This is a genomic window from Pseudoclavibacter helvolus (assembly GCF_049707175.1).
Classification (GTDB): Bacteria; Actinomycetota; Actinomycetes; order Actinomycetales; family Microbacteriaceae; genus Pseudoclavibacter; species Pseudoclavibacter helvolus_A.
Genome location: NZ_JBNAFM010000020.1, coordinates 1 through 56,101 on the forward strand (window position 1 = coordinate 1; position 56,101 = coordinate 56,101).

52 protein-coding genes, 1 tRNA gene, 1 other RNA gene and 1 pseudogene (1 of these 55 cut by a window edge) are annotated in these 56,101 nt (G+C 66.5%); 36 read left to right on the top strand and 19 right to left on the bottom strand.

The window, feature by feature from the left end:
* Positions 1-533: 533 nt before the first annotated feature.
* Positions 534-1,838: a hypothetical protein gene (locus tag ACPYN9_RS14605; RefSeq protein ID WP_424467276.1), complete on the bottom strand. Its 1,305-nt coding sequence runs from the start codon at positions 1,836-1,838 to the stop codon at positions 534-536.
* Between the two features lie 101 nt (positions 1,839-1,939).
* On the opposite strand from ACPYN9_RS14605, the gene ACPYN9_RS14610 reads away from it, so the two are divergent.
* From ACPYN9_RS14610 to ACPYN9_RS14625, 4 genes are all read left to right on the top strand, one after another.
* Positions 1,940-2,137: a hypothetical protein gene (locus ACPYN9_RS14610; protein ID WP_424467277.1), complete on the top strand. Its 198-nt coding sequence runs from the start codon at positions 1,940-1,942 to the stop codon at positions 2,135-2,137.
* Positions 2,138-2,604: 467 nt separating this feature from the next.
* Positions 2,605-2,790, top strand: coding sequence for a hypothetical protein (locus ACPYN9_RS14615; RefSeq protein ID WP_424467278.1), 186 nt, complete (start codon positions 2,605-2,607; stop codon positions 2,788-2,790).
* A complete protein-coding gene (locus tag ACPYN9_RS14620) occupies positions 2,768-3,550 on the top strand; it encodes a hypothetical protein (protein ID WP_424467279.1) in 783 nt (260 codons plus the stop codon). Before ACPYN9_RS14615 ends, ACPYN9_RS14620 begins: the two co-directional genes overlap by 23 nt.
* Positions 3,551-3,872: 322 nt before the next feature.
* Entirely contained in the window at positions 3,873-4,973 is a 1,101-nt protein-coding gene (locus ACPYN9_RS14625; protein WP_424467280.1) for a hypothetical protein, read from the top strand.
* 39 nt (positions 4,974-5,012) lie between these two features.
* Here the strand turns inward: ACPYN9_RS14625 and ACPYN9_RS14630 are convergent, their stop codons facing one another.
* On the bottom strand, positions 5,013-6,725 hold the full coding sequence (locus tag ACPYN9_RS14630) for a hypothetical protein (protein WP_424467281.1): 1,713 nt from the start codon (positions 6,723-6,725) through the stop codon (positions 5,013-5,015).
* Positions 6,726-6,877: 152 nt separating this feature from the next.
* Between ACPYN9_RS14630 and ACPYN9_RS14635 the strand changes: the two are divergent.
* The 11 genes and pseudogenes from ACPYN9_RS14635 to smpB all read left to right on the top strand — a co-directional run.
* Positions 6,878-7,843, top strand: a pseudogene (locus tag ACPYN9_RS14635) (CpaF family protein); the annotation flags it as partial.
* Complete coding sequence (locus tag ACPYN9_RS14640; protein ID WP_424467282.1) at positions 7,840-8,703, top strand: type II secretion system F family protein; 864 nt, start codon at positions 7,840-7,842, stop codon at positions 8,701-8,703. The pseudogene ACPYN9_RS14635 and the gene ACPYN9_RS14640, both read left to right, overlap by 4 nt.
* On the top strand, positions 8,700-9,638 hold the full coding sequence (locus ACPYN9_RS14645) for a type II secretion system F family protein (protein ID WP_424467283.1): 939 nt from the start codon (positions 8,700-8,702) through the stop codon (positions 9,636-9,638). Before ACPYN9_RS14640 ends, ACPYN9_RS14645 begins: the two co-directional genes overlap by 4 nt.
* A 23-nt stretch (positions 9,639-9,661) precedes the next feature.
* Complete coding sequence (locus ACPYN9_RS14650; RefSeq protein ID WP_424467284.1) at positions 9,662-9,838, top strand: hypothetical protein; 177 nt, start codon at positions 9,662-9,664, stop codon at positions 9,836-9,838.
* On the top strand, positions 9,825-10,250 hold the full coding sequence (locus ACPYN9_RS14655; RefSeq protein WP_424467285.1) for a TadE/TadG family type IV pilus assembly protein: 426 nt from the start codon (positions 9,825-9,827) through the stop codon (positions 10,248-10,250). Before ACPYN9_RS14650 ends, ACPYN9_RS14655 begins: the two co-directional genes overlap by 14 nt.
* The gene (locus ACPYN9_RS14660; protein WP_424467286.1) at positions 10,219-10,677 is read left to right on the top strand and encodes a pilus assembly protein; all 459 of its coding nucleotides are present in this window, start codon (positions 10,219-10,221) and stop codon (positions 10,675-10,677) included. Before ACPYN9_RS14655 ends, ACPYN9_RS14660 begins: the two co-directional genes overlap by 32 nt.
* The gene (locus tag ACPYN9_RS14665; protein WP_424467287.1) at positions 10,674-11,141 is read left to right on the top strand and encodes a hypothetical protein; all 468 of its coding nucleotides are present in this window, start codon (positions 10,674-10,676) and stop codon (positions 11,139-11,141) included. The genes ACPYN9_RS14660 and ACPYN9_RS14665 overlap by 4 nt, the downstream gene beginning before the upstream one ends.
* Before the next feature lie 54 nt (positions 11,142-11,195).
* Complete coding sequence (gene prfB, locus ACPYN9_RS14670; RefSeq protein ID WP_424467288.1) at positions 11,196-12,311, top strand: peptide chain release factor 2; 1,116 nt, start codon at positions 11,196-11,198, stop codon at positions 12,309-12,311.
* A gap of 83 nt (positions 12,312-12,394) precedes the next feature.
* Positions 12,395-13,237: a cell division ATP-binding protein FtsE gene (gene ftsE, locus ACPYN9_RS14675; RefSeq protein WP_424467289.1), complete on the top strand. Its 843-nt coding sequence runs from the start codon at positions 12,395-12,397 to the stop codon at positions 13,235-13,237.
* A complete protein-coding gene (gene ftsX / locus ACPYN9_RS14680) occupies positions 13,234-14,145 on the top strand; it encodes a permease-like cell division protein FtsX (protein WP_424467290.1) in 912 nt (303 codons plus the stop codon). The genes ftsE and ftsX overlap by 4 nt, the downstream gene beginning before the upstream one ends.
* A gap of 91 nt (positions 14,146-14,236) precedes the next feature.
* On the top strand, positions 14,237-14,713 hold the full coding sequence (gene smpB / locus ACPYN9_RS14685; protein WP_104241539.1) for an SsrA-binding protein SmpB: 477 nt from the start codon (positions 14,237-14,239) through the stop codon (positions 14,711-14,713).
* 100 nt (positions 14,714-14,813) lie between these two features.
* Here the strand turns inward: smpB and ACPYN9_RS14690 are convergent, their stop codons facing one another.
* Positions 14,814-16,835, bottom strand: coding sequence for a hypothetical protein (locus ACPYN9_RS14690; RefSeq protein ID WP_424467291.1), 2,022 nt, complete (start codon positions 16,833-16,835; stop codon positions 14,814-14,816).
* Between the two features lie 168 nt (positions 16,836-17,003).
* Here ACPYN9_RS14690 and ssrA point away from each other — a divergent pair.
* Positions 17,004-17,372, top strand: a transfer-messenger RNA (tmRNA) gene (gene ssrA / locus ACPYN9_RS14695).
* A gap of 129 nt (positions 17,373-17,501) precedes the next feature.
* On the opposite strand, the gene ACPYN9_RS14700 is transcribed toward ssrA, so the two are convergent.
* The 3 genes from ACPYN9_RS14700 to ACPYN9_RS14710 all read right to left on the bottom strand — a co-directional run bounded on the left by ACPYN9_RS14700 (position 17,502) and on the right by ACPYN9_RS14710 (position 19,294).
* Entirely contained in the window at positions 17,502-18,116 is a 615-nt protein-coding gene (locus ACPYN9_RS14700) for a DNA-3-methyladenine glycosylase I (RefSeq protein WP_424467292.1), read from the bottom strand.
* Positions 18,117-18,265: 149 nt separating this feature from the next.
* A complete protein-coding gene (locus tag ACPYN9_RS14705; protein WP_424467293.1) occupies positions 18,266-18,709 on the bottom strand; it encodes a septum formation family protein in 444 nt (147 codons plus the stop codon).
* A 9-nt stretch (positions 18,710-18,718) separates the two neighbouring features.
* Positions 18,719-19,294 (bottom strand): septum formation family protein, encoded by a 576-nt coding sequence (locus tag ACPYN9_RS14710; protein WP_424467294.1) that lies wholly within the window; start codon positions 19,292-19,294, stop codon positions 18,719-18,721.
* A gap of 155 nt (positions 19,295-19,449) precedes the next feature.
* Here ACPYN9_RS14710 and ACPYN9_RS14715 point away from each other — a divergent pair, with 155 nt between their 5' ends.
* Positions 19,450-21,006, top strand: coding sequence for an MFS transporter (locus ACPYN9_RS14715; RefSeq protein ID WP_424467295.1), 1,557 nt, complete (start codon positions 19,450-19,452; stop codon positions 21,004-21,006).
* 21 nt (positions 21,007-21,027) lie between these two features.
* Here ACPYN9_RS14715 and ACPYN9_RS14720 read toward each other — a convergent pair whose 3' ends face one another.
* From ACPYN9_RS14720 to aroA, 3 genes are read right to left on the bottom strand one after another with little or no spacing between them, the layout of a single operon-like run.
* A complete protein-coding gene (locus ACPYN9_RS14720; RefSeq protein WP_424467296.1) occupies positions 21,028-21,843 on the bottom strand; it encodes an inositol monophosphatase family protein in 816 nt (271 codons plus the stop codon).
* 26 nt (positions 21,844-21,869) lie between these two features.
* Complete coding sequence (gene rsgA, locus ACPYN9_RS14725) at positions 21,870-22,931, bottom strand: ribosome small subunit-dependent GTPase A (protein WP_424467297.1); 1,062 nt, start codon at positions 22,929-22,931, stop codon at positions 21,870-21,872.
* A gap of 2 nt (positions 22,932-22,933) precedes the next feature.
* Positions 22,934-24,379: a 3-phosphoshikimate 1-carboxyvinyltransferase gene (gene aroA / locus ACPYN9_RS14730; protein ID WP_424467298.1), complete on the bottom strand. Its 1,446-nt coding sequence runs from the start codon at positions 24,377-24,379 to the stop codon at positions 22,934-22,936.
* A gap of 149 nt (positions 24,380-24,528) precedes the next feature.
* On the opposite strand from aroA, the gene ACPYN9_RS14735 reads away from it, so the two are divergent.
* Genes ACPYN9_RS14735 through ACPYN9_RS14745 form a run of 3 tightly spaced genes read left to right on the top strand, consistent with a single transcriptional unit; the run spans position 24,529 to position 25,994 of the window.
* Positions 24,529-25,164 carry a sigma-70 family RNA polymerase sigma factor gene (locus ACPYN9_RS14735; RefSeq protein WP_104312180.1) on the top strand — a complete coding sequence of 212 codons (636 nt, stop codon included), beginning with the start codon at positions 24,529-24,531 and terminating at the stop codon, positions 25,162-25,164.
* Positions 25,161-25,421, top strand: a complete 261-nt coding sequence (locus tag ACPYN9_RS14740) for a zf-HC2 domain-containing protein (RefSeq protein ID WP_424467299.1) — start codon at positions 25,161-25,163, stop codon at positions 25,419-25,421. Before ACPYN9_RS14735 ends, ACPYN9_RS14740 begins: the two co-directional genes overlap by 4 nt.
* A gap of 30 nt (positions 25,422-25,451) precedes the next feature.
* Positions 25,452-25,994, top strand: coding sequence for a hypothetical protein (locus tag ACPYN9_RS14745; RefSeq protein ID WP_424467300.1), 543 nt, complete (start codon positions 25,452-25,454; stop codon positions 25,992-25,994).
* Positions 25,995-26,158: 164 nt separating this feature from the next.
* Here the strand turns inward: ACPYN9_RS14745 and ACPYN9_RS14750 are convergent, their stop codons facing one another.
* A complete protein-coding gene (locus tag ACPYN9_RS14750; RefSeq protein WP_424467301.1) occupies positions 26,159-29,857 on the bottom strand; it encodes a multifunctional oxoglutarate decarboxylase/oxoglutarate dehydrogenase thiamine pyrophosphate-binding subunit/dihydrolipoyllysine-residue succinyltransferase subunit in 3,699 nt (1,232 codons plus the stop codon).
* A gap of 144 nt (positions 29,858-30,001) precedes the next feature.
* Here ACPYN9_RS14750 and ACPYN9_RS14755 point away from each other — a divergent pair, with 144 nt between their 5' ends.
* The 5 genes from ACPYN9_RS14755 (at position 30,002) to ACPYN9_RS14775 (ending at position 36,440) form a co-directional block, all read left to right on the top strand.
* A complete protein-coding gene (locus ACPYN9_RS14755) occupies positions 30,002-31,441 on the top strand; it encodes a GuaB1 family IMP dehydrogenase-related protein (protein WP_424467302.1) in 1,440 nt (479 codons plus the stop codon).
* A 174-nt stretch (positions 31,442-31,615) separates the two neighbouring features.
* Complete coding sequence (locus tag ACPYN9_RS14760; protein ID WP_424467327.1) at positions 31,616-32,962, top strand: hemolysin family protein; 1,347 nt, start codon at positions 31,616-31,618, stop codon at positions 32,960-32,962.
* On the top strand, positions 32,955-33,998 hold the full coding sequence (locus tag ACPYN9_RS14765; RefSeq protein WP_424467303.1) for a hemolysin family protein: 1,044 nt from the start codon (positions 32,955-32,957) through the stop codon (positions 33,996-33,998). The genes ACPYN9_RS14760 and ACPYN9_RS14765 overlap by 8 nt, the downstream gene beginning before the upstream one ends.
* A gap of 100 nt (positions 33,999-34,098) precedes the next feature.
* Positions 34,099-35,034 carry an ADP-dependent NAD(P)H-hydrate dehydratase gene (locus ACPYN9_RS14770; protein WP_424467304.1) on the top strand — a complete coding sequence of 312 codons (936 nt, stop codon included), beginning with the start codon at positions 34,099-34,101 and terminating at the stop codon, positions 35,032-35,034.
* 20 nt (positions 35,035-35,054) lie between these two features.
* A complete protein-coding gene (locus ACPYN9_RS14775; RefSeq protein WP_424467305.1) occupies positions 35,055-36,440 on the top strand; it encodes a glycosyltransferase 87 family protein in 1,386 nt (461 codons plus the stop codon).
* Here ACPYN9_RS14775 and metX read toward each other — a convergent pair.
* Together metX and ACPYN9_RS14785 are read right to left on the bottom strand one after the other, a co-directional pair.
* Positions 36,333-37,541 carry a homoserine O-acetyltransferase MetX gene (gene metX / locus ACPYN9_RS14780; protein WP_424467306.1) on the bottom strand — a complete coding sequence of 403 codons (1,209 nt, stop codon included), beginning with the start codon at positions 37,539-37,541 and terminating at the stop codon, positions 36,333-36,335. The two genes, ACPYN9_RS14775 and metX, sit on opposite strands and share 108 nt — an antisense overlap.
* A 28-nt stretch (positions 37,542-37,569) precedes the next feature.
* Positions 37,570-38,859, bottom strand: a complete 1,290-nt coding sequence (locus tag ACPYN9_RS14785) for a bifunctional o-acetylhomoserine/o-acetylserine sulfhydrylase (protein ID WP_424467307.1) — start codon at positions 38,857-38,859, stop codon at positions 37,570-37,572.
* A gap of 144 nt (positions 38,860-39,003) precedes the next feature.
* Between ACPYN9_RS14785 and ACPYN9_RS14790 the strand changes: the two genes are divergently transcribed.
* The 4 genes from ACPYN9_RS14790 to ACPYN9_RS14805 are packed head-to-tail and all read left to right on the top strand — an operon-like array spanning position 39,004 to position 42,769.
* A complete protein-coding gene (locus ACPYN9_RS14790; RefSeq protein WP_424467308.1) occupies positions 39,004-39,825 on the top strand; it encodes an SDR family oxidoreductase in 822 nt (273 codons plus the stop codon).
* Positions 39,822-40,553, top strand: a complete 732-nt coding sequence (locus ACPYN9_RS14795; protein WP_424467309.1) for a Type 1 glutamine amidotransferase-like domain-containing protein — start codon at positions 39,822-39,824, stop codon at positions 40,551-40,553. Before ACPYN9_RS14790 ends, ACPYN9_RS14795 begins: the two co-directional genes overlap by 4 nt.
* A 5-nt stretch (positions 40,554-40,558) precedes the next feature.
* Complete coding sequence (locus ACPYN9_RS14800) at positions 40,559-41,272, top strand: uracil-DNA glycosylase (RefSeq protein WP_424467310.1); 714 nt, start codon at positions 40,559-40,561, stop codon at positions 41,270-41,272.
* A 45-nt stretch (positions 41,273-41,317) separates the two neighbouring features.
* Positions 41,318-42,769: an amidase gene (locus ACPYN9_RS14805; RefSeq protein WP_424467311.1), complete on the top strand. Its 1,452-nt coding sequence runs from the start codon at positions 41,318-41,320 to the stop codon at positions 42,767-42,769.
* 21 nt (positions 42,770-42,790) lie between these two features.
* On the opposite strand, the gene ACPYN9_RS14810 is transcribed toward ACPYN9_RS14805, so the two are convergent.
* The 3 genes from ACPYN9_RS14810 to ACPYN9_RS14820 form a co-directional block, all read right to left on the bottom strand.
* The gene (locus tag ACPYN9_RS14810) at positions 42,791-43,186 is read right to left on the bottom strand and encodes a Fe-S oxidoreductase (RefSeq protein WP_424467312.1); all 396 of its coding nucleotides are present in this window, start codon (positions 43,184-43,186) and stop codon (positions 42,791-42,793) included.
* Positions 43,187-43,290: 104 nt separating this feature from the next.
* Complete coding sequence (locus tag ACPYN9_RS14815; protein WP_424467313.1) at positions 43,291-44,046, bottom strand: PspA/IM30 family protein; 756 nt, start codon at positions 44,044-44,046, stop codon at positions 43,291-43,293.
* Positions 44,047-44,145: 99 nt separating this feature from the next.
* On the bottom strand, positions 44,146-46,269 hold the full coding sequence (locus ACPYN9_RS14820; RefSeq protein WP_424467314.1) for a TPM domain-containing protein: 2,124 nt from the start codon (positions 46,267-46,269) through the stop codon (positions 44,146-44,148).
* Between the two features lie 247 nt (positions 46,270-46,516).
* Here ACPYN9_RS14820 and ACPYN9_RS14825 point away from each other — a divergent pair, with 247 nt between their 5' ends.
* Both ACPYN9_RS14825 and ACPYN9_RS14830 read left to right on the top strand, forming a co-directional pair.
* Positions 46,517-46,819, top strand: coding sequence for a DivIVA domain-containing protein (locus ACPYN9_RS14825; protein WP_424467315.1), 303 nt, complete (start codon positions 46,517-46,519; stop codon positions 46,817-46,819).
* Between the two features lie 86 nt (positions 46,820-46,905).
* Entirely contained in the window at positions 46,906-47,736 is an 831-nt protein-coding gene (locus tag ACPYN9_RS14830) for a siderophore-interacting protein (RefSeq protein ID WP_424467316.1), read from the top strand.
* Between the two features lie 145 nt (positions 47,737-47,881).
* On the opposite strand, the gene ACPYN9_RS14835 is transcribed toward ACPYN9_RS14830, so the two are convergent.
* The 4 genes from ACPYN9_RS14835 to ACPYN9_RS14850 form a co-directional block, all read right to left on the bottom strand.
* Positions 47,882-49,366, bottom strand: coding sequence for an SDR family NAD(P)-dependent oxidoreductase (locus ACPYN9_RS14835; RefSeq protein ID WP_424467328.1), 1,485 nt, complete (start codon positions 49,364-49,366; stop codon positions 47,882-47,884).
* A 106-nt stretch (positions 49,367-49,472) separates the two neighbouring features.
* Positions 49,473-50,726, bottom strand: coding sequence for a formamidase (gene fmdA, locus ACPYN9_RS14840; protein WP_424467317.1), 1,254 nt, complete (start codon positions 50,724-50,726; stop codon positions 49,473-49,475).
* A 35-nt stretch (positions 50,727-50,761) separates the two neighbouring features.
* Complete coding sequence (locus ACPYN9_RS14845; RefSeq protein WP_424467318.1) at positions 50,762-51,049, bottom strand: FmdB family zinc ribbon protein; 288 nt, start codon at positions 51,047-51,049, stop codon at positions 50,762-50,764.
* 221 nt (positions 51,050-51,270) lie between these two features.
* Positions 51,271-51,343: transfer RNA gene (locus ACPYN9_RS14850), tRNA-Arg, on the bottom strand.
* A gap of 102 nt (positions 51,344-51,445) precedes the next feature.
* On the opposite strand from ACPYN9_RS14850, the gene ACPYN9_RS14855 reads away from it, so the two are divergent.
* From ACPYN9_RS14855 to lysA, 5 genes are all read left to right on the top strand, one after another.
* Positions 51,446-52,240 carry a transglutaminase-like domain-containing protein gene (locus tag ACPYN9_RS14855; RefSeq protein WP_424467319.1) on the top strand — a complete coding sequence of 265 codons (795 nt, stop codon included), beginning with the start codon at positions 51,446-51,448 and terminating at the stop codon, positions 52,238-52,240.
* A gap of 54 nt (positions 52,241-52,294) precedes the next feature.
* Positions 52,295-53,959 carry an arginine--tRNA ligase gene (argS, locus tag ACPYN9_RS14860; RefSeq protein WP_424467320.1) on the top strand — a complete coding sequence of 555 codons (1,665 nt, stop codon included), beginning with the start codon at positions 52,295-52,297 and terminating at the stop codon, positions 53,957-53,959.
* A 7-nt stretch (positions 53,960-53,966) separates the two neighbouring features.
* Positions 53,967-54,752: a DUF2993 domain-containing protein gene (locus tag ACPYN9_RS14865; RefSeq protein ID WP_424467321.1), complete on the top strand. Its 786-nt coding sequence runs from the start codon at positions 53,967-53,969 to the stop codon at positions 54,750-54,752.
* A gap of 105 nt (positions 54,753-54,857) precedes the next feature.
* Complete coding sequence (locus ACPYN9_RS14870; RefSeq protein WP_424467322.1) at positions 54,858-55,940, top strand: LmeA family phospholipid-binding protein; 1,083 nt, start codon at positions 54,858-54,860, stop codon at positions 55,938-55,940.
* Positions 55,941-55,989: 49 nt separating this feature from the next.
* On the top strand, positions 55,990-56,101 hold the 5' end (the start) of the coding sequence (gene lysA / locus ACPYN9_RS14875) for a diaminopimelate decarboxylase (protein ID WP_424467323.1). The gene runs 1,349 nt beyond the window's last position; only the first 112 of its 1,461 coding nucleotides appear in the window; its start codon is at positions 55,990-55,992; its stop codon lies beyond the right edge, outside the window.

Here is a 56,101-nt window from a genome sequence, read left to right on the forward strand (position 1 = left end):
CAATCACCACAGACCCCACACCGGGATCGGCGGCCAACGCCCCTCAGACCGTGTTCACAACCTCACGGGTCAATACAACTAGCCATCGCCGACATGCTCTTGACACTTGCAGCGCACTGCGCTGATCTCGGGGTGCTTGTGTCCCCTCAACCCAGATGTGCAGATTGCTGCCCTTGAAGCTCCCACTGCCGGCAACGAGCCGTTGATCAGGTTATGGGCTGCTCAGTCACGTCGAGCACAAGAATGATTGGCCCCATGAGCGGGTCCAGCTCGCTTGAAACTAGACGCATTGTCATCATGGAAGTGCGTGTGGGGGTGCTTGCGCTTGGCTGTGCGTCAGCAGCGTAGCCCCTCTACTCTCTTCGAGCATCTGATCGACCTACTTCGGAGAGGGGCCGAGCGCGGGCAATCGCCGATGGCGGATTGTTCTGGCTCCCGCACAACCTTGATGACCACTTGTGGCAGCAAATCGGCAGTCCGAACGCCATCGATCGCATGGCTGGACCGGGCCCGGATGTATCCGCAGTCGACCGTCAGAGCGAGTTCAGCCACTTTATGAAGGGAGCGGCTACGTCCGGGTCTCGCCCCGCGGTCACCGACCTGGCCGTTTCGTTCGCACGGTAGGCTGCCGCGATCGCATCGACTTCGGTCAGTATTCTCCGCGCTACCCTGATGTTGCGATTCCACTTACGGTCGAGGCCCGCGACGTGTTCTATTTCAATGGTTTTGACACCCGAGAGTTTGGCGAGGTGGTCGAGTTGGGCTCTCATCTCGCGAAGACGATCCAAACTTGCGGTTTCCCATCGCCGGCAGTAGTCCATCATGACTTGGTCGCTCTCCCGCAGGTAGATGATGACAGAAGAGTCCCCCTGCACTTCAAACGGGTTGGGCGTGATGCTTTGATACGGCGGGGCGTGGTGGCTCCAGACCACTGCGGCTGGCGGCGTCCGAAGATGACGTTGATGTGCTGTCGCCCGAGCAGGCCCTTGCGTGGCGTTCAATTCCCCCTGCAGGCCTGATTGCTCCATAGCCTCGTCGCGGGTTAGCGCGAAGCCGTATCCGAGAGCAATCGAGACGAGTAGGCCGACCTCGTTCGCTCCAGAATCGATGTTGAGTCCGTACACGCATATGGATGTCAACTCTGGATTCGGAATGCGTACCCGGGGCAGCGACGGAGCTTCAGCATGGCTGATGGTCCACTTGGAGACGCCGGCGTCATTTTCCCGAACGAAACGAGGGCCTGATCTTGCTGGCGACGCGAAGGCTCGGCGCAGCACGTTTGTCCACAGCGGGTCGCGGAAGACCTCCACATCTTTGAGCGGGCGTCCGCTGACGTGGCGAATATCGACCCTGTCTTCAACGTGCATCCGACATTCCGCTGGTCCGGCCATCACGGGCCAGGTACCGACTGCCCATTCACCGGATTCCCGCGCAATTCGAACCAAGTTCGTGACTGCAGAGGACCGCTCGTGGTGGCTCAGCTCGTCTTCGAGGTCTCGTTTCCGCAGTTCCAGACGCTGAACGTGCCATGCAAGCGAGGCCAGGTCCTCCTCGCGCGCATTCGGCAGTAGCCCGGACTTGCGAAGTATGTAGGCAGGATCGTGTTCACCGCGAGCTGGTCCGCCCATGCCGAGAACTTCGCTGAGCACCGGCACTGCAGCAAGGGGAATCTTGGTAACTCCCTTTCGCCAGTTGCGAATGATGTCTACCGTATTCCCACCCAAGCTGGAGACTCGCGGGTTCATGGCCAGCTCTTGGTTGGTTATGCCGCGCAGACTCATGTACCTATCGAGCTCGCTCGCGAATACTGCGTGCGGGTTTGGCTGCTGATCGCTCACGGTAGAAACCTACCGCCGAGACGCAGGGACCCACCATCTACTGCTACGGGTTCGAGCGCATGCTGGACATGTCAGCACGAACAATCAGGAAGGAACACATCATGGCCGACAGCAAGTCGACGAAGATTGCCGGAGCCCTCATCGGTGGGGTGACGGCGATGGGCGGACTCCTCGGAGGCCCCGCCGTTCCGCCCGCATCCACACAAAGCGTGGAAGCTCAAGCTCGGCAGTCTCAAGCACAGATCGCTCGCGACCTCCGCAACGGAGGGCGAAAGCCTGGACAAACGGGCGGCAAGTAAGCGAACATTCGACGCAACTCCAGGCGCTGATCACGAGACGCGCAAACAGCAGGGAAAGGGCACGACGATGAGCAACCAGCAACAACCACCACCGAAGCCGCCTTCCAAGCCGGGGCCCGGGCAACCCAATCCGATCGGCAAGCCGCACTAGGTGGCAACGCTTGTCGGCCAGTCTGAAGTTCAGGGTGGTCGGCAAGCGCAACCGGTCGCGGGCGTGACAAGAGACACCGAGACGCACGCGCGTCTCCGTGTCCTGTGCGCTACAGGCCACTTGCATGAGCGTGCGACGCGGCCGTGGCAGTGCATAGACGTCCGTGGGAGAAGCGCCCACAGCTCGACTGCCGTGCCTTCCGAAGATGGTTGCGTTCGCGACTCGGTTGCCCTCCTGCGGATTGTTCCCGGGACGTTCCGTAGTTTACTAATAGCTAGCATGTGAGAGATTTGATTGAGATGGGAGCATCCGGAAAATGTCAAACGAATACCAGAAGAGGGAACTGCTAGAGCGGAAGAAGGTCCTCGAAGAGCTCCTACCAGCCACGAAAGAGTTTCTTGCAACCTCTTCGAATAACTACCAGCAACAGCGCTTGAAGGAGAGTATCGAAAAAGCTGAGAAAGAACTGAAGCTCATCAATGTCGCACTCCGCGCAATCTGAGCCCACGCTTAGTGTTGTTTCTCGCGAGCACTTCCAGGAGAGTCTCGCCAAGGTTCTCGCTGTTATTGATGAGGTGGCCAGTGGAAAGGTACTCGCGAGTGAAGACGAGAAACAGGTCGTTGGTCGTGTCAACGGCCTCATCGAGTGGATGGACCTGATTGAAGAACTCGATCCTGGTGTTATCTTTGCTGAGATTGTCTTCCCTTATTCAGCTTGGGCGGCTTCCGACCTCGTTCCGAAATTAGACCAGAGAGCTGAGGGTTGGCGATTCGCGCGAGGGATATTTTGGCACGCGGAACGTGTTTTCGGCGTTTACTCAGCGCACGCGACTCTCGGAGTCGACGTGGGCCCGCTGAAGAGCGACTTTCGGATGCTGAGTCAGATGATTTCATCTGAAGGCTGGGAGCGTCAGTCGAGATTCGAAGAGAAGCAGGCGGCACTGCGAGAGTTGGAACAACTCCTCGAAGAGTATGACCGCGATGAATCCAGAAAAAGCCAGTCCGCATCAAGTATTGCCATCTTCTATTCAGAGCATGATCCGATTTATGGAACTCGGTTCTACGATGCGGAACGCAGGTTCGTTGCAAGCGGTGCTTTGAGTGCGCGAGGAGACATTACGTACTGGGATGGGAAGGGTGAGGTGATGGCCTACTACTTCTCCGCGCTTCATTCGTTTTCCTACCAAGGCGTATACCGAGAACTCCGGCCAGAATTGCCTGACGTGGCGCACTTCACAGATCTTCATTGGTCTGCGACGTGATGGTTTTCACATTTGGCATCGATGATGTTTCACTTCGCTCGCAGTCATGCGAGTCTTCCTTTGCCGAATGCCCGACGCGTTTTAGTTTCGATTTTCTGTCACAGTTCTTTTGGAAAGGTGCGCTAAATTGAAACCTGGTTCGCGTGTAGAACGGCAGTTGGTCCTAGAAAGGTACGTCAAGAGGGTTGGGCGGTTGAGGGGCGTGCGGTTTTTCGGCGTCCTTTGGTTGACTTCCTCTACGATTGTCTTCATCACGGCGCTCGTCGTTCCGCTAGCGTCAGAGAAGCAGTTTGTAGAGAATCTCACATGGAAGTGTGTGGCAATGGGCACATTGCTCTACTCACTAGCCGCGTTATTCATTTTTGGATCAGTGCAGCGGGAGAAGCGCAATGCCATCGAATCGCAAATGGCGTTCGAGTCCAAAGAACGCAAACGTCGGAAGCGTGATAAGCGACAGCAAGCCGAGGAGTCACGCCGGCGTGAGTACCTGCAAGAGCAGGCCTTGCACGAGGCTGCGCGGAATCACGCCAGAGAAAGAACTGCCCGCCAGAGGCAAGTCACCTGGGTGCGCAGGATTGCTCCCTCATTAGAACAGCGTCGGCAAGAGTTTCGTGAGGCCAAGCAGGGTCAGCTAGGTGATTTAGTCGAGTTCGCCGAAGCGAGTTGCGCGCTGATGCATCGAGAGGTGTACGAGCAACATTCGAAAGTCCGAAACGAAGCGAAATTGCACCGAGATTCGCTGGTCCGGGTGCGATCGAGTCTCGAAGTGGCAGAAATCAGACTGGGCCAGCCCCGCTATGTTCCTTTTTGGGAGTCCGTGGAGGATGCGCTCGGTGCCCTAGACGCTCATTACCAGTCTGCGAGCACGTTGGTCGATCTGCTGAGCAAGTGGCCCGGGCGACTCGCGACTCTGGCAGGAGATCGGGATCTTATTGCGAAAATGGAGGACCCCCTATTCCTCAGCTTTCTCGTGGAGAGTAGTCCCTGGGGGTCTTTGCGCGTCGATGCGGACGGGAGATCCATGTCTGGTTTGCAGAGGCTACAATCTGATCGTGAAGTGTTCATTGATGCTCATATGGAGAGCAGGGGATTGGTGGACTTTTTGTCAGCTGATCCTGAGTTCGAAAGATTCAAATCATCTCACAGGGCCGCGCTGGCTCTACTAGACGAAGCTGCTCAAATTGAGCCAGTCAAGATCGATGTGGTCGACGCTTCCGTCCTTTTGAACCTCGAAAAGCAGGTTGAAGCGTTGGTCGACCAAGCATTTTCGGATCCGCACTTTAGTCACATCTATGAAGTGCGCCGAAATACTCGGTCAATCGAAAGTTTGTCGCAGGACATCACGTCTCGATTCCGGTCGCTGTCGGATTTCGCGCTATCAAGTCACCGGGAGCTCGCTCACTTAGTCACGCGATTAGAATGATCGTTTCGTCATGCAGTTCGCGTCCAAACGTCTACTACTTCAATCCCGCCGAGCCGCGCGGCTCCGTCGCGAGGAGCGGGCCACGGCGCTGACGCGAACGAGGTTGCTCTTGCCTGGTCGCAGGCTCGGAGGGGTGGTGCTGCGATCGATCCGCACGGATTCGAATTCGTACCTGGCGTTCTGGTTCGTGTCCCAGAGCTCGCCTCCGACCCGGATCTCAATCTGGTGTTCGGATACGAAGCTTCGAGGATGTTCGTCCCAGGTTGCGAAGTGGTCGTTGTCTCCCACTTCGTATGCTCCGAAGCGCAACGTATGCGTTTCGCCCTGCAGCAAGGGCGTGAAGGTCTGCAGCTTTCTCAACTCTGCCTCATCGAGGAGGCCGACGTCTGGGATCGTGATGCGTTGCAGAGAGTGCTGTTGGAACGTCTGCAGTGCCTTCACGAAGCGTGCATAGGCCCGGGCACTGGTCGAGATCGCTTCTTGGTCGAAGTGCCAGGGCTTCAAATACGTGGGCCCGCCTCGGATTGCGAACTCGAGGCTGTTCCCCGGCAGGTCGGCCACGAGTTCGATGCCTGGGAGAACTGCGTGTGGTTCCACGCCAAGTGTGAGCGCTGGGTCGTAGGCCACCTGAAGCGTGTCGGGGTGCTCTTCGGATCCAATGAAATACTCGAAGTGCACGGCCGGACCAAGGTGGATCCGGAACCATCTACCGCTACCAATCTGGCCGACAGCAGTTTCCGCATCTGTGACAAGAACAGTTCCCAGGATGTTGCCGTCAGGATCCCGGAGTCGCGCTTCGAGTGGAGGTAGCGGGGCTTCTCCATGTGGGGCGAGCAGCGAGGCTTTCATCAGGCTGCTCGCGTCCGCGGTCGTTCCGGCTGGACCTTCGTTGTTGTGGATCCTGCCGGGGGCTTGCAGGAGGGGAGCGCCGTAGCGGACGAAGCGTTCGAGTGCTACGGCCTCCTCTCGCGTCGAGGGCGTGAATGTCACGTTGCTTCGAATGGGGCGAACAGTTGTAGACATGGGGGAACGAGCGATCACGTGAGTCACGATGCACTGGTTGTCGCTGATCTCTCGCTGGATGGTTTCAACGAGACCGGGTCTGTGGTTCCTTCGCAGGGCCTCGGACGAGGGCGGTTCCTTCAATGATCCGGAACGGACTTCGACTTCGTAGCGGTAGAAAGGGTCAACCTCGTCCAGCGCTTGACAGAGCTGCAACATCCGCTCCTCGATCGAGGACAACAGCGGATCGCCGCGATCGTCAGTTGGCGGTCGCCCACCGGCCAGCGCGGTCGCCATGAGATCGCGCAAACGTTGCTCGCCGTCGCCAAAAAAGTAGGCAGCGATCTTGGGGTTGTCTGCGGCCCAGGCATCCAACGTCGTGCGCCCAATCCACCGGGTTTCGACACCAGAATCGTCGGTGAGCTCGGCCAACCACTGTTCATTTTCGGGAGTTGGATCCAGGGGCAGCACGAGCGCCCAGAACTTGACGGCGCGGGTCGGCAAGATCTTGTCTCTGAAGCGATGCCAGGAGTCTCGTATCTGCCGCTTCGATGATGAGCTCAGATTCGTTGCGAACCGCTTGACTTGGTAAATCTCCCAGCCCGCTTCAGTCGGGATCTGGACGTCCACGCCACGGTCGCCCTTACCCGGCCGTATGCGGTTCCCGACGCCCGCACCCAGCAGTAGGTGGGCAGCAGCGAAGTCCTCAACGTCCTCGCCCTGCATACGTTCCCAGTTGATCGTGGTCACGAAACAAGTATCTGGACGCAGCGCGCTCGGCGGATGCCGACGCGCTTGCGCGGCAGAGACTCGTGACCCGTCGAGCACAAGAGGAGGTCATATGTGAGGGTGCGCCAATCAGGAAGAATGCCTCGTATACGAAGATAAATGGTTAAACGCGGTCCCCCTCACGCGTGTTCGTGGCGCGGGGTGGGGTCCCCGAGCTCACCTCGACCGTCGTCCCCGAGAGCGAACTGCGCGACCTGATTGAGCGGATGCTCCAGTCGAGTGGTCGCCGCGTCGACCTGTCGTCGCCGTTCGTCGACGCGTCGCTCCCCAACGGTGAACGCCTACATGTGGCCGTCCCCGAGGTGACACGCCGCTATCCGTCGGTGAACATCCGCAAGTTCTCCCGCCGCATCCGGGACCTCTCGCACCTCATCGAGCGCGAGGCGCTGACCGCGCAGGCCGCTGAGTTTCTGCGCCTGGCGGTCCTCGCCGGTTGCAACATCCTCGTCTCGGGCGCGACCCACACGGGGAAGACCACCATGATCAACGCCCTCCTTTCCTCAGTTCCGAGTGAAGAACGCATCGTCACGGTCGAGGAGACGTTCGAGCTCGACCTGGTGGCGCGCGACGTCGTGGCCCTGCAATGCAGGCAGCCGAGCCTTGAAGGCACGGGCGAGATCACGCTGCGCCGTCTCATCAAAGAGGCCCTACGAATGCGACCAGATTGGTTGGTGGTCGGGGAGGTCCGCGAAGCGGAGAGCCTCGACCTCCTCATCGCCTTGAACAGCGGCATGCCGGGGATGTGCAGCATTCATGCGAACTCGGCCCGCGACGCGCTCACCAAACTCTCGACGCTCCCGCTCCTCGCCGGGCGCAACATTGACAGCTCCTTCGTGGTGCCGACGGTTGCAAGCTGCATCGATCTCGTCGTGCATCTCGAGATGACGTCCAGCGGTACTCGGCACGTCAGTGAAGTCCTCGCCCCGACCGGCGTCGTCACGGGGCAGGTCATCGAGGCGGCTACGCTCTTCCAGCGCGGCCGGGGCCAGCTTGAGTCGACGGGTTCGCCACCGCCTCGATCCGCGAAGTTCGAAGCACGCGGCGTGGATGCCGCTCGTGTGCTGCGGAGGGCGCTGTGAGTGTGCTCCTCGCGCTCATCATGGGCGCAGGCGTCTCCACCCTGCTGAGTGTGTGGCTCTGGCCGAGGAGTGAGGGGCTTGCGGCGCGTCGACACTCCGCACTCGCGGACTTCCGATCAGACCTGAGGCGAGCTGGCTTCGAACGTGTTCCAGTCGGCGTCTTCGGGGGCGCGGCCGTCGTGCTCGGCCTGACGCTCAGTGCAGTCGGCCTGGCACTCACCGGAGTGATCGCGGTCGCGATCATCGCGCTGGTCGCCGGCATCGTCAGCCCGTTCCTCGTCGTCCGAGTTCGGTCGACGCGGCGGCGCACGCGGAACCGCCTCGTGTGGCCGGACGTGATCGACCACCTGGTGGCCTCGGTGCGGTCGGGCATAGCGCTGCCCGAGGGTGTGGCAGGGCTCGCAGAGTCAGGACCAATCGCCCTGCGAGAGGACTTCGCGGCGTTCACCAGGCAGTACCGGCTCACCGGTAGCTTCCGCGTGGCCCTTGACGATCTCAAAGAGCGATTGGCGGACCCGACAGCCGATCGGATTCTCGAAACGCTACGAATGTCTCGCGATGTGGGCGGTGCGGAACTGCCGACGGTGCTCAAGAGTCTCGGCGCCTACCTCCGTGAGGAGCAGGCGGTGCGCCACGAGGTCGAAGCCAAGCAGTCCTGGGTGATGAATGCCGCCAAGCTGGGCTCGGCGGCCCCATGGATCGTGCTCCTCATGTTGGGCACCAGGCCCGAAGCTGCGGTCGCGTTCAACAGCTTCGATGGAGTGGTCGTGATCGCGGTGGGACTCATCGCCACGGTCGTGGCTTACCTTCTGATGCTTCGCATCGCCAGGCTCAGAGACGACCGCCGGTGGTTCGCATGACTGAGACGCTCGGGTGGGCGGTGCTCTGCGGCCTGGGCCTCGGCCTCGGTCTGTGGACGATGCTCGCCGCGGCACCCCGCATCTCGAGACCGAGCCTCGCCGAGCGTCTCGCCCCACATCTCCTCGATGTGTCGGCAGCAGCGCGCGCAGACGTGCAGAAGACAGCGACCGATCCGCTCCCGATTCTGGGCACGCTGGCTGCGCCACTTGCAGCCAGAGGACGGCGCCTGCTTGACGAGCTGCTCGGTGGTAACGAGCGCATCGCGAGTCAGCTTCGGCAGAGCGGATCGTCGATCGGGATCGAACGCTTCAGGGCAGAGCAACTCACTTGGGGTCTGGCGGCCGCGGGGATCGGTCTGGCGCTCGTGCTCCTCGTCGGGGTGACCCGCGGTATGCCGATCGTCGCTCAGATTCTCCTACCTGTGCTGCTTGGGGCCGTGGGTGTCTCCGCGCGTGACCAGGCGCTCTCGCGAGCTGCAGATCGACGACATCGGCGCATCGCCAGCGAATTCCCGACCGTGATCGAGTTCCTCTCGCTCAGTCTCTCCGCGGGCGAAGGCGTCTTCGACAGCGTCAAGCGGGTCTCTCGCGTGAGCACGGGAGAACTCGCCAAGGAGTTCGCTCGAGTCGTACAGCACGTCAACACCGGGGTCTCCTTGGCCGACGCGCTGCACGAGATGTCATCTGGAGTCCGGTATCGGCCCCTCGACCGCTGCGTAGAGCACATGATCTCGGCACTGGAGCGCGGCGCTCCGCTCGTCGAGGTGCTGAGAGCGCAGGCGGGCGACGCACGCGAGCTCGGCAAGCGCGACCTCCTGGAAGCAGCTGGACGCAAAGAAGTCCAGATGCTCGTGCCGCTCATCTTTCTCATCCTTCCGACCACCATCCTGTTCGCCCTCTACCCGGCCGTCTTCGTGCTCCGAACGAGCTTCTGACGCCCTCTCCGAAAGGTACGACCATGCAGTTCCTCAACGCCATCCGAACCCGCGCCCACTCAGACCGAGGAGACGTGCCGGGGTGGGTACTCATCACGATCATGTCGGCCGGCATCGTGATCCTCCTCTGGACTGTCGCGGGGGATCTCCTCGTCGACGTCTTCCAGAATGCGATCACCCGAGTCAGTGACTTCAGCTAGTCGACGCCTCGCACGACCTCGCTCGACGCTCGACGACGACCAAGGATCGGCGGTCGCAGAGTGGGTCATGGTGTCAGCCATGTTGCTCCTGCTCACCGTCACCGTGCTGCAGGTCGGCTTCGCCCTGTACGTCCGGACGACGCTGCTGGATGCGGCGGGCGAGGGAGCGAGGCACGCGGGCCTGTTCGGGGCAGGCGCGGAGGCGGGGGAGCGTCGAACAGCGGACCTCATCGCCGCGAGCCTCGGAGTCGGATACGCCCAGGACATCGAGGCCACCACGGCCGAGCTGCACGGCGCGACAGTGATCGCCGTCACCGTGCGGTCGCCGCTGCCGCTCCTCGGCCTCCTCGGGCTCCCTGAATCGTTGGAGGTGACGGGCCATGCACCGATGGAAGCGCTGGACGATCTATGACGATCGCGGGTCTGCCTCGTTGGAGTTCCTCGCTCTCGGTACCCTGCTGATCGTGCCGCTGGCGTATCTCATGCTCACGCTCTCGGCGCTGCAGGGGGCCAGCGTCGCAGCCGAATCGGCCGCGAGAAGCGCAGCCCGGCTTCTGGCCTCCGACCCTGAATCGCCGCAGACGCTCGAACTGGCCCAATCCACGATCGAGCTCGCGACAGCCGACCATGGCATTGACCTCGCGGCGATCCAGCAGCACGTCGAGTGCAGCAGCCCCGGTGACGCGTGCACCTCCCCGGGGGCGGTCGTCTCCGTGACCGTCACGATCGCCGTCCCGATGCCGTTCGCGCCGAACCTCACCGAGGGAGCGGCTCCGCTCTCGATACCGACCAGTGCAACCTCCTCGTTCGCCGTGACGCGATTCGGATCGGCCTCGTGACCCCGCACAGACGGGAGGGATGCACGCTGCTGAAGCTTGTGCGCACCGAGCGCGGCAGTGTGCTTCCGCTCATCCTCGTGTACCTCATGATCGGGCTGACGACCGCGTACGTCCTCGCCGCCGCCACATCGCTTTCCATCGAGCGCAAGCGCCTGCTCAGCGTCGCGGACGCCGTGGCCCTCGCGGCGTCGGAGAGTTTTTCCGCAACGGACGTCGCGTTCGGCGCCGGCGGCCTCACGCCGAAGCTCGAACAGTCGCGAGTGGAGCAACGATCCCTCGCGACGCTGGACGACCTCGCGAGCGCAGGACACGGGACCGTCTCGCTCGTCTCCGCCACGACGCCGGACGGGGTCACGGCGCATGTCGTGCTCTCCGGACACTGGACGCCGCCACTCGCGCACGCGCTCCTCCCTGCCGGCCTTGAGATCACCGTCTCGAGCGACGCGAGGGTGGTGCTGAGCTGACGCCTCGCGAGGCGAGCCGCGCCGCCCAGCCCTGGCGACTAGTCTTGAGGGATCATGATCAACCTTGACCTCGCCTCGGAGATCGCTGCCCTGCGCAGCACCTTCGGAGACATCAGCGCCGTGCTCAACCCCGACAAGCTCCGCGCGAAGGTGGTGGAGCTCGAAGCCGCAGCTTCCGTCCCCGACCTCTGGAACGACACGGAGCACGCGCAGAAGGTCACTTCGGAACTCAGCCACGCTCAATCCGACCTGAAGCGACTCGAAGAGATCGAACGGCGCCTCGACGACCTCGAGGTCCTCGCACAGATGGCCGTCGAGATGGAAGACGAGGACACGGCCGAGGAAGCCAGAACCGAGCTCAAGGCCATCACCAAGGTCATCGGCAACCTCGAGGTGCAGACCCTCCTCGACGGCGAGTTCGACCCGAGGCCGGCCGTCATCACCATTCGTGCGGGCGCCGGCGGAGTCGATGCCTCAGACTTCGCGGAAATGCTGCTGCGCATGTACCTCCGTTGGGCGGAACAGCACAACTACAAGGTCTCCGTCCTCGACACGAGCTACGCCGAGCAGGCCGGCATCAAGTCGGCGACGATCGAGATCGACAGCCCATACGCCTTCGGCACCCTTTCGGTCGAGGCGGGCACGCACCGCCTCGTGCGCATGAGCCCCTTCAACTCCGCGGGCAGTCGCGAGACGAGCTTCGCGGCCGTCGAGGTCGTTCCGCTCATCGAGCAGACCGAGTCGATCGAAATCCCGGACAACGACATGCGAGTAGACGTGTTCCGCTCGTCTGGCCCCGGTGGCCAGTCGGTCAACACGACCGACTCCGCGGTCCGCATCACACACCTTCCCACCGGCATCGTCGTCAGCTGCCAGAACGAGAAGAGCCAGATCCAGAACCGCGCCGCGGCCCTCCGAGTGCTGCAGTCCCGGCTCCTGCTGCTCCGCCGCGAAGAGGAGAACGCGCAGAAGAAGGAACTCGCGGGCAACATCACGGCGAGCTGGGGCGACCAGATGCGCTCCTACGTCCTGGCCCCCTACAAGATGGTCAAGGACCTTCGCAGCCAGCACGAGACGGGCAACACCGACAAGGTGTTTGACGGTGACATCGACGCCTTCATCGCGGCCGGCATCCGCTGGCGCAAGCGCGGGGAATCCGAGGCGGTGTAACCCGCCCTGAGGTCGGCCGCGTCTGGCAAGTTCTGCATGTCGCACAGAGCAGCGGCTCATCCGGTGCCTACCCTGTTAGCGCCATGATCAGATTCGATAACGTCGCCAAGGTCTACCCTGGCACCGCCGCCCCCGCACTCGACGACATCACCTTCGAGGTGCTGCGTGGAGAGTTCGTGTTCCTTGTCGGCCCGTCAGGCTCGGGCAAGTCCAGCGTGCTCCGCCTCATCCTTCGCGAAGACGCCCCGAGCCGGGGACAGGTGCACGTGCTCGGCCAGGACCTCCGCCGCATCTCCAACCGCAAGGTGCCGTACTACCGACGCAGCATCGGCATGGTGTTCCAGGACTTCCGCCTGCTCGCGGGCAAGACCGTCTTCGAGAACGTCGCCTACGCGCTCGAAGCGCTCGGCAAGTCTCGCGGGCACGTCGCGAAGGCCGTCCCGGACGTTCTTGAGACCGTTGGCCTCGGAGACAAGGGCAACCGCTTCCCACATGAGCTCTCCGGCGGCGAGCAGCAGCGAGTCGCAATCGCGCGAGCCGTCGTCAACAAGCCCGACATCCTGCTCGCGGACGAGCCCACCGGCAACCTCGACCCGGTGACGAGTCGCGGCATCATGCGCCTCCTCGCCCGGATCAACACGAACGGCACCACCGTCGTGATGGCCACACACGACGTCTCGATCGTCGACGAAGAGCGCAAGCGCGTCATCGAGCTCGACGGCGGCGTCATCATGCGCGATGAGTCCGACGGCGTCTACCAGCCAGGCGTCGTTCCCCTCGCCGAGGCGGAGAACGAAGCCTCGCCGCAGCTCGAGCACGACGACGAAACCGAACTGCCGACACCGGCACCGACATCCATCGCAGATTCGATTGCCTCGCGCGTCGCCGGCGAATCGACCCCCAAGACCTCAGGAGACAGCAAATGATCGGTCGCGTCTTCGCGGAGATGTGGCAGGGGCTTCGGCGCAACTCGAGCATGGTCATCTCCGTCGTGCTCGTCACGTTCGTCTCGCTGACGTTCGTGGGCGCCGGAATCCTCATGCAGCAGCAGATCAGCAGCATGAAGGCCTTCTGGTACGACCGCGCGCAGGTCTCTGTCGACCTCTGCTCGTCGGTCTCGAGCGCCCCGAACTGCGCCGGTGGGCAGGCGAGCGAGTCGCAGCGTGAGGCCGTCGAGGCGGCCTTGCAGGGCGCGGTCCTCACGCCGTACATCAGCGAGTACGTGTTCGAGGACCAGGATCAGGCATACGCCAACTTCCAGGATCAGTTCGCCGGTGACCCTATCGTGTCGTTCGTGGAGCCCGAGTACCTCTCGGAGAGCTTCCTCATCACGCTCACCGACCCGGACCGAGCTGACATCATCATCGAGCAGCTCGCCGGCTACGACGGCGTCGAGGCCGTTACCGACCAGCGTCAGTACCTCGAGAGTATCTTCGAGCTCTTGAACGTCGCGAGCCTCTCCGCCATCGGGGTGGCCATCGTGATGCTCGTCGCAGCCGCGCTCCTCATCGCGACCACGATCCGACTTTCCGCGATCAGCCGTCGACGCGAGATCGGCATCATGCGTCTCGTCGGAGCGTCGAACCGCTACATCCAGGCCCCCTTCATCCTCGAAGGTATCGTCGCGGCGCTCATCGGAGCGGTGCTGGCCTCGGCCGCCACGGTGGCCATCGCCCACTTCTTCGTGCAGGGCTACCTGGGTAGGCAGCTGCCGTTCGTCTCGCTCATTGGCGTGCCGGAAGCGCTCCTCGCGATTCCTGTCCTCGTCGTCGTGAGCGTGCTCCTGGCCTGGGTCTCGGCTCGCATCGCCATCAACAAGTACCTGAAGGTCTGACGCAGACGAAAACCGCGAAGTAGACCGATGGACAGCTCCTGTCGTAGGATAGCGGGCTGTCCATCGTCTACCGTCGAGAGAGGAAGAGGCCATGCCAAAGGAGCAAGGGACAAAGCCTGTCGCGACGAATCGTCGAGCCAGGCACGACTACCTCATCGAGGACACCCTCGAAGCGGGCATCGTCCTCAACGGAACCGAGGTCAAGTCGCTTCGCCAGGGGCGAGCGTCCCTCGTCGACGGCTACGCGTACATCGATCGCGGTGAGGCATGGCTCGATGCCGTGCACATCCCCGAGTACCTCGAGGGCACCTGGAACAACCACGCTCCGCGGCGCAAGCGGAAGCTGCTCCTGCACAAGGAGCAGATCCGGAAGCTCGCGATGAAGACCAAGGAAGGCGGGTACACGCTCGTCCCGTTGACGCTGTACTTCCTGAACGGTCGGGCCAAGGTCGAGCTTGCGGTGGCCAAGGGAAAGCGCGAATTCGACAAGCGCCACGCCCTGCGCGAGCGTCAAGACAAGCGCGAGGCGGACCGCGCCGTTGCTTCCCGCAAGTACATGGGGGAGTAGCGACACCTTCGTCTTGCCCGAGGCTCGGGCCAGCGAGATCACCAAAACGGCCCCTGATCCGAATGGATCAGGGGCCGTTTCGCGGTCTCGAGCGGCGCCGCTATCGCACGCTCTCGACGAGGGATGCGATCGAGCTCTCGTGCGCGGAGAGCAGCGTCTTCAGGCTGCGTGACTGCCACCCGCGGTCGGTCTGCCCGTTCGACGCCGGGTCGGCGCTCCACCAGGCGGTCTGCACGGCCGCGTCTGCCGCATCGAAGGAGTCGAACATGGCGGTGAAGAGCGGAGCGGAGTTCGCGAACGGCACTGCCCCGACCGTCAGGTTGAGCGCCTCCGAACGGTACGAGTCGGAGGCCGCTTGCGCCGCATCCGCCGCCTTGCCGAACTCGGTGCTGTAGCTCGTGCAGACGTCGGCGAGCTCATCGAGGAAGCACTCCGAGGCGGCGAGGTCAGCGATGCCCCGGTAGAAGTCGACATAGGTCGACTTGATGGCGTCGGCGATCTTCGTCCCGATGTTCGGGTCGCTGTAGTCCGGGCAGCCGGTCGACACGTTGCAGGGGTAGTACAGGTTGTTGCCGAGGTCGATGTTCTGACCATCGGGGATCGTGAACACCGTGGAGGACAACGCCGCAAGCTGCGTGCCGAAGGTGTTGTAGATCGAGTTGTACTTCGGGAACGTCTCGCAGAACTGTTGCAGGGCTGCGACGTCCGCACTGGCCGTGTCTGCGAAATTCGCGACGATGTCGCGACGTTCGGTGAGGTCGTCGCTCTCGGTCTGCGCTGCCTTGTACGCCTCGGAGGCGTCAGCGCCATCCTCGACCGTCAGCGAGGGCACGGTGGATGCGGCCAGGTCGGTGATCGTGGTCTCAGCCGTCGCGACGTTCCCGCAGCGCGTCGAGAAGTCCGACATCTGGGCCGCCGACTGCGAGAAGAAGTCGGTGTTCTCGCCGAGTGCCGCAGAGATCGTGACGTTGGAGGCCGTGTCGAGGTTCTCGCTGGTCCAGTCTGCGTAGTGCGCGTCGAGGTCGGCCTGGAAGGCGGCCGCGAGCTCGTCGCCGCGGTTCACGTTGTTGTTGTGGATGGTGACCGGGATGGCCACGGCCGCGCCGACGAGCACCACCACGCCGACGATGGCGGGGATCAGGATCGCGGGCTTGCGGAACCATGGCTTCTTCCTGGCCGGTGCTCCATTGCCGTACTCGTTGGGGCCGGCGGGACCGCCGCCCTGGAAGCCGCCGCCGTTGCCGCCGAATCCGGGGGCGCCTCCGGGCTGGCCGGGGGCCTGGCCGGGCGCGTAGGGAGTCGGAGTCTGGCTCTCGGGCGGGCCGTTCCACGCGCCCGCCTGCTGAGCGCCAGCGCCATACGCTGGGGCTCCGAATGCCGGGGCAGCAGCCTCAGGAGCGGTGGAGCCGAAGGGCGGCGCGTGGTTCGGCGCACTCTCGCCGGCACCGTACGAGGGGGCTTCGAAACCGCTTGGTGCCGAGCCGGTGACGGCATGGCCCGACTCTGGTGAGTTCCAGGTGGGGTTCTGTGTCGTAGGTGCGTCCTGGGCTTCCGGCGCCGATTGTCCCCAGACGGGTGCAGACGGCTGCTGGTCCCATCCTGCGGGGGCCTGCGGCTCCGGGGCCTGATCGTTGTTCCAGTTCGCCGGTGCTTGCGGTGGCGTCTGCTCCCAGCTGGGGGCTGCGGGGTCGCCCGAGTCGATGATCTCGGTCTGATTGTTGTCGCCAAGGCCGAGGACCGCGGTCTGGTTCGTCTCACCGAAACCAAGAACCTCGGTGCTGTTCTGCTCTGTGCCGGGCTGTTCGTCGAAGGGGGCCTCGGCGGAAGCGTGCTCCGGCTCCGGCACCTGCTCCGCCTCGGCGTGCGGCTCGGCCGGACGGCCGAAGTGGGCGCCGAAGCCCTCGTGCCCCGTCGCGTCGCCACCTGTCGCTTCGCCATCCGCGGCTGCGTTCGCGTTCACGTTCGTTTCCGACGGCTCCGGTGCAGCCGACTGCTCGGGCTGCGCCGGGTCACCGGCCTGTGTCTCCTGAGACTCGCCCCCGGACTCCTGGGCGTGTTCGTCGCCGTGCTCGGGCTTCTGCCAATTCGGGCGCCCGAATCCTTCAAAGTCATTGCCGCTCATGGGGTTCAGGGTACTGGTCCTCCCGGGAATCGCCTTCAGGCTTGCCCTGAGCCTCCCAGGACGTAGATTTCTCGGCCATCTTGACGTATGTTTAGGAGCTGCCGGTTTTGGCAGTTGTAACTCAACAGTGCTCATGACGTGGAACGCCGCCGAGGAGACTCGGCTCACGGGGATGATCGGTTTCGACATGACTGGTGAATCGGCGTGAAGCGGGTCGAGGATGCGGGGTTATCTCGTTAACGCCCCTCGCAAAACATAGGTGCTAACGCTAAGCGCACCGACTTCGCCCTCGCTGCTTAAGCGAGTCCGATAGTCCGTCAGCCCGGGGGTGTTCCCGCTCCGGTAGCTGGCGTCATTAAGGGAACTTGCTGCGGTGTTGTGTTTCAGGGCACCGCGGGACTTGCACTGGAACTGGGCTCGTCGATCAAGGTGTCTGTCCCCATGATCGGAGCCAAGTAGAACAGTAGACAGACTGCACCCGGAGAAGCCGCGGTTTCGTAGTTGTGGACGGGGGTTCGATTCCCCCCATCTCCACGAAACCCACGTCATGAGCACAGGCCCCGACCGCCAGCACACCGCTGGCGGGCCGGGGCCTTATTGGTTCACGGTGGGTCCCGGCTGGTCCGGTGTTCGGGCCGAAGCGCTTGCCGCAGGGGATGCGGAGCTTCAGTCGCGAGGCCATACGCCGGATGTGCCGCGCCGGTGGCTGCCGACCAGATGCGTGTCGACGATGCCAATGGCCTCCATGAGCGCGAACAGGTTGGTCGGGCCGACGAAGCTGAACCCACGGGCCTTGAGCCGCTTCGTCAGCAGCCGCGATTCGGCGCTGGTGCTCGGCACCTCCGCCGCTGAGGTTGGCCGTGGGGTGACGTGTGGCTTGGCGGCCCAGACGACCTCCTGCAGTGGCTCGTCTTCGCGAAGCGCGACGGTGGCTCGCGCGTTCTTGATGATCGAGGACAGCTTCAGGCGGTTGCGGATCACGCCAGGATCGAGCAGCAGTCGCTGCACGTCGTCGTCGTCGAACCGCGCGACGGTGTCGACGTCGAACCCGGCGAATGCCTCGCGAAGGAGCGGTCGGCGTTGCAGGATGAGCCGCCAGGAGAGGCCCGACTGGAAGATCTCGAGCGAGAGCCGCTCGAAGACGCCCCGTTCATCGGTGACTGGCATGCCCCACTCGGTGTCGTAGTAGGTCATGAGCAGCTGATCCTGACTGGCCCAGCGTGGGCGGGCGAGGCCGTCGTCACCGATGACGAGATCCGACGATGTCGTGGTTGCTGGCATGGGAATTCCTCTCGGGACGCGGAATCCTGCAATCTCCGTGGACCGGGAGGCGCACGGACGGCACTGATCGAGAACTTGCTGTGCTGAGCACGCTACTCGGCGCCACCGACACCCGGCGCGTCCATCCACAGGCGGGGACGCGCCAAGCGTCAGCTGTCGCGAGGCAGTCGGGACCCGGTCAGCTCGGCCCCGCCGGCGTCGGCCACGAGGCACACCATCGCGCGGTCACCGGCCGCCCAGCTGGTCTCGCTCGGAACGAGGTGGAGCGGTACGAGACCGGCAGTCACGTCAGCCCCAAGCGCTGCGAAGTCGGCCGCACACAGCGCATCCGCCTCAGTGGCCAGCTCCGCATCCCCGGGAAACGCATCGCCGAGCGAGGTCGGCGTGACCGACAGCACTTCGTACAGGTGCGGCGACTCGCAGGTCTCCTCGAGGGTCGCGAGCTTCCGCTCGGCGTCTGACGAAAAGCAGTCGCCGACGGCGAGCTCCGCGACCGGAACGACCCGCGGCGCCTCCGACGAACCGCTGCACGCTACGAGCGCACCTCCCACGAGCAGCAGAGTCAGGAGCGATGCAGAGAATCGGTAGGCCACCAGACCAGGCTAGCTGGCGGAACCCTCCGCGGTGCCAGCTGTCGGCTGGCCGTCGACGGGAGTCACGATGCAGAGAACCTCGCGATCGCCGCCGGCCCACGATTCTGCGCTCGGCACGATCCCCGTGTAGTTCCAGCTCGTGAGGCGCGGTTCCGCGCCGATGAAGCCGGTGAACGCGGCGGAGCAGATGTCCTCGAGCGCCGTGTCGACCGCAGCATCGCCGGGGAAGGTGTCACCGCCCGACATGTTTTCGGAGTGGTAGGCCTCGTAGGTGTGCAGGGTGTCGCAGTTCGGGAAGAGTTCCGCGTCGTCCGCGCCGGACTCGAGATCGAAGCAGTCCCCGACCAGGAGGTCCTCAATGCCGGTCATCGTCCCGGCGACGAACGTCGGCTCAGGGGTCGGCGTGGGGGTGGCGCTCTCGGTCGGCGACGCCGACTCCGTCGACTCCGAGGTCGACGTGGTCTCGGTGGTGACGCTTGGGTCGGCGCCGCCAGCGAGTGTGGTCACCAGAGTGCATCCGCTGAGCATGAGGAGGGCGGCGAGGCCCAGGGATGCGCCTGCGGCGCTTCGGACGGCGGTTCGCATCGTTGCTCCTCGAGGGGGTGAACTGGGTCAGAGCTCCTGGCCGCTCGTGACGACGCGGCGCGCCAAGTCTATGGCGGGCTTCCCGAGGAACACCACAGAACCGGTTCGGGCGACCCGTCGGACCGGGGGAGCGATCGGCGTAGCATGTGCTTCATATGTCAAGAGACGCGCCTTCCCCCACGCAGCAGTCATCGACACCCCGTGAGGGGCACCCGGAAGCGGCGGATGCGGTGAGCACTCGCTCGCAGGCGTCGCGCTGGCCGGCGTTTGCCGTGTGCTCCGCGGTGGCGGTGCTCACGATCCTCGACCTCGCGAAGGTCAACGTGACCCTCGGGCCGATCGAGCACACCCTGGGAGCGGCGTCCTCGGACGTGCAGCTGATCGTGGCGGGCTACGTCCTAGCGTTCGGTATCCTTCTGGTGCCTTCCGGTCGGCTGGGTGACCTCTGGAACCGTAAGCGATTGTTCCTGATCGGACTGACCGCCTTCGGGCTCGCCTCACTCGTGTGTGCGCTCAGCGTCAGCACGGAGATGCTCATCGTCGGGCGCATCCTGCAGGGCTTCGCGGCGGGCATCCTCATGCCCCAGGTCCTTGGTCTCATCCAGCAGCTCTTCACAGGCCAGGAACGTGGGCGCGCGTTCGGCATCTTCGGCGCAATTGTCGGTCTCGGTACGGCGTTCGGGCCGACGATCGGCGGCTTGCTGATCGGGCTGCTGGGGGAGGAGGCTGGCTGGCGGTGGACCTTCGCCATGAACGTCCCGCTCGCGCTCGTGGTCCTGCCCTTCGCCTGGAGGCTGCTCCCGTCCAGGCAGACCGTGGCCCGCGGGCAGACACTCGATCTCTTCGGCGTCGCGCTGCTCGGCATCGCCGTGCTGACGACGATGCTGCCCTTCGTCCTGACCTCCGGGCAGAGCACCGACAACCCTGCGCGGTGGTGGCTGCTGGTGCCGGCCCTGGCGTTCTTCGTCGCCTTCATCTTCTGGGAGCGGCGATATCTCCGCGTCGGCAAGACACCGGTCGTCGACTTCGCCCTGTTCCGAACACCGTCGTACCGCTACGGGGTCCTCATCACGACGCTCTTCTTCGCCGCGATGCCGGTGGGGTTCCTGCTCGTGACGCTCTTCCTGCAACAGGGGCTCGGGCACCCCGCCGTCCTCGTCGGGGCGGTGTCCGTTCCGTATGCCTTGACGTCTGCGGTGGTCGCGGCGGTCTCAGGCAAGTGGACCTTCCAGCACGGGGCCACACTGGTCGCCGTTGGCGTCGCACTCTTCGCAGCGGGGTACGCCGTGGTCCTCATCGTGACCCAGGTCTCCGACGCGGAGCTCGCGCCCTACCTCGTGAGCGCGTCGCTCATCATCTCCGGCGCGGGGGCCGGCCTTGTGATGGGCGCGAACCAGATGCGCATGCTCCTCCACGTGCCCGTCGAGCAGGCGGGAATCGCGGGGTCGTTCGCCCAGGTCGGCCAGCGTCTCGGGAACGCGATGGGCTTGGCGATCGGAAGTTCGGTGTTCTTCGCCGGGGTAGCCGCCCTGCAGGTCATGGGCTCCGCTGGCCCCGACACGAGCTCGCCCGTGGTGCAGGAGGCCTACCGTGCGTCGGTCGCCGGTGGGTTGCTCGTGGTCATCGGGCTGTCCATCCTCACGCTGGTGGTCGCGATCGTCGACCTCGTCGGCCACCGCAGGCGCCAATCAGCGCACTTGACCGCAGACTGACGGCCCAGCACTGGGTCCCGGTTACCGGGCTGACAGTGCGGAGAGCGCCTGCTGGTGCAGCAACCCGTTCGTGGCGAGGGCGCTTCCGTGCCAGGGTCCCTCTTCGCCGTCCATGCTCGTGAACGTGCCGCCGGCCTCGACGACGATCGGCACGATCGCGGCCATGTCGTACGGCTGCAGGTCGAACTCGCCCGCGATCTCGAGCGCCCCTTCGGCCACGAGCATGTACGACCAGACCTCGCCAACGGCCCGGGTGCGCCACACGCTCCTGCTGAACTCGAGCAGCTGCGCCGAACGGCCCGCCTCATCCCATCCCTTCAGGCTGTTGTAGCTGAGGGATGCGCGTTCAAGCTGGTCGACGCCGCTCACCTGGATGCGGCGGTCGGTGGCGACATCGCTGTCACTGAGGTCGTCGTCAAGGTAGGCGCCCTGGCCCGTCGCTCCCCACCAGCGGCGGTTGAGTCCCGGTGCCGAGACGACGCCGACCTCCGGTACGCCGTCGATGACCAGCGAGATGAGCGTCGCCCAGATCGGGATGCCTCGCATGAAGTTCGCCGTGCCGTCGATCGGGTCGATGATCCACTGGCGGCGCGAGGTTCCCTGGGAGCCGTACTCCTCGCCGAGGATCGAATCGCCAGGTCGAGTCTCCGCGAGGCGAGTTCGGAGGGCCTGCTCGACTGCCCGGTCCGCATCCGTCACGGGCGTGCGGTCTTCCTTCTCGTACACGCCGAGGGAGCGCGAGTTGAAGTGCTGCATCGAGATCTTGTCTGCGATGTCGGCGAGCTCCCGCGCGAGGCGCAGGTCGGAGGAGAGCGGATGCAGGAGTTCAGTGGCCACACGGCCAGCCTAAGCCAGAGCTCGACTCAATAGGCCGCGTCTGCCGCTTGGTCGAGCGACATGAAGAGGCGTCGCAGGGAGTCGAGGCGAGCGACACCCGCGTCGTCCAGCGCGCCGTCACGCACGGCGTCGTCGAGGGCGCAGTCGGGTGCGTCCGCGCGGTGCGTGCATCCGCGAGGGCAGTCCTCAGCGATCGTCGCGAGCTCGGTGAACCCGCGGAGCACGTTGTCGCGATCGACGTGGCCGAGTCCGAAGGAACGAACGCCCGGCGTATCGATGATCCACCCCGTCTGCCCCTCGGCGTCTTCGACGCGCACTGCGAGCGTGGAGGAGGAGGTGTGCCGCCCGCGGCCGGTGACCGCGTTGACCACCCCGGTCTCACGCAGCGTGCCAGGTACGAGGGCGTTCACGAGCGTCGACTTGCCGACACCGGAATGCCCGACGGCCACGGTCGTGTGCCCGGCGAGGGCTGCACGGAGCTCGTCGATCGGCTCGCCACCCGGACGGGACTCGAATACGCGCACGCCGAGCGGCTCGACCAGCGCGCGAAGCTCGTCGGCCGGCGCGACATCGGTCTTCGTGAGCACCAGCAGCGGTTGGATGCCAGCGTCGAGGGCGGCGACGAGGTACCGGTCGATGAGCCTCGGCCGAGGCTCGGGCTGCGCCGTCGCGGCGACGATCAGCATCTGATCCGCGTTCGCGACGATGACACGCTCGACCTGGTCGGTGTCGTCGGCGCTCCGGCGCAGCAGCGTCTTCCGCTCGCAGATTCGCACGATGCGCGAGAGGCTACCCGCGTCACCCGAGGTGTCGCCCACGAGGTCGACGAGGTCGCCCGTGACGATCGCAGTGCGTCCGATCTCGCGCGCCTTCGCCGCGGTCACGGTGCGCTCATCCGCAGCGCCTTCCTCCAGCAGCACCGTGTAGCGGCCGCGGTCGACGGTGATGACCCGTCCGGTCACGGCATCGGTGTGCTTCGGCCGCTGTTTGGAGCGCGGCTTGTTCGCCTTCGGGTTGGGGCGGACGCGGATGTCGTCCTCATCCCAGTCGCCGTAGGCGTCGAACGCGTCGCCGAGTGAGCGGGACACGGTCAGATGGCGAAGGCCGCGAGGTCGACGCTGCCGTCGTCCTCGCCCTCGTCTGGGGAGTCGCCCGAGCCCTGCGCCAGCATGTCCTGCCAGAGCTGCGTGAACTGGGGCAGCGTCTTGCTGGTCGCGTTGATGTCGTCGACTGTGATGCCCTCGATCGCGAGGCCGACGATCGCACCTGAGGTTGCCATGCGGTGGTCCTCGTAGGCGCGCCACTCGTGCGCCCTCCGCGGCCCTGGGACGATCTCGAGTCCGTCCTCGAGCTCAGTGACCTCGCAGCCGATGCCGCGCAGCTCAGCCGCAATGGCCGCGACGCGGTCGGTCTCGTGGCCGCGCAGGTGGGCGATGCCGGTGATGCGGCTCGTGGTCGAGCAAAGTCCGCACAGCGCAGCCAGGTTTGGTGCGAGTTCGCCAGCCTCAGACAGGTCGAGATCGACCCCCGGAACCTCAGCGCCTTGGGCGATGCCGAGCTCGACGGTGCAGGTCAGCACGCCGTCCGCGACCTCGATCTTCGCGCCGAAGAGCGGGAGCAGGTGCTGTAGGTGTGAGCCAACCTGCGTCGTCGACTCGGGCCAGTCCTCAATCGAGACGCTGCCGCCCGCGACGATCGCGGCGATCAGGAACGGCTCCGCGTTCGAGAGATCGGGTTCGATCGTCAGCTCGCGTCCATCGATCGGGCCTGCGCTGACACGCCAAGTGCCCGCCACAGAGGCGTCGATCTCAACCCCACGGTCGCGGAGCGCGGCGAGCGTCATGTCGATGTGGGGCTGGCTGGGAACCCGCTCGCCCGAATGGACGAGCGTGAGTCCGTCCGCGAAGCGCGCCCCGGCCATAAGCAGGCCAGAGACGAACTGGCTCGAGGCCCCCGCGTCGATCGTGATCTCGCCGCCCGCCACTTCGCCTGTGCCGTAGAGCGAGAACGGCAGATTGCCCCTGCCGTCGTCCCGAACCTCGACGCCGAGCGCTTTCAGCGCATCCACCGTGCCCTTCATGGGGCGCCGGCGAGCAGCCTCGTCGCCGTCGAAGGCAACGGGGCCGAGGGCGAGGGATGCGAGGGGAGGGACGAAGCGCATGACCGTGCCCGCGAGCCCGCAGTCGATGGAGACGCCACCCTCGAGCTCGCCTGGGACGACTTCGAGGTCATTGCCAAACCGGCCGTCACCGGGCACCTCGGTGATCTGCGTGCCCAGCTGACGCAGCGCCTCGATCATCAGCTCGGTGTCTCGTGCCCACAGCGGGTGCCGCAGTTTCGACGGCTCAGCACCGAGCGCCGAGAGCACCAGCTCGCGGTTCGTAAGGCTCTTCGAACCCGGAACCTGCAGGCGCGCATCGATAGGCGAAGTCGCCGTCGGGGCCTCCCAGGGGCCGTCGCCGAGGGTCAGCGGCTCGCTGCCCTCATCGTCTCGGTACAGGTCGAAGCGTGGTCCGGAATAGCCAAAGATCTCCATTGGTTGACAACGATACCGCCAGTGGCGCTCATGCCACCGGATATTCCGCATCCGCCAGGCATCGAACAGGAGGGAAGCGCTTGCAATCAACGCTCGCACCGCCGAGGCGTCAAGCCGCCGAACGGTACACGGCAGTACACTCACGCGTAATGAGTGAGCAGAAGTCGCCGCAGGCGACCCCAGACCAGGACGAACTCCGGCAGCTGTTCGAGGAGCAGGCGCTGCAGTACATCGACCAGTTGTACGCGGCAGCAATGCGCATGACTCGAAACCCCGCAGATGCGCAGGACCTCGTGCAGGAGACCTTCGTGAAGGCGTTCGTCGCTTTCGCGCGCTTCGAGCAGGGCACGAACCTCAAAGCGTGGCTCTACCGCATCCTCACCAACCTCTTCATCAACTCGTACCGGAAGAAGCAGCGCGAGCCCTACGCGAACGCGCTCGAGGACCTCGAGGACTGGCAGCTGGGCGGCGCCGAGTCGGCGACCGCGCAGACCTCGTCGCGGTCCGCCGAGGCTGAGGCCATTGACCACCTTCCCGACTCGACGGTGAAGGACGCCCTCCAGGCGATCCCGGAGGACTTCCGCCTCGCGGTGTTCCTCGCGGACGTGGAGGGCTTCTCCTACAAGGAGATCGCAGACATCATGAAGACCCCCGTCGGCACCGTCATGTCGCGGTTGCACCGCGGCCGGCGACTGCTTCGCGAACGCCTCACCGGCTATGCGCGAGAGAACGGCATCATTCCGGCCCTTGACGGGGACGAGCAGGAAACAGGGAGCAAGAAATGACCGATTGCGGTTGCGAGAAAGCCAAGGACGCCCTCGAGGAGTACCTGCGCAACGAACTCGCCAGCACCGACGCGAGCGACATCCGCGAGCACCTCGAGCACTGCAAAGACTGCGAGAGCGAGCTCCACGTCAATCGCTCCCTCATGGAGGTCGTGCAGCGCGCCTGCAAGGAACGCGCTCCAGAGGAGCTGCGACTGCACGTGCTCGAGCAGCTGCGCAACATCCAGCGCTCGCACGGCACGCCAGTCGCGAACTGAGACGACTGAGGCCGACCGAGTGGGGAGCGGATGACCGCCGGGGCTGACGATGCCGCGTGGGCGCACCTCGCAGCGAACCTGACGCGCATCGTTGCCGAACTCGAGGCAGGCGGTGCGCGGACCGAGACGCTCGCGACACTCGTCGAACGCCGTCCGCTGCTGGGCGTCTCGCGCCGTCCGATCATGCGCCGCGTGTCTCGCGTGTGGCGATTGCGAGAGTTGCTGCTGGATGAGCGAGCCTCGGTGTACCGTGTCGGCTCGGTCATCAGGGTCGCGAAGCAACCGGACCACTACAGTGAGCAGTCGACGCTCGCAGCCGAGCGCCGCCGCGTGCAGCTCGCCGCAGTGCGTTCGGGCTTCGAGCTCGGCGAGACGGTGAACTACGACGCCACGAGCCTCGAACTCTCCGACGCCAACGGGCGGGACGCGCATCCGGGAATCGAGGTCAGCGACGGCGAGGTCGTCGTGCACTGGGGCGCCGTACCCGGTGCTGCGTCGGCCGACGGAGCTGCCAGCGCGTCACCGCTCGTGCCCTACCTCGACGATGCGGTGGCGCTGCTCATCGGTCGCTGAGCGCGAGGCGTGTCTGGGCGGAGGCGAGCCGCGCCAACTCCGCGTGCAGGCGCGAGCTCAACGTGCAGGCGCAAGCTGAACGAGCAGGTGCACCGACGCGAGCAGGCGCCAGACCCGATTGCTCGGGACTGGCGCCTGCTTCGACCGCGTCTGCAGCCGTGTGACTACTCGGCGAGCACGCCCTCGATGAGCTCAGCCTGCTGGCGCTGGTGCGCCTTCATGGTGCCCACCGACGGCGCCGACGACTCGGGGCGGCTGACCACACGAATCGTGCGTCCCTCGAGCATCGGTGCGAGGTGCGTGCGGATGAAGGGCCAGGCTCCCTGGTTCTCAGGCTCGTCCTGCGCGTAGACGATCTCGGCGTTCGGGTACTCGGCGAGGATCCGGTTGATTTCCACGCCGGGCATCGGGTAGAACTGCTCGAGCCGCACGAGAGCGACCGAGGTGTCCTCGCGCTTGTCGAGCTCTGCGCGGAGGTCGTAGTGCAGCTTGCCGGCGTGCAGGACGACGCGTCGCACCGCGGCCTTGTCGGTGATGCGGTCGTCGTCGAGGACGGGGCGGAACGAGCCGTGCGTGAAGTCCTCGACGGGCGAGACCGCGCTGCGCAGGCGCAGCATCGACTTCGGCGTGAAGATCACGAGCGGCTTGCGCGGGCGCGCGTATGCCTGACGGCGCAGCAGGTGGAAGTGCGAGGCGGGCGTCGACGGCATCGCAACCGTCATGTTCTCCTCGGCTGCGAGCGTCAGGAAACGCTCGATGCGCGCCGACGAGTGGTCGGGGCCCTGGCCCTCGTAGCCGTGCGGGAGCAGCAGCACGACGCTCGAGCGCTGGTTCCACTTCTGCTCGGAGGCCGAGATGAACTCGTCGATGATGGTCTGCGCGCCGTTGACGAAGTCGCCGAACTGCGCTTCCCAGAGCACCAGCGCGTCAGGGCGCTCGACCGAGTAGCCGTACTCGAAGCCGAGCACCGCGTACTCGCTGAGGAACGAGTCGTAGATCGAGATCGGCGCCTGGTTGTCGCTCAGGTTCGACAGCGGCAGCCAGTTCTGGCCGTTGAGGCGGTCGTGGAAGAGCGCGTGCCGCTGCACGAACGTGCCACGGCGGGAGTCCTGGCCCGACATGCGCACGGGTGTGCCTTCCATGAGCAGGGAGCCAAGGGCGAGCAGCTCGCCGAAGGCCCAGTCGATGCCACCTTCGCGACTCATCTGCTCGCGCTTCGAGAGCACCGACTTGAGCTTCGTATGCACCGAGAAGCCCTCTGGCGTGTTCGCGTGGGCGTCGCCGATGGTCTCGATGACCTCACGAGCCACCGCCGTCGATTCGGGCTCTGAGCGGTGGTTCTCCTCGCGGGAGCCCACGGCCGAGAGCTCGGCAGCTGAGATGGGCGTCGACTGCGTCTGCGCCTGGTGTGTCTCGGCGAATGCGCGCTCGAGGCGGTCGTGGAAGTCCTTCTGCGCGGCGTCGAACTCGTCTTGCGTGATGTCGCCTCGGCCGACGAGCGCCTCGGCGTACAGCTTGCGAACGGAGCGCTTGGCCTCGATGAGGTTGTACATGAGCGGCTGCGTCATCGAGGGGTCGTCGCCCTCGTTGTGGCCGCGGCGACGGTACGAGATCAGGTCGATGACCACGTCGCGCTTGAAGCGCTGGCGGTAGGCGAACGCGAGTTCGGCGACACGGGCGACGGCCTCGGGGTCGTCGCCGTTCACGTGGAACACGGGCGCGGAGATGGCCTTCGCGACGTCGGTCGAGTACATCGAGGAGCGAGCATCGCGAGGGGTCGTCGTGAAGCCGACCTGGTTGTTGATGTTCACGTGGATCGTGCCGCCGGTGCGGTACGCGCGCAGCTGCGACATCTGCATCGTCTCGTAGACCACGCCCTGGCCTGCCATCGCCGCGTCTCCGTGGATGAGGATGGGCAGGACGGCGTCGCGGCCGTCGGCCTTGCGGTCGAGCTTGCCGCGCACGATGCCTTCGAGCACGCCGTTGACGGCTTCGAGGTGCGAGGGGTTTGCGGCGAGGTACACCGGGATCGTCGCGCCGGAGGCGGCGGTGAAGGTGCCCTCGATGCCGAGGTGGTACTTGACGTCACCCGAGTTGCCGCGGCCGGAGCTGGACTGGACACCCTCGAACTCGCGGAAGATCTGGCCGTAGGTCTTGCCGGCGATGTTCGTGAGCACGTTGAGTCGACCGCGGTGCGCCATGCCGATCGCGACCTCGTCGAGGTCCTCCTCGGCGGCGCCCTGGATGATCGTGTCGAGCAGCGAGATGACCGACTCAGAGCCCTCGAGCGAGAAGCGCTTCTGGCCCACGTACTTCGTCTGCAGGAAGGTCTCAAACGCCTCAGCCTCGTTGAGCTTGTTGAGGATGCGCATCTGCTCTTCGTGCGTGGGCTTGGTGTAGGGGTGCTCGAGCTGGTCCTGGAACCAGGCGCGCTGCTCCGGGTCCTGGATGTGCATGTACTCGATGCCGATCGTGCGGCAGTACGAGTCGCGGAGAATGCCGAGGATCTCGCGCAGCTTGAGCATGCGCTGGCTTCCCCCGAAGCCGTCCGCGACAAACTCGCGCTCGAGGTCCCAGAACGTCAGCCCGTGGTTCTCGATCTCGAGGTCGGGGTGCGTTCGCTGCACGTACTGCAGCGGGTCGATGTCGGCCATCATGTGGCCGCGGACGCGGTACATGTTGATGAGCTGCTGCACGCGCGCAGTCTTGTTGATCGCCGCGGCGAGGTCGACGTGGACGTCCTGCGACCAGACGACGGGCTTGTACGGGATGCGCAGCGAGGCGAAGATCTCCTCGTAGAAGTTGTGCTGCCCCGTGAGGTGCTCGTGCACGATCTTGAGGAACTCACCCGAGCCTGCACCCTGGATGACGCGGTGGTCGTAGGTGCTCGAGATGGTGAGGCGCTTGGAGATGGCGAGGTCGTCGATGACGTGCTGTGCCATGCCCTGGTAGGGGGCCGGGTAGTCGAGCGCGCCCGCACCGATGATGGCGCCCTGGCCCTTCATGAGCCTCGGCACCGACTGAAGCGTGCCCATGCCGCCCGGGTTCGTGAGCGAGATCGTGGTGCCCGCGTAGTCGTCGCCGCTGAGCTTGTTCTGCCGGCCGCGCTTGATCAGCTCCTCGTATGCGCCAAGGAACTCGCGGAAGTTCAGCGTCTCCGCCTGCTTGATGCTCGGCACGACGAGGGCGCGGGTCCCGTCGGGCTTTGGCACGTCGATGGCGATGCCGAGGTTGACGTGCGCCGGCTCGATCGCTGACGGCTTGCCGTCGATCTCGTCGTAGTAGACGTTCATGCTCGGGAACTTGATGAGCGCCTTGACCAGGGCCCAGCCGATGAGGTGCGTGAACGACACCTTGCCGCCACGAGTGCGACGCAGGTGGTTGTTGATCACGATGCGGTTGTCGATCATGAGCTTCGCGGGGATCTCTCGGTAGCTCGTCGCCGTCGGAACCTGGAGCGAGATGTCCATGTTCTTGGCGATGGCCTTCGACATGCCCTTCAGCGGCGAAACGATGTTCTCGCGAACGGGCGCCTTCTCCTTGTCGGCGGCAGGCGCATCCGCCGGAATCAGCTTCTCCTGCGGGGCGGCTGCAGTCGTCTTCGCCTGCTTGCGCGCCTCGCCCTCGGCAGCGGGCTTCGTCGCAGCCGCTGCGGCGGCCTGCGCGGGCTGAGCCGCCGGTGCCGCCTTCGCCGGAGCAGCACCCTGCTGCTTCGCGTACTGCTCGAGTGTCGGCCACCAGGCCTCATCGACACTCTTCGGGTCCTTGACGTACTTCTCGTACATCTCTTCGACGAGCCAATCGTTGGCCCCGAAATCGGACTTTGCTTCGTCTGTACCCGCACTGGTCAAATGACTCGCCACCTGAGTTCGTCTCGCGTTCGTCTAGTGATGCGGGACGCGCCGAATCTGGGCGGCGACCCCATCGAGTGACCAGCCTAACGCCCCTGGAGAGCGCTCTGCGCGAAAGTGGGCCGTTCAGGCACGTGGCCACGTAATCTGGCAGTCATGCACTTCTCTGGTCCCGCGCCCCACCACGAGCTCACCTACTCCGACGTGTTCCTCATCCCGAGCAGATCGGATGTGGGCTCGAGGCTCAACGTCTCGCTGGCGCCAGACGACGGAACCGGCATGACGATCCCGCTTGTCGCGTCGAACATGAACGCCGTGACCGGACCGCGCATGGCCGCCGCCATCGCGCGCCGCGGCGGGCTCGGCGTCCTGCCGCAGGACCTGTCGCTCGAGGACCTGCAGGCGGCGATTCGCTGGGTGAAGTCGCAGGACCCGGTGCTCGACACCCCGTTCTCGGCACCCGGCGACACCACGGTGGGGGCCGTGCTCGAGACCGTGCCGCCCGTCGCGGGCTTCGGCGTCGCCGTGCTCGGGTCCGGCGGAGACGTGCTCGGCGTGCTGCAGGCGACCACGCTCGCGCGTGTGCCTGAGGATGCGGTGCTCTCCGACCTACGTCACCACTTCGTCGATGAGCTCCCGGTGGAGCTCGCGCGTGACTCGCGCTCCGTCTTCAACTCGTTCGCGGCCTCAGGCGAGAGTTTCGCACCCGTGCGGACCGAGAGCGGCGCACTCGCCACCGTCACGGCCAGCGGAGCGCTGCGCAGCACGATCTACCAGCCGGCGCTGGATGCGGATGGGCGGCTCCGAGTCGCAGTCGCGATCGGCGTGTCGCGCGGTGCGCTCGAGCGGGCCAGGTCGTTGGTGGAAGCTGGTGCGGACGTGCTCGTCCTCGACACCGCTCACGGCCACCAGGGCAGCATGCTGCGAGCCCTCGAAGCGGTCCGTGGTGCCGAGCTCGGCGTCCCGATCGTCGCTGGGAACGTCGTCAGTGGCAGCGGCGTGCACGATCTGGTTTCCGCGGGTGCCAGCATTATCAAGGTCGGGGTCGGCCCAGGCGCGATGTGCACGACGCGCATGATGACCGCCGTCGGTCGCCCTCAGTTCTCTGCTGTCCTCGAGACCGCCGAGACTGCCCACGCCCTCGGTGCCCGCGTCTGGGCAGACGGGGGAGTCCGCTACCCCCGCGATGTTGCCCTCGCACTCGCCGCCGGCGGTTCTGCCGTCATGATCGGCTCGTGGTTTGCCGGCACCGTCGAGGCACCAGGGGTCGTGCGCACGGACGCCGCAGGCAACTGGTACAAGGAGTCCTTCGGCATGGCCTCCACTAAGGCGGTCGAAGCACGCTTCGGCGACCTGGAGCCATACGAGCGTGCCAGGAAGCTGCTCTTCGCGGAGGGCATCTCCTCGTCGAAGATCATGCTCGACCCGAAGCGGCCGGGGCTCGACGACCTGATCGACATGATCACGACGGGCGTGCGGTCATCGTTCACCTACGCGGGTGCTGACTCGGTTCCCGAGTTCCGTCAGCGGGCGAAGGTCGGCATTCAGTCGGCAGCTGGGTACGAAGAAGGCAAGGCCCTCCCGGTGTCCTGGTAGGGGCGGTCGGCTGAGGCGGGCTTGGATATACTGCGTGGCAACTATGGACGATGACCATCCTCCGCGATCCGCACCTCCACGACACTCGCATCTTCGGGGCGTGAGCTCTCCCCACGCACGGCGCGAGCCGACCCCTTGTCTTGAGGGCGGTGAGACGCGGTGAACGAATGGATCATGCTCGCCATCGGCGTGTTGCTGACGCTCGGCACGGGCGTGTTCGTCGGCTCGGAGTTCTCGCTTGTCAATCTCGACCGGAATGACCTCGAAAAGCGGCGCGAGCGCGGCGAGAAGCGGCTGACGCCGACGATCAACGCACTCAAGCACACCTCGACGCACCTCTCGAGCGCGCAGCTCGGTATCACCCTGACGACGCTGCTCACCGGTTACACGATGGAGCCGGCGATCTCGTCGCTCCTCGCGACGCCACTCGAGGCGGTCGGCCTTCCGGAGGACGCCGTTCGCCCGGTCGGCGCGGTGCTCGCGATCGTCATCGCGACGGCGCTCTCCATGGTCGTCGGCGAGCTCATCCCGAAGAACTTCGCGCTGGCGGTGCCGCGTACCACGGCGAAGTTCCTCGTCCCCCTGCAAGTGGCCTTCACGACGGTCTTCCGGCCCGCGGTCGCGGTGCTGAACGGCAGCGCGAACGGCCTGATCCGCTCGATCGGCATCGAGCCGAAGGAAGAGCTGTCCGGAGCGCGCACCGCGGAGGAGCTCTCGAGCCTGGTCCGACGTTCCGCGCTCGTCGGCATCCTCGAGGGCGAGCGGGCTGTGCTGCTCAGCCGCACGCTGCGCTTCTCCGACCACATCGCCGCCGACGTCATGACCCCCAGGCCCCGCGTGCAGTCAGTCGCCGTCGACGCCCCGGTGCAGGATCTCATCGACCTCGCGAAGTCGACCGGACACTCGCGGTTCCCGGTGACGGGGGAGGACATCGACGAGATCGTTGGCGTCGCCCATCTGAAGAACGCCGTGTCACTCCCACTCGAGCGTCGCCGGTCCGTGCCGATCGGCGCGATCAAGACCGATGCGTTGCTGGTCCCCGAGACACTGGGGCTCGACGAGTTGCTGGCGGAGCTGCGTTCCGGCGGCTTCCAACTCGCCGTCGTGCTCGACGAGTACGGCGGCACGAACGGGGTGGTGACCCTCGAGGACCTCGTCGAGGAGATCGTCGGCGAGCTCGTCGACGAGCATGATCGAGCGCATCTCGACGTCGTCCGGGCACAGGGGCGGACCACGTTCGACGGCATGCTCCGGCCGGACGAGGTCCGCGACCGCTTGAACATCGAGCTCGACGAGGATGGCCCGTTCGAGACGGTCGCCGGCTTCATCATGAACGCGCTCGAGCGCATTCCCGCCGTCGGCGACGAGGTGCAGGTGCCCGTCGGAACGTTCCGCGTCGACCGGATGGATGGGCGCCGGGTCGACCGCGTCGCGTTCACGCCCAATGAGTCTTACGAGTCGAGGGAGGCGCTCATGCAGCGCCTCGCCGACCAGCACGCCGAGAAGGAGCACCGTGGCTGAGTACTGGTCAGGACTCGCGTGGCTGGTGGTTCTGCTTGCGGCCAATGCGTTTTTCGTCGGGGCCGAGTTCGCCGTCATCTCCGCGAAGCGTTCGCAGATCGAGCCGCGGGCCGAGCGGGGCAGCAAGGCGGCGCAGCAGACGCTCTACGCCATGGAGCACGCGACGGGCATGCTGGCGACGAGCCAGCTTGGCATCACCGTGTGCTCGCTGCTGATCCTCAACGTCTCCGAGCCCGCGCTGCACCATCTGCTCGAGATCCCGCTCGCGGCGACCGGCTTGAGCGAGGAGATGATCTCGACGATCGCGTTCATCATTGCGCTGATCGTCGTGTCGTACCTCCACGTGGTGCTCGGCGAGATGGTTCCGAAGAACATCTCCTTCTCGATTCCTGACCGTGCGGCGCTGCTGTTGGCTCCTCCGCTGGTCTTCTTCTCGCGGCTGTTCGCACCTGTCATCTGGGCGCTGAATGGCATCGCGAACGCGACCCTTCGGCTCTTCGGCGTCGAGCCGAAGGCTGAGACGACGAGCGCCTTCACGTTCGACGAAGTGGCGGGGATCGTCGAGCAGTCGAAGCGCGAGGGTGTGCTCATGGACCGTGCTGGCACCCTGTCCAACACCTTCGAGTTCACGGCCAAGAAGGTCGCATCCGTCGCTCTCGCGGGCGATCAGCTGGTCGTGTTGCCCCCAGATGCGACGCCGGAAATGCTGCAGCGCGCCGTCTCCGAGCACGGGTTCTCGCGCTACATCATCCTCGATGGCGACGGCGGCTTCTCCGGGTACGTGCATCTCAAAGACGTGCTCGACCTCGACGAGCCGGGCGAGTTCGACCGGCCGATTCCGGCCAAGCGCATCCGCTCCCTCGACTCGATCCACGACGAGGCGGACCTCGAGGACGCCCTTGCGACCATGCGGCGCACCGGGAGCCATCTGGCTCGGGTCCTCGACCGCGAGGGCACGACGCGCGGCGTGCTGTTCCTCGAGGACATCATCGAGGAGCTCGTCGGCGAGATTCGGGACGCGACGGCACGGCACTGAGGGGTAGACGGACGCAGGGAGCCTGTGAGGCGCTGGCAGACGGCCCGCCGTCTCGTGGCCACGACTTGGCGTGTCGGCCTCGAAGGGCCAGGATGGCCGGGTGAGGGAATTCGATGCACAGGATGCCGCGAGCAGTGTCTTCGCGCCACGCGAGGACGACCACAAGTACCGCAGGGGTGTCGCCGCGTTCGTGACCGGCTCGACGCACTACCCGGGGGCGGCGGTGCTTGGCACGAGGGCGGCGCTGGCCACCGGAATCGGGATGGTGCGCTACTCGGGCGGGGAGGCGGAGACGAAGGCCGTGCTGTGGCAGAGTCCCGAGGTCGTCGCCGATCTCGCGTCGTTTGATGCGCTCGTGGTGGGCTCCGGGATCGATCCGAAGGACGTCCGCAGGACCAGCGAGGCGCGCGAGGCGCTCGACCGTGCCCGTGAGCTTGATGCCACGGTCATCGCAGACTCAGGTGCCCTCGGGCAGATCGCGAAGCGCGTGCTTGGTGGCCACCACGTTCGTCGGTGCATCCTGACGCCGCACGCGGCGGAGCTGGCAGCGCTCATCACCAAGCTCGAGAACACTGAGGTGCAGGCCGCGGACGTGATCAAGGAGCCGGAGCAGGCGGTTCGTCTCGTCACCGACCGCCTGGGCTGCACGCTGGTGCTCAAGGGACACCGCACCTACATCGCCGGAGACGGGCCGACCATCATCGTGGATGCGCCGGGGGCGTGGCTTGCAACGGCGGGGACGGGTGACGTGCTGGCGGGGGCCATGGGCGCCATGAGCGCGGTCGCCTCAAAACGGGATGTCGCCGAACAGCCCGAGCCGCAGCAGCTTGCGGCAGCTGCGGTGTGGCTGCACGCGAGAGCCGGTTGGCTCGCGTCGCAGTTGAACGTCGGCAACAACGCTGCCATGGCCGACCAGCTCGGGTCGATCGAGGAGCTCAGGCGGCACGGCGCGGGTGCGCCGATCAGGGCCAGCGACGCGACCGCGGTCCTGCCGCGCCTCGTCGGTGCGCTCGTGGCGTCCAAGGCGCGCGCCTGACCTGGGGTAGCTTGTCCGGCATGACTACGTCGTGGATCGCCCGTCACTGGCGAGGCCCTCTTTCGATCGTGACGCTTTGGTTGGCCTTCGCGGGCGTCCACTACGTGCTGATCCTCGTGAACCTCTACTCGCTCTCGAACCCGATGGGCGACGTGTTCCAGGTGTATCGCGGCTGGGTCGACCAGGCGCAGCTCGGGCAGGTGCCCGGACTCGACACGACCTTCGTCTATCCGTTGCCCTCGCTGCTCCCGATGCTGTTGGCTGACGTGGTGGGCGGGCAGGCGAACTACGGTCTCGGTTGGCTGCTCGTCGTCGCAGCTGGCAACGCCGTCGCCTTCGCCGCGCTGACCCTCTGGCGGCCCTCGTCGCGAAACGCGGGGCTTCGCCAGGTTGCGGCGTGGTGGTGGCTGATCCTCATGGCGCTGCTTGGTCCGGTCGCCCTCGGACGCATCGACGCGGTGAGCGTGCCGATCGCGATCCTCGCCCTGCTCGCGCTCCGCCGCCGCCCCGAGATCGCCGGGGCGCTGCTGACCTTCGGCGCCTGGCTCAAGATCTGGCCCGCCGCCGTCTTCGCTGCGGCCTTCATCGTGCTCCGCCACCGACTCTGGCTGGCTGCTGGCGCCGTCGTGGTCTGCGCGGCCGTGCTCATCCCTGCGCTGGCTCTGGGCGGCGGGGCGAACGTCCTTTCGTTCGTGACGGAGCAGACCGGCCGTGGCCTGCAGGTCGAGGCCGTCGCCGCGACGGTGCCCATGTGGCTCGCCTCGCTGCAGGTTCCTGGGTATGACGCCTACTACTCCATGGAGATTCTGACCTTCCAGGTCGACGGCCCCGGCACCGCGTTCGTAAGCGCCCTGCTCACTCCCGTGCTCGCCCTCGCCGTGCTCGGTGTCGTGCTCCTCGCGCTCGTCTCGAAGCGACGGGGGATGCCGTTCACCCGGCTGTTCCCAGCGCTGTCGCTCGCGCTCGTGCTCTCCTTCATCGTGTTCAACAAGGTCGGCTCGCCGCAGTTCATCACCTGGCTTGCCCCGGTCATCGTGTTTGGGCTGATCGTCGATGTCAGGCGCTTCGCGCTTCCCGCAGGCATCGCCCTCTGCATCGCCTGGCTCACGCAGGTGATCTACCCGGGCAACTACAACTTCGTGACCGACGCCCACGCCGCAGGCGTCGCGCTCCTGGCTGGCCGGAACGGGTTGCTCGTGGTGCTGCTGATCTGGGCGCTCTGGGCCATCTGGCCGCGTGGCAGGCGAGGCGTCGGCAGGGCGACAACCGCCGCCACGGCGGCGGGGGCGACGGGGACGTCAGCCGTTCGCGAGCATGGAGCGGATGGCGTCGCCGACGTGGTGGATCTCAAGCAGGAATCCGTCGTGGCCGAAATTCGATCGAATCGTGACGGCTCGATCTCCTGAGTAGCTGTGTTGCACGCCCGCAGCGATGCGGTGCTGCGTCTCGAGCGGGAACAGCACGTCGGTCGAGATGCCGATGACCATCGTCGAAGCGGTGACCTGCGCAAGCGCCGCATCCACCCCGCCACGGTCCCTGCCGACGTTGTGCGAGCTCATCGCGGTCAGGAGCGTGATGTAACTGTTCGCGTCGAAGCGACGGGTGAACCGGTTGCCGTGGAAGTCGAGGTAAGACTCGACGGCGTAGCGGCCCTCGTCTTGCTCGGGGCTGAGATTCGACTGCCAGCTCCTGCCGAAGCGATCGTCGAGCTCGGTTCCCGAGCGGTAGTTGAGCATGGCGAGGCGTCGCGCAAGGGCGAGCCCGCGGTGCGGGCCGAACCCTGCTGGCTCGTCGGAGTAGTCGCCGCCGTTGAAGTTCGGGTCGAGACGGATCGCCTCGATCTGCAGCGTATTCTGGGCGATCGTCTGCGCGTCTGAGGCGGCGGGGGCGCTCATCACGACCAGTCGCTTCGTGCGTTCCGGGTACATGATGCCCCACTCGAGCGCGTGCATCCCGCCCATGGAGCCCCCGATAACGGCTGCGAACTCCGAGATCCCGAGCTCATCAGCCAGCAGCGCTTGGGCGCGCACCTGGTCTCTGATGGTCAGCACGGGGAACGAGGAGCCGTAGGCATTCCCTCGGGAGTCGAGGCTGGCAGGCCCGGTCGAGCCCTGGCATCCGCCGAGCATGTTGGGAGCGACGACGAAGTAGCGGTCGGTGTCGAGCGGTGCGCCCGGTCCGATGATGCCTGGCCACCAGCCGGCCGTCGGATGCCCGCCGCCCAGGAGGCCCTCCACGTGGGAGTCGCCGGTGAGGGCGTGGAGGACGAGGATCGCGTTCGACCGTTCCTCGTTGAGGGTTCCCCACGTCTCATAGGCGAGTCGGATGAGCGGCAGCTCGCCGCCGTGCTCGGGGGTGAAGGCCCCGAGCCAGGCGAACTGCCGGTGGCCGGGGTCGTCGCCGTCGCGCCAGGCGCCCGAGGCGGGCGGCCTCAGGGAGACCGCCCGCAGCTCGTCGTTCGGGATTCTGCCGCTCGGCGGCGAGATGCCGTGATCTGTCCAGTCCATCAGCGCCAGGCTAGCGGCAAGTCCGCGCTTACGCGCGGAGCGAGTCGAGGGCCTGCGAGAGGTCCGCGATCAGGTCGTCGACGTTCTCGAGTCCGACAGAGAGCCGGACGAGTCCCGGGTTGATGCCTGAGGCGAGCAGCTGCTCGGGTGTCAGCTGCGAGTGCGTCGTCGACGGCGGGTGCACGATGAGGCTGCGCACGTCGCCGATGTTCGCGAGGTGACTGAATAGCTGCACCCGGTCGACGAGCTTCCGGCCGGCTTCGACGCCGCCGCGCAGCTCGAAAGACAGGATGGCGCCGGCGCCGTTAGGGGCGTAGCGCTGCGCGAGGGAGTTCCACGGGCTCGAGTCGAGTCCCGCGTAGTTGACGTTCTGCACCTCGGGATTGCCCTGCAGCCAGCTCGCGATCGCCGTGGCGTTCGAGACGTGCCGCTCCATGCGGAGGCTCAGGGTCTCGACGCCCTGGAGGATCTGCCACGACGATGCCGGGGCAATGGATGCGCCGATGTCGCGGAGGAGCTGCACGCGCGCCTTCGTGTGGAACGCGTTCTCGTTGCCGAGCGCCCCCGTGTAGCTGAGCCCGTCGTAGCTCGGGTCTGGTTCGGAGAGCCCGGGGAAGCGGTCCTTGTGCTCGTCCCAGGGGAAGGTGCCCCCGTCGACGATGATGCCGCCGATGACGGCGCCGTGGCCGCCGAGGAACTTCGTGGCGGAGTGGACGACGATGTCGGCTCCGTGCTCGAAGGGGCGGATGAGGAAGGGGGTCGCGATGGTGTTGTCGACGATGAGCGGCACGCCGACTTCGTGGGCGACGTTTGCGACGGCTTCGATGTCGAGGATGTTGACGGCAGGGTTGCCGATGGTCTCGCCGAAGAACAGCTTGGTGTTCTCCTTCGCGGCGGCCCGCCAGGCGTCGGGGTTGTTCTGATCCTCGACAAAGGTCACGTCGATGCCGAGCTTCGCGAACGTGTACTTGAACAGGTTGAAGGTGCCGCCGTAGATGGAGGTCGAGGACACGATGTGGTCGCCGGCGCCGGCAATGTTGAGGATCGCGAAGGTCTCGGCCGCCTGCCCTGACGCCAGCGCGAGGGCGCCGCTGCCGCCCTCGAGGTCGGCGATGCGTGCTTCGAGGACCGCGGTCGTCGGGTTGGTGATGCGCGTGTAAATGTTGCCGGCGCGCGCAAGCGAGAAGAGGTCGGCCGCGTGCTGTGCGTCGTCGAACACGTACGAGGTCGTCTGGTAGATGGGGGTGACGACCGCGTTGGTCGTCGGGTCTGGGGCGGAGCCTGCGTGGATCTGCCGTGTCTCAAAGCTCTGGGTCATGGGTAGCCTCCGGTTCGGCCGCGACCCGACTGGACAGCCGGGTGGCACCGAGTGTGGCAGTGGCGGTGCCCGCAGGCAACGGAATGGGACACAAATCGTCACGCGCTGAGGGATGGCGACATGCGCTCGTGCCACGATGGATGCATGCCTGGAGAACAGAGAACGCGTGTGGTCGTGGTCACGGGAGCAAGCAGCGGGATTGGGAGGGCGACGGTCACCGCTTTGCGCGCCGCGGGGCGGACGGTGCTCGCGACGGCCCGCCGGGCAGACCGGCTGGAGGAGCTCGCCGCGGCGACCGGCGCAGAGATCCTCGCTGGGGACGTCACGGAGGACGCATTCGTGGGGCAGCTCCGGGACCGGGCGGCTGCGTTGGGGGAGGTCGAAGCGCTGGTGAATGTGGCCGGCGGCGCGTTTGGGACGGAGAGCGTCGAGGAGAGCAGCGTCGATGACTGGCGGCTCATGTTCGAGCTGAATGTGCTCGGCACGAAACGCGTCATCACCGCCCTGCTGCCGTTGCTCCGAGCATCGGCGGCGAGCAGCGAAGACGCGTTCCCGCACGCGGATATCGTGACCGTCACCTCGACCGCTGGTCGCGTCATCTACCAGGGCGGCGGCGGTTACGTCGCCGCGAAGGCCGCCGAAGCCGCCATGATCGGTGTCTTGCGGCTTGAGCTCGGGGGCGAGCCGATTCGTGTTATCGACATCGCGCCCGGCATGGTGCACACCGACGAGTTCACGCTCAAGCGGATGCGGGGTGACGGCGAGTCCGCAGCGAAGCTGTATGAGGGGGTTGACCATCCGCTCACGGCCGATGACATCGCGGCCACGATCCGCATGGCCTTGGAGCTCCCCGGGCACGTCAACGTCGACGAGCTAGTCGTGCGCCCCGTGGCGCAGCGCGAGCAGTTCCAGCTGCACCGCGGGCCACTCAGGATGAAGGACAACTCGAAGGAGTCGGGCGAATGAGCATTTTTCTGGTGGGCGGGGGCGACGGCCCCGGCGTGGAGCTCGCCCTCTCGCAGCTCGCGAGCGAGGCCCGGCTGCGCGCCGGCGGTGAGACCCCGGTTGTCGCGATCATCGCAGTAGGGGAGGCGCCTGCGCCGATCGCCGACTGGTTCGCCGACCGCCTGCGATCGCTCGATCCCGGCGTGCTGGCCACCCCTATCCTGGCGCGCAGCACCGAGGCGGGGGAGCCGCTTGACGAGATCGACCTCGCGAGCTTCGCGAAGGCCCACGCCATCCTCGTGGCCGGCGGGCATACGCCCGCCTACCTCGCGGCGCTGGCGCCGCTGGCGACGGACCTCCGGCGCCTCGTGAGCGAGGGCGTCTCGTACCTTGGCTACTCTGCGGGTGCCGCGATCGCCGCCGACGAGGCGATCATTGGCGGCTGGCGCATCGGCGATGTCCAGGTCGCTCCGGAGGAGGCGGGCGAGGGGCTCGACGAGGTCACCCTCGAAGCTGGCCTGGGTCTCGTCGACCTGACGATCGAGGCCCACGCCGCGCAGTGGGGCCTTGTGGCCCTGTGCGCGGCGAGCATCGAGGCGGGACTCGCCGAGCGCATCCTCGCCATCGACGAGGACACGGTGCTGAAGGTTGGCGAGGGAGCCCTCGAGATCCTCGGGTCCGGAAGCGTCTGGCAGCTCACCGCGGGAGAAGGCGGCGTCACGGTTTCGTCGAATCGCGCGTCGGAATGACCCGGATGCGCGGCTTCGGAGGTTTCGGGGAGTTCGACGCGGGCTGGGCTCGCGCGCTCGAGCCCGTCGCAGACGAGATCACGCGGCTCGAGGAGCTGCTTGAGCTCGAGGCGGCGTCCGGCGCCGGGTTCCTGCCCGCGCGCGAGCAGGTGCTCCGTGCGTTCGAGCGCCCTCTCGATGACGTGCGTGTCCTGATCGTGGGGCAGGACCCGTACCCGACTCCGGGCCACGCGATCGGGCTTTCTTTCGCCACCGACGAGCACGTGCGACCGCTGCCCCGCAGCCTCGCCAACATCTATCGTGAGCTCCGCGACGACCTCGGCATCGAACCGGCCGCGGGTGGCGACCTCTCGCGATGGAGTGACCAAGGAGTCCTCTTGCTCAACCGAGTGCTGACCGTCGCGCCTGGCGCGGCGGGGTCCCACCGGAATCTCGGCTGGCAGGCGGTCACCGACGCCGCCATCGAGGCACTCGTCGCGCGCGACAAGCCGCTGGTGGCGATCCTCTGGGGCAAGGATGCGCAGGCGCTGGCCCCGCTCCTGCGCGAGACGCCGCGGGTCGAGAGCCCCCACCCCAGCCCGCTCTCAGCGTCTCGGGGATTCTTCGGCTCCCGACCGTTCTCGCGGGTGAATGACTTGCTCCGCGAGCAGGGCGGTGACCCCGTCGACTGGCGAGTCGAGACGACGACTCGTCCGAATGGGCAACCCCACCTCTTCTAGTCACGACTGGCTCGGGTGACCGGCCAGGCAACCGAAAGGCACACCATGAGCGAGCAGTTGCACGAGCTCGGGGCCGTCCGGCAGCGGGCGCTCCTCGCAAGCGGGGAGCTGTCGCCTGTGGACCTCGCCGGCGCCTACCTCGCCCGGATCGACAGCGACGCGGGCCGCTCAGGCGCGTTCATCACCGTGACGCCGGAGCGTGCGCTCGAACGCGCCCGCCAGCTCGAACAGGACCCATCAGCCCCTACGCTGCGCGGCGACAGGCTCGCGTCGCCGCTCTGGGGCATGCCCATGGCTGACAAGGACCTCGAGCCGCGTGCCGGGGTTCGGACGACGTTCGGATCGCGAGCTTTCGCGGACCACGTTCCAGAGGTGAGTTCTCCGCTCGTCGCGACCATGGACGCTGCAGGTTCCGTCAGCGTCGGAAAGACCAATACGCCTGAGTTCGGGCTTCCCGCCTACACGGAGAATGCGGTTGCGCCACCCGCGGTGACGCCGTGGGGGAGCGGCCTCGGTGCGGGTGGGTCCTCGGGCGGTGCAGCGGCCGCCGTCGCGGCGGGGCTATTGCCCTTCGCGCCCGGCTCTGACGGGGGTGGTTCCATCCGCATTCCGGCGGCAGCGTGCGGCCTTGTCGGCCTGAAGCCCTCGCGGGGGCGCGTGCCTGACGGTTCGGGCATCGGCTCCCTCGCGGGGCTGCCCGTCTCCGGCCCGATCGCGCGGCGCACGGCGGATGCGGCCCTCCTCCTCGACGGCATGATCGCGCGCAGGGCCGATGGCCGCCAGGCGGACCGCAGTGCGCTCACGGCGCCTCCCGGCGAGCGCTCCTACCTCGATGCGCTGCAGGCACCGACGCGCAGGCTTCGCATCGGCTTCAATAGCTGGTCGCCGTGGGCGTCTCGGTACGAAATCACGCTCGACGACAACGTGGCCGCGGCGTTCGAGGCGGCTCAGGAGCTGCTGGTGCAGCTCGGCCACGAATTGACGCCGGTCGTCCCCGCCGATTCGCCCGACTACGTCGAGGCCTTCCGAACGGTCTGGCAGGCAGGGGCCGCTGCGATCCCCGTCGAAGATGAAGGGTTGGAGACGCTCGAGCCGCTCACGCGCTGGCTCGTTCGGGTCGGCCGAACCAAGACGGCTGCGCAGCTTGGGCTCTCGCTCGCATCGTTAGCCGCCTTCGAGCGGAACGTCATCGAGTCGTACTCGGACTTCGACGTGGTGCTGACGCCAACGCTGGCAACGACGCCGAGGCAGCTCGGATGGTTCGATCAGGGCGACGGCGAGCGCAACTTCGAGCAGCAGTGTCAGTTCACGCCGTACACGTCGTACGTGAACGTGACGGGCCTGCCGGCGATCACGATGCCCGTCGCGTGGTCTGACGGCCTGCCCATCGGGGTGCAGGCGATCGGCCGGCCGGGCGATGAGGCAACCCTGCTTCGCCTCGCCGATCAGCTTGAACGCGAACTCGACTGGTCGAGCCGCCGCCCACCTGGCTGGTGACCGAGCGGGCTCGCCGGAAGGTCAGCCGCGTGCCGCTGGACGACGCCGTGGCGGCAGGTAGTTGCCGTCCTCCAGACCCGCCTCGATCTCGAAGCGATTCTTCAGAGGGTCGAAGCCGGCGAGCCAGTACAGGGGCGGGAAGAGGAAGCCGTAGCGCTTCCACTGCTCGACGTGGACTCGCTCGTGTCGGAAGACATGCTCGCCGACGACGTCGCGCGTGAGGTACACGCGGCCGACGCAGGTGCCGCCCCTGCGGAACGCCCATTTCGGCAGCCCGCGGCAGACGATCAGCCCGTCGTGGACCTCGATGCGCCCCGTGGAGAGCGGAATTCCAACGGCGAGGCCAACCGCGGTCGCGGCGTGGTAGCCGAGCCTGGAGATGGGGGAGTCGAGGAAGACGCGCTGCAAGGGATTCACGGGTGGCTGCTCTCGTTCGCTGTCGGCGGTGCGCGGGAGAAGGACGCCGCTGAGACCCGACCGTGTGTGACGGGTCTCAGCGGCGAACGCTGCTCTCGGAGTGCTTAGTAGCTCTGCTCCGGGGCATCGATGGCGGCAGGCGAGCGCTGTCCCTGCTTGAGCGCGGCGAGGCGCGCCTCGACTTCCGTCAGCTTGCCGAGGTCCTCGAGCTGGTTGAACTGCGAGTCGAGGCTCGAGCTCTGAAGCTCCTGCTGGCCTCGGACCAGCGCCTCCTGGCGCCGGACCTTCTCCTCGAAGCGACCAAGATCGCTGGTCGGGTCCATGACGTTGATGCTTCCAAGGGCCTCGTTGACCTTCTGCTGAGCCTCGGCGGTCTTCGCCCGCGCAGCGAGCTGGTCGCGCTTGGCGCCGAGCTGACGCAGCTTCTCGCGCATGCCGTCGAGACCGCCCTTGAGCTGCTCGACGACCTGCGTCTGGGCCCGAATCTGCGGCTCCGCCGTGCGTGCCTCGGTCTCGGACTCGATCTGGCGCGACAGCGCGACCTTAGCGAGGTTGTCGAACTTCTGTGCGTCGACCTCGTCGTTCGCCGCGCGGAGTTCGTCTGCCTTACGGCTCGCGGCGAGGGCCTTGTTGCCCCACTCGTTCGCCGCCTGCACATCTTCGCGGTAGTCGTCCTCGAGCATCCGCAGCTGACCTATGGTCTGCGCGATCGCCGACTCAGCCTCCTTGATGTTCGCGGAGAAGTCGCGGATGAGCTGGTCGATCATGAGCTGCGGGTCTTCCGCGTTGTCGATGAGCGAGTTGATGTTCGCGCGGACGAGCTGGCTGATTCGTCCGAAGATGGACTGCTTGTTGGACATCGGATGCTTCCTTCTTGCTGGTCGGGCCCAAGTGGTCCCTGGTGGATGGCCGTGCGGAGAGGTCAAGAGTGCTGGGGGCGAGGAGCGCGGTGGCGGGACTCAGCGACGCCTCCCGCCGCCGGAGGAGCGGAAGCCGCCGCCAGAGGAGCGGAAGCCGCCCGACGAGCGGAACCCGGAGGAGCCGCCGCTCGAGCGTCTGCCTGAGCTGCCGCTCCAGGAGCTTCCGCCGCCCCAGGAGCTCCTGCTCGACGAGCCACTGTTGCTGATGAGCCCGCCCAGGATCCCGCCCAAGAGCCCGGAGTTGAAACTGCTGTTCGAGTTGGAGCCCGCAGACATGCCCCAGCTCTGCTCGTACCCGCTGCGCTGCAGCTGCACCTGGCTCCTGGCCTGCTCGGTAGCCCGCTCGGCGAGGCTGATCGCGCTCTTCGCGCGCTGCAGCGCCTCCTCTGGGTGCGTCGAGGCGAGCTGCTCGGCTGTGCGCAGTTCGGTCTCGGCCTGTTGGATGCGCGCGCGAGGCTCGCTCTCGACGGCGCCGCGTCGCCCATCGATGAACTGGAGCCCGCCGGTGACTGCTGAACGGGCTTGGGCCAGTGCGACGTCAAGCTGGCGGCGGAGCCCCGCGAGGCGCTCGTGCTCTTGGAGGAGTGATGCGATCGCGGTGTCCAGCGCTTCGTCTGCTTCGCGCAGGCTGCCGAGCATTCGCAGTGGGTCTGCCGCGGAGGCGTTGCCGGAGCGCGCACGGGTGATGGCTTCGTGGGCGGACGCCTGCGCCGCGGCCGCGGCCGCGGCGACGTCCGGCTGCAGCGATGCCTGCTGAACGAGCTGTGCGCTCCGCGCGAGCCCTGCCTCCAACTCGCCGATCTCCTGGCGAATGAGCTGCTCGGCGTTCTCGAGGTCGTTCGCGGCACTCCCGATCGAGCCGAGCACCGAGCTCACCTGCGCGAGCGCGAGCTGTGCGTCGCTGATGTCGACTGCTGCCGGCCCGGTACGCCCAGCCCGCAGGCCGCCGTCGGCGTTCTCCGTCTCGGTGCGAGCGAGCGCGAGCAGCTCTCGGGCGTGCCGCGTGGCATCGTCGACGGTCGAGAGCGCCTGCGCGCTGTACCGCGCTCGGAGCGCTGTGAGCTGCGACTCGGCGCCTTGCATCTGCCCCTCGAGCCGGTCGAGCTCGCCGCGGACTTGCCTCAGCAGCTCAGGGGCGTTGCGCTCCATGTCTCGGAGCTTCTCGAAGCGGGCGGCCTGCTCGTTGACGCGCTGCTCTGCCTGGGCGACGAAGCCGAGGATGGCCTCGTTCATCTGGACCTTCGCGGGCTCCGGTTCAGGCTGGGCGTCGAGGTACTGACTCTGGACGTCGAACGCGCGGCGCAGCTGCTCGCGTGCATCCGCGACCGCAGCCCTGTAATCGGCGACCGGCTCAGCGCCGAATTGCGCCTCGGCGAAGCTCACCTCCTGATCGGCAGCGGTCACGAGATTATCGACTCGCACGAGCTCCCCGGCGGCCCGCTGCGCGAGCTGCTCGAGCTGTGCCTTGCGCTGTGCAGCCGACGCCTCGAGGCTCTTGCGCTTCTTGCGGCGTGAGCTGAAGCCGATGAAGAACGCGAACGCCGCGATCGCCAGAATGATGACTCCGACGAAGATGAAGACCGACCAGAAGGCCGCCGTGCTGGACTGCACGCTGCCGCCGCCAGCGCCCGATGGCGCGGTTCCGGCCCCGGTGAGTTCTTGTCGGAGCGAGTCCGCGGCCGAGATGGCAGCCTGCCCGTAGGCGCCGGCATCGAGATTTGGGGCGATCGCCTGCGCTTCGATGTCGCGGAGTGCACCGTCACCGAGCGGGAAACTGCTGTCGCTGTTGAGACCGAACTCGAGGTCATCGACGCCGACGTAGAGGATCACCGCATCCGAGCCGAGCCCGTTGATCTCTGCGAACTCGCTCGCCCAATCGAATCCGTCGCTTGGGTTGGAGAACCGATCCACGATCGCCAAGTACAGCGTGGCATCGGTCTCTTCCTCCAGGACAGAGATGGCCTGCTCGATGTCGGCAGCGTCGCTGGCGACACGCCCCTCGGGATCGAAGATGTGGCCGACCGGGGAGCCAGGAGCGACGGCGGGGGCTACGTGGGCGGTGGAAGCAGAAGAAGTGATCGGGGAGACCTCGGCGGATGCGGGCGCAACGGTTCCGAAGAGTGCCGCGGCAGCGATGCCGAGGAGAGTGAGTGCACGACGCACGAAGACCCCTTTCCGACCGATCAACGGCCCTCCGTCGTAACGCTAGCGGGGAGTAGCCGTGAAGAACGTGATTGTTGTGGGTGTGGTGGCCTGCCAGGTGAACATGCGGCGAACGGTGCGTTCCGCAGGTGAGCGCTCGGTGACGATTGCACGTCGATGTGTGATTCCGCATGGAGTTCCGTAGAATTGTCGTGCACCGGACAAGCACTCCTTGTCCGGTTTTCACATGAGACACAGGAGGTTCAACGTGCGAAGTGAAGATGTACGCACCAAGCGCTTCAACGCGCTGAAGTTCGATGGCTGCTACGACGTGCAGGAGGTCGACCAGTTCCTCGACCAGGCCGCCGCGACGCTCGAGGCGCACGAGACCGGCCGCCCCGAGGCGGCGCAGATCGCCGGGGCCCACGAGGTCGAGGCCGTCAAGTTCACGTCCCGGGTCTACGAGCGCGGTTACTCGGCTCGGGAGGTCGATGCGTTCCTCGAAGAGCTGGCCTCGACCATCGACAGCTACGAGCGCAACCAGGGCCCGAGCGATGCTCGGGGTGCGTGACCGACCGCATCCAGCATCCGCTCCAGGTGAAACTTGTTAGGCTTACCTAAGCCTTGCCGCATCCCCCACCACCAGGAGCCCTCGCCGTGACAGAAGCCGTCGTCCAAAAGCCCCGCAGGCGCGGACCCACCGTTCGCCTCACCGTGGTTCGCACCGAACGGCTCAGCCGTTCGCTCGTTCGCGTCCACTTCTCCGGGGCTGACCTCGACGACTTCGACCTCGAGCACGCCGACACCTACCTGAAGCTGCACTTCGGCGGGGGTGTCGGCGAGCTCGAGCTCCCGTTCGACCTGCAGGAGCTGCGGGCGACCCTGCCACTCGATCAGGTGCCGGTTCGTCGCACCTACACGGTGCGCGGCATCGACCGTGCCCTTGGTACGGTCTCCGTCGACTTCGTGGTGCACGGGGACGAGGGCGTCGCCGGCCCATGGGCCAGGGACGCCCGTGCGGGCGACGTTATCGTCGCGAGCACCCCGCACGGCGCGTACTCCCCGCAGCCGGAGACCGACTGGCATCTGATCTGCGGCGACGAGTCGGCCCTGCCCGCGATCGCGCGCACGCTCGAAGCGCTGCCCGCCCATGCCAGCGGGGCGGCCCTCGTCGAGGTCGCTGGTGAGGAAGACCACATCGATCTCTCGCTGCCAGAGGGCGTCACATTGACGTGGCTCCACCGCGGCGAGCACGGCGGTTTCGATCGCCAGGTGCTTGCCGGGGCCGTCGAGGCGCTCGAGTTCCCCGAGGGCACGGTCCAGGTCTTCGCTCACGGCGAGCGTGAGCAGATGAAGCGACTGCGCAAGACCTTCGCCGCCCGGGGCATTGAGCGCGCCCAGTTGTCGCTGTCCGGGTACTGGGCGGCGGGTCGCACCGAGGACGCCTTCCAGAGCGAGAAGCGCGAGCCAGTCGGCCAGATCTTTTGACGCCGCCGGGCTCGAGGCGCCCTCGCCGCCCTGGGCCACCCTGGGTCGCCCCGACGCACCCTGAGGCCCTTTGAGCCAACCTGTGCTCGAGGTGGGGTGCATGCCACCTCGAGCTGGCGCGTCGTGGGTGCTGCCCGCGTTCGCCCTACCAGGAGCCGGGCTTGTAATCCTTGAGGAAGACGCCGAATAGGTCCTCGCCTGCTTCTCCGCGCACGATCGGGTCGTAGACCCGGGCAGCGCCGTCCACCAGGTCGAGGGGCGCGTGGAAGCCCTCCTCGGCGAGGCGGACCTTCGTGAAGTGGGGACGCTCGTCGGTGATCCAGCCGGTGTCGACGGCCGTCATGAGGATGCGGTCGGTCTCGAACATCTCGCGCGCGCTCGTGCGGGTGAGCATGTTGAGGGCGGCCTTCGCCATGTTGGTGTGCGGATGGCCAGGCCCCTTGTAACCACGTCCGAAGACGCCCTCCATGGCGGAGACGTTGACGATGTAGGTGCGGCGAGCCTCAGAGGCCTTGAGCGCCCCGCGCAGCCGACTGACGAGTAGGAACGGCGCGGTCATGTTGGCCAGCTGCACCTCGAGCATCTCGAGCGGCTCGACCTGGTCGACGTGCTGGGTCCACGAATTGATGTGCAACTCATCCGGCAGCAGCCCGCCAGCGTCGATGGCGGTGCCGGCGGCGAGCCGCTCCAGCGACGAGGAGCCCGCGGCCATCGCATCCGCGGTCAGCTCCTCCGCGGTTCGGCCTGCGGCCGACGAGAGGATCGGGTGTGCGGCGACCGACTCGGCAAGGGCGAGCGGATGCGCGTCGTTCGTGTGTCCGAACGTCACGAGCTCGGGCAGCGGGCCGTCGGGCAGCGGCGCCAGCTCGGCCTCGACGAGCGGAGCGTACGCGCCAGGGGAGCGCCGCACAGTCTGCGCTGCGTTGCTGATGAGGATGTCGAGGGGACCGGCCGCGCTGACATCGTCGGCGAGCCCCATCACCTGCGCGGGGTCGCGCAGGTCGATGCCGACGATCTTCAGGCGATCGATCCAGTCGGCCGAGTCCGGCAGCGCGGAGAAGCGCCGCACGGCGTCCCGCGGGAACCGCGTTGTGATCGTCGTGTGTGCACCGTCGCGAAGCAGGCGCAGGGCGATGTACATGCCAATTTTCGCGCGCCCGCCGGTGAGGAGCGCGCGCTTTCCGGTGAGGTCGGTCCGCGCATCCCGCTTCGAGTGGCTGAAGGCGGCGCACTCCGGGCAGAGCTGGTGGTAAAAGGCGTCGACGGTTGTGTACGGCTGCTTGCAGATGTAGCAGGCGCGCGGCTTGAGCAGCTCGCCGGCGGTCGGTGCCGTCGTCGAGGTGGAGATCGGGATACCGCGGGTCTCGTCGTCGATGCGGTCGGGGGCACCGGTCGCGGTGGCTGCCACCACAGCCTTGTCGGCGTCCGCGATGCGCTGTCGCTTGGCAGCGCGCCCGACTCGCTTTACGTCCTTGAAGAACTGAGCTGTGGCGCGGCGCACCGTGACGAAGTCAGGGTCTTCACGGTCGTAGGCGGAGAGCCGCTCGAGGACGCGCAGGGTCGTCGCGAGATCGGCAGGGTCGATGCGCTCGGGCGTGGAACTCGCCCCGGTCGCATCGTCTGGCGTCACCGCTGGCGTCTGATCTTGATTCTCGGAAGGCACACGAGATTGTAGAGGCCGTGGGTCGAACGCGCCACACGCGTCCGCGCCCACGGCCTCGGCCTGAGGTGCTCGCCTACGAGGCGACTGCCCTCGGCGCTCCCATGCCGGCGTCGATCTGGTGCGGTCCGCCGGCGGAGGGCCGCACGTCGAAGTCGAAGATCGCCGTCGGCAGGTACACGGTCGAGCACGAGTTCGGGATGTCGACAACACCGGAGAGGCGGCCTTCGATGGGCGCCGATCCGAGCAGCAGGTACGCCTGCTCCGGGGCGTAGCCGAACTTCGTGAGGTAGTCGATCGCGTGCAGGCACGCACGCTGGTAGGAGAGGTGCGAGTCGAGGTACCGCTGCTCGCCGTCGAGTGTCACCGACGTGCCGGAGAACGCGATCCACTCGCTGTAGCGCGGCTCGACGTTGCCCGGCATGAAGATGGCGTTCTCGGACACGCCGTAGGTCTCCATCCCGCCCTTGATGACGTCCACGCGCACGTCCATGAATCCGCCCATCTCGATGGCGCCGCAGAACGTGATCTCCCCGTCTCCCTGCGAGAAGTGCAGATCGCCCATCGAGAGGTTCGCGCCGTCGACGAAGACGGGGTAGAAGATGCGCGTGCCCTTCGAGAGGTTCTTGATGTCCTGGTTGCCGCCGTTCTCGCGCGGCGGAGCGGTTCTGGCAGCCTCACCCGCGACGCGGTCGAACTCCGAGTCCGGGAGTGCGCCGAGCACCGCGAACTGCGGCTCGGGCGGCAGCGCCAGCGGGGGCACGCGGCCCGGGTCGGTCGCGATCAGCTTGCCTTCGCGGGCGTTCCATGTCGCGAGCAGCTCGGCGGATGGGGCGGTGCCCATGAGCCCAGGGTGGATCAGTCCGGTAAAGGACACCTCGGGTACATGGCGCGACGTGGCAGTCTGGCCACTGAAGTCCCAGATGGCCTTGTACGCGTCGGGGAACTGCTCGGTCAGGAAGCCGCCGCCGTTCTTCTTGGCGAAGATGCCCGTGTACCCCCAACCTTGGCCCGCGAGCGGGCCCTTTTCCTGGGGGATGGGTCCGACGTCGAGGATGTCGACGATGAGCAGGTCGCCCGGCTTCGCGCCCTCGATGCGGAATGGGCCGCTCAGCTTGTGCACGGTGAGGAGCGGCGCGTTCAGGATGTCCTCAGCCGAGTCGTCGTTGACGATCGCGCCGTCGAACCACTCTCGGCAGTCGACGCGGAACTCATCGCCCGGCTTGACGGTTGCGACGGGCGGGATCTCCGGGTGCCACCTGTTGTGGCCGATCTTCTCCTGGTCTTCGAACTTTTTCGACGAATCGAGTGGGAACAGCACGTCGGGCATGGGGCGGTCCTTTCGTCAGTGCGAGCCCCACGACCTCAGTGTCGCGGGAGCTTCGCGTGGAGGGGGTTGCGGGTGATGCCGGAGCCAGCTCGGCGCGGGACGCCGGGCAGCGAGCTCACGACGGCCGGTTCGTGCGCTGATCTGGCGGCGGCATCGATGAGGCCGTAGGCAGACGTGCCCGCGGCGGACAGGTGCGGTTCGCCGGGGCGCCGGAGCGCCTCGCCTCCGCACTCCGGGCAGGTGGATGCATCCGGGACCGAATGCATCGCGTGGACCTCGTCGAAGCGATGCGAGCTGTCGCAGCGGTACGTGTAGGTGGGCATCGTTGCCTCCCCTCGTCGAGGTACTGCCGACCGTAGCGGTGCGGCTCGTGAGGTGTCAACGACAACGTGTCGCGTCGGTTTCACCTCGGCAACGTGCTCGGCCTCATGCAGAGCCCGCACTGGGCATCCCGACACTGACGGCGGCGGTCGGCGCGCGGGTCGTACGCGAAACGGCCCGGATCTGTGATGCAGAACCGGGCCGTTCAGATGTCGTGCGTCTGTGCCCCCGACAGGAGTCGAACCTGCGACCTACGGTACCGGAAACCGGCGCTCTATCCACTGAGCTACGGAGGCGGAGCGCTGCAGACCTTCGCAGCGCGGAGCCAATACTAACAGGGCTGCGGAGGCCTCCGGGACGGGGCATCGCGGTGCACCTGGGCGTGACACAATCCGCTGGTGAAGCGAACGATCGAATCTGCCATTAACCTTGAACTCGACGGGGAAGCCGACCTCGTGTTCTCGGTTGCCGCCCATACGCTGGCTGAGCTCGAGAGCGAGGTGTTCACGATCACGGGCGATGGGGAACCGCTCGAGGTGATCGAGTCGATCGATCGCTCCGAGTGCCGACTGCACCGGGTGACCACCTCGGCAAAGCACATCGAGATGAGGTACAGCGCCTCGGTCATCGGTCGGGCGCAGCCGAACGAGCCCGAGGAGCTCGATCTCATCCAGTTCCGTCGTCCCTCTCGCTACGCCGAGTCTGACCTGCTCGGGCCAACGGCGCGTTCCATGTTCCGAGGCAAGCAGGGCTTCGAGCTCGTGGATGCGGTCGTCGACTGGGTCTCGAGGAACATCAGCTACGTTCCGGGGTCGAGCGCGCCGACGGACGGAGCTCGCGACACCTTCCTGAAGCGACAGGGCGTCTGCCGCGATTTCGCCCACCTGACCATCGCGTTCCTGCGCGCGAACGACCTTCCGGCGCGGCTCGTGTCGGTCTACGCGCCCGGACTCGTGCCCATGGACTTCCACGCTGTTGTCGAGGTGCTGGTGGATGGAGCGTGGTTCGTGGTGGATGCGACCCACCTGGCGCCGCGTCGGCTCATGCAGCGCATCGCGAGCGGCCGCGACGCCGCAGACACCGCGTTCCTGAGCAACACCATCGCGAACCTCCGCCTGTCCAAGCTCAGTGTCGACGCGACCTCGAGCGAGCTCGTGCTCGAGGACTGGACAGAGCGCATCCAGCTGGGCTGAGGCGCGTCGTGAGGCGCTGACGAAGCCCCGCCGCCGCTCTAAGATGGGTGGTCTATGACTTCTCCAGCTCTCGTCACGGCTCTCACCGCCGCCGTCAACGCCGCACTCGCCCCGCTCGATGGTGCACAGGGCATCACCGTCCCGGAAACGGATATCGTGCTCGAGCGGCCGCGCAACCGCGATCACGGCGACTGGGCTTCTAACATCGCGATGCGCCTCGCGAAGCGCGTCGGTACGAACCCGCGTGAGCTGGCCGCGAGCATTGTCGAGCAGCTCGTCCGCGACGACCAGGTGGCGAGCGCCGAGGTCGCGGGCCCTGGCTTCATCAACATCACGCTCGACACCGCCACTGCCGGGTCCCTCGCGAAGGCCATCGTCGACGCAGGTTCCGCGTACGGCAACGGCAACTCGCTCGCCGGTGTGAAGGTCAACCTGGAGTTCGTCTCCGCGAACCCGACCGGCCCCATCCACATGGGCGGGGTCCGCTGGGCGGCCGTCGGCGACTCCCTCGCCCGCGTGCTCATCGCGGCCGGCGCCGACGTCACTCGCGAGTACTACTTCAACGACCACGGCGCGCAGATCGACCGCTTCGCCCGCTCGCTCCTCGCCGCGTACCTCGGCGAGGACACGCCGGAGGACGGCTACGGGGGCGCCTACATCTCGGACATCGCAGGGCAGGTCGCCGCAGCCTACGGAGACACCCTTGCCGGTCTCGACAGGGACGCGCAGCAGGAGGTCTTCCGTTCGAGGGGCGTTGAGCAGATGTTCGGCGAGATCAAGCAGAAGCTGCACGACTTCGGCGTCGACTTCGACGTGTTCTTCCACGAGGACTCGGTGCACGAGTCCGGTGCCGTCGGTCGCGCCATTGAGCGCCTGCGCGAGCAGGGCCAAATCTTCGAGCAGGACGGCGCACAGTGGCTGCGCACCACTGAGTTCGGCGACGACAAGGACCGGGTCGTCGTCCGCTCGAACGGCAGCCCCACCTACATGGCTGGCGACATCGGCTACTACCTCGACAAGCGCGAGCGCGGCTTCGATCAGTGCATTATCATGCTCGGAGCCGACCATCACGGCTACGTCGCGCGCATGATGGCGATGGTGGCGGCGTTCGGCGATCAGCCCGGCGTCAACCTGCAGATCCTCATCGGTCAGATGGTGAACCTGGTCAAGGACGGCGAGCCGGTCCGCATGTCGAAGCGCGCGGGAACCATCGTGACGCTCGACGACCTGGTTGATGCGGTGGGCGTGGATGCGGGGCGTTACGCGCTCGTGCGCTCGTCCGCCAACTCGACGCTCGACATCGACCTCGACGTGCTCGCTCAGCGCACCAACGACAACCCCGTCTACTACGTGCAGTACGCGCACGCGCGCACCTGCGCCGTCGGTCGCAACGCGGCGGAGTCTGGTGTCGACCGCTCGGCGTTCGAGCCGTCGCTGCTCGACCACGAGTCCGAGTCTGCGCTCCTCGGGGCGCTGCAGGACTTCCCGCGGGTCGTCGCCGCGGCCGCGGAGCTCAGGGAGCCGCACCGCGTCGCGCGCTACGCGGAAGAGCTCGCGGGCCTCTACCACCGCTGGTACGACAACTGTCGGGTCATCCCGCGCGGCGACGACGAGATCACCGACCTGCACCGCACGCGTCTCTGGCTGAACGATGCCACGAGCACCGTCCTGCGCTCGGCGCTCACGATGCTCGGGGTCTCCGCGCCGGAGCGCATGTGACGTCGAGATGACTCCGGCCGCGGACGATCGGGTGCTGCCCGAGCCCGAGACCCGTCGAAGGTCTCGCACCTGGTTCACGCTCGTGCTGTGGGCGCTCGGCGCGCTGCTGCTCGTCGTCGGCCTCGACGTCGGCGTTCGACTCGTCGCGCAGGACCGGATCGCGCATCACGTGCAGGAGACGCTGCCACCGGGTGTGGAGGGTGGCGTCGAGGCTCGCGTGCACGGCTTCTCGACGCTCTGGCAGCTGGCGACGGGGCGGGCGAGCCACGTGACGGTATCGGCGCCGGAGCTGACCGCCTATGGCTTGAGGCTCGGCGCGAGCGTCGACGCCTACGGCGTCCGTATCTTCGACGGGATGCGCACGGAGATGCTCACCGGCACCCTCGAGATTCCCGAGGCCACGCTTGAAGGCGTCGCTGCGCTGCCTGGCGCGGACGCGACCTTGACGTTGGGCGACGACAAGCTGTCGTACGCGTCCACCGTCTCCCTCCTGGGCGCGACCGGAACGCTGACGGTGGATGCGCAGCTGCGGCTCGTTGACGGCGAGATCGTGATCGACCCGACCGGCGTCGAGGTGTCCGGCACCGCCTTTGGCCAGGCGCTCACGCAGGCGCTGCCCGACATCGGCGAGTTCGCCGTGCCGATCTGCACGGCCGACTACCTGCCAGCGGGGCTGCACGTCTCCGAGTTGCGCGTCGGGGAGGGGATGCTCACGGTCGGCGTCGAGGCGCGAAACATCGCGCTCTCCGCCGAAATCCCGGATTCCGGGGAGTTCTCCACCTGTCGCGACTAGTTTCGAGCTGAGACGATGGGGTCCGCGCCGTCATGGCCGCCCTGAGCTCGATGGCTCGCCGTGAGCGTGTCGCCGGCTCCGCCGCCGAGGAACTGGAGAACTGAGATGAGCATGCCGCCGAACGGACAGGGCTTCGGTCAGCAGCCGGGTCAGGGGCAGCACCCCGGGTACGGTCAGCAGCATCCGGGCCAGAGGCAGCCCCCGCAGGGGCAGGGCTTCGGTCAGGGCCCCGGGTACGGCCAACCCCAGCATGGGCAGCAGCCGCACCCCGGGTACGGCCAGCCTCCGCAGGGGCCCGCCTACGGGCAGCCCCAACAGCCGTCATTCGTGCAGCCGCAGGGCGGCGCCTACGGCCAGCAGCCGGCGTTCGGCGGGGTCGGCCAGCCACCGCACGGCCAGCAGCCTGGCGCGTGGAACGGCGCGCAAGCTCCGCAGGGGAAGCGCCCGAGGCCGTGGTATGCGCAGTGGTGGCTCTGGACTGGCGTCGGGATCGCGGTGGTCGTGGGCGGGCTGGTTATCGGCGAGGTCGTCGCGCGCGGGAACGTGACGAGTGCGTTGGAGGAGCAGGCCAGCAAGATCGTGATCGACAACTACGGCGAGAATGCCGCGCCGACTGAGTACGAGGTCACGGTCGACGGGTTCAGCGTCCTCGCGCAGGTACTCACCGGCAAGATCGAGCACGCAACGATGACCTCCGTGGGCGACGAGGGCATCACGGTTGGCATCGATCTCACCGGCATTGACGCTTCGCTGGACGGGCCCGTGGATGCGACACGGGTCGACCTCTCGGTGGCCACGGAGGTGCTCGACGGCGTCCCGGCCGCGCTGCAGGGCGAGGAGAGCGAGATCAACACGGACTCCTACGAGACGACAATCAGTTACGGCGACGACGTCATCAACATCGAGGCCATCAGCGGCACCGGCGAGTTCCAGGTCAAGGTGGAGTCGGAGCTCGGCTACGAGACCGCTGACGGCAAACTGTTCGTCACCAGCGACAGCAGCATGACGCTCTTCGGGACCAGCATCCCGTTCGGTTCCAACGAGAAGGTCGAGGTGCCCACGTGCCAGGACTCGGAGCTCGAGGCGACGGTCACCGACGCGAGCGTCTCGAGCGAGGCGATCACCTTCTCGTGGCAGGTTGACGGGGCGAAGCTGACGGAGCTGCCCGCGGTGGCCGACTGTCTGTAGGCGGGCGGCCGACCTGTGCTGCGGCGAGGGCAGCCGATAGCATGCTCTGGTGCCTGAAGCCCTTCGCGAACCCCAAGCCGACAACGTGACCGGCGCCAACCCGTTGGCGCCCGCACACCTCGACGTCCCGAGCGACCTCAATGTCCTCGACGCCCATGTGT

Bases quoted from the DNA above. Each gene is read 5' to 3' on its own strand.
- ACPYN9_RS14700 (WP_424467292.1), bottom strand. From the start codon at position 18,116: ATGCCAGCAACCACGACATCGTCGGATCTCGTCATCGGTGACGACGGC.
- ACPYN9_RS14865 (WP_424467321.1), top strand. From the start codon at position 53,967: ATGACTCCGGCCGCGGACGATCGGGTGCTGCCCGAGCCCGAGACCCGT.
- ACPYN9_RS14755 (WP_424467302.1), top strand. From the start codon at position 30,002: ATGCACTTCTCTGGTCCCGCGCCCCACCACGAGCTCACCTACTCCGAC.
- ACPYN9_RS14710 (WP_424467294.1), bottom strand. From the start codon at position 19,294: ATGCGAACCGCCGTCCGAAGCGCCGCAGGCGCATCCCTGGGCCTCGCC.
- smpB (WP_104241539.1), top strand. From the start codon at position 14,237: ATGCCAAAGGAGCAAGGGACAAAGCCTGTCGCGACGAATCGTCGAGCC.
- ACPYN9_RS14815 (WP_424467313.1), bottom strand. From the start codon at position 44,046: ATGTCCAACAAGCAGTCCATCTTCGGACGAATCAGCCAGCTCGTCCGC.
- ACPYN9_RS14805 (WP_424467311.1), top strand. From the start codon at position 41,318: ATGAGCGAGCAGTTGCACGAGCTCGGGGCCGTCCGGCAGCGGGCGCTC.
- ACPYN9_RS14795 (WP_424467309.1), top strand. From the start codon at position 39,822: ATGAGCATTTTTCTGGTGGGCGGGGGCGACGGCCCCGGCGTGGAGCTC.
- argS (WP_424467320.1), top strand. From the start codon at position 52,295: ATGACTTCTCCAGCTCTCGTCACGGCTCTCACCGCCGCCGTCAACGCC.
- ftsX (WP_424467290.1), top strand. From the start codon at position 13,234: ATGATCGGTCGCGTCTTCGCGGAGATGTGGCAGGGGCTTCGGCGCAAC.
- ACPYN9_RS14760 (WP_424467327.1), top strand. From the start codon at position 31,616: ATGCTCGCCATCGGCGTGTTGCTGACGCTCGGCACGGGCGTGTTCGTC.
- ACPYN9_RS14800 (WP_424467310.1), top strand. From the start codon at position 40,559: ATGCGCGGCTTCGGAGGTTTCGGGGAGTTCGACGCGGGCTGGGCTCGC.
- ACPYN9_RS14775 (WP_424467305.1), top strand. From the start codon at position 35,055: ATGACTACGTCGTGGATCGCCCGTCACTGGCGAGGCCCTCTTTCGATC.
- ACPYN9_RS14650 (WP_424467284.1), top strand. From the start codon at position 9,662: ATGCAGTTCCTCAACGCCATCCGAACCCGCGCCCACTCAGACCGAGGA.
- ACPYN9_RS14735 (WP_104312180.1), top strand. From the start codon at position 24,529: ATGAGTGAGCAGAAGTCGCCGCAGGCGACCCCAGACCAGGACGAACTC.
- ACPYN9_RS14610 (WP_424467277.1), top strand. From the start codon at position 1,940: ATGGCCGACAGCAAGTCGACGAAGATTGCCGGAGCCCTCATCGGTGGG.
- ACPYN9_RS14870 (WP_424467322.1), top strand. From the start codon at position 54,858: ATGAGCATGCCGCCGAACGGACAGGGCTTCGGTCAGCAGCCGGGTCAG.
- ACPYN9_RS14790 (WP_424467308.1), top strand. From the start codon at position 39,004: ATGCCTGGAGAACAGAGAACGCGTGTGGTCGTGGTCACGGGAGCAAGC.
- ACPYN9_RS14745 (WP_424467300.1), top strand. From the start codon at position 25,452: ATGACCGCCGGGGCTGACGATGCCGCGTGGGCGCACCTCGCAGCGAAC.
- ftsE (WP_424467289.1), top strand. From the start codon at position 12,395: ATGATCAGATTCGATAACGTCGCCAAGGTCTACCCTGGCACCGCCGCC.
- ACPYN9_RS14645 (WP_424467283.1), top strand. From the start codon at position 8,700: ATGACTGAGACGCTCGGGTGGGCGGTGCTCTGCGGCCTGGGCCTCGGC.
- ACPYN9_RS14740 (WP_424467299.1), top strand. From the start codon at position 25,161: ATGACCGATTGCGGTTGCGAGAAAGCCAAGGACGCCCTCGAGGAGTAC.
- ACPYN9_RS14785 (WP_424467307.1), bottom strand. From the start codon at position 38,859: ATGACCCAGAGCTTTGAGACACGGCAGATCCACGCAGGCTCCGCCCCA.
- ACPYN9_RS14845 (WP_424467318.1), bottom strand. From the start codon at position 51,049: ATGCCCACCTACACGTACCGCTGCGACAGCTCGCATCGCTTCGACGAG.
- prfB (WP_424467288.1), top strand. From the start codon at position 11,196: ATGATCAACCTTGACCTCGCCTCGGAGATCGCTGCCCTGCGCAGCACC.
- ACPYN9_RS14625 (WP_424467280.1), top strand. From the start codon at position 3,873: ATGGGCACATTGCTCTACTCACTAGCCGCGTTATTCATTTTTGGATCA.
- aroA (WP_424467298.1), bottom strand. From the start codon at position 24,379: ATGGAGATCTTTGGCTATTCCGGACCACGCTTCGACCTGTACCGAGAC.
- ACPYN9_RS14715 (WP_424467295.1), top strand. From the start codon at position 19,450: ATGTCAAGAGACGCGCCTTCCCCCACGCAGCAGTCATCGACACCCCGT.
- ACPYN9_RS14615 (WP_424467278.1), top strand. From the start codon at position 2,605: ATGTCAAACGAATACCAGAAGAGGGAACTGCTAGAGCGGAAGAAGGTC.
- fmdA (WP_424467317.1), bottom strand. From the start codon at position 50,726: ATGCCCGACGTGCTGTTCCCACTCGATTCGTCGAAAAAGTTCGAAGAC.
- ACPYN9_RS14690 (WP_424467291.1), bottom strand. From the start codon at position 16,835: ATGAGCGGCAATGACTTTGAAGGATTCGGGCGCCCGAATTGGCAGAAG.
- metX (WP_424467306.1), bottom strand. From the start codon at position 37,541: ATGGACTGGACAGATCACGGCATCTCGCCGCCGAGCGGCAGAATCCCG.
- ACPYN9_RS14620 (WP_424467279.1), top strand. From the start codon at position 2,768: ATGTCGCACTCCGCGCAATCTGAGCCCACGCTTAGTGTTGTTTCTCGC.
- ACPYN9_RS14660 (WP_424467286.1), top strand. From the start codon at position 10,219: ATGCACCGATGGAAGCGCTGGACGATCTATGACGATCGCGGGTCTGCC.